Source organism: Rivularia sp. UHCC 0363, assembly GCF_034931125.1.
Classification (GTDB): Bacteria; Cyanobacteriota; Cyanobacteriia; order Cyanobacteriales; family Nostocaceae; genus Rivularia.
This window is the reverse complement of the sequence record NZ_JAYGHM010000008.1, coordinates 1-57,671: the sequence shown is the minus strand read 5'-3', so window position 1 is coordinate 57,671 and position 57,671 is coordinate 1. Positions and strand designations below refer to the sequence as shown.

The 57,671-nt window shown below is 38.8% G+C and carries 57 protein-coding genes (1 of these 57 running past the window's edge); 38 read left to right on the top strand and 19 right to left on the bottom strand.

Features of this window, described 5'->3' with window-relative positions:
* A protein-coding gene (gene rppA / locus VB797_RS06855) for a two-component system response regulator RppA (RefSeq protein WP_323236915.1) crosses the window boundary here: on the top strand, nt 1-458 show its 3' portion. It extends 238 nt beyond the left edge of the window; the window shows 458 of its 696 coding nt (coding positions 239-696); its start codon lies beyond the left edge, outside the window; the stop codon is at nt 456-458.
* Nucleotides 459-466: 8 nt separating this feature from the next.
* Nucleotides 467-1,834, top strand: a complete 1,368-nt coding sequence (rppB, locus tag VB797_RS06850) for a two-component system sensor histidine kinase RppB (protein ID WP_323236914.1) — start codon at nt 467-469, stop codon at nt 1,832-1,834.
* Nucleotides 1,835-2,418: 584 nt separating this feature from the next.
* On the opposite strand, the gene VB797_RS06845 is transcribed toward rppB, so the two are convergent.
* Nucleotides 2,419-2,799, bottom strand: a complete 381-nt coding sequence (locus VB797_RS06845; RefSeq protein WP_323236913.1) for a hypothetical protein — start codon at nt 2,797-2,799, stop codon at nt 2,419-2,421.
* Between the two features lie 190 nt (nt 2,800-2,989).
* Here VB797_RS06845 and VB797_RS06840 point away from each other — a divergent pair, with 190 nt between their 5' ends.
* From VB797_RS06840 to VB797_RS34965, 8 genes are all read left to right on the top strand, one after another.
* Nucleotides 2,990-3,313 carry a hypothetical protein gene (locus VB797_RS06840; protein ID WP_323236912.1) on the top strand — a complete coding sequence of 108 codons (324 nt, stop codon included), beginning with the start codon at nt 2,990-2,992 and terminating at the stop codon, nt 3,311-3,313.
* A 71-nt stretch (nt 3,314-3,384) separates the two neighbouring features.
* On the top strand, nt 3,385-4,506 hold the full coding sequence (locus VB797_RS06835; RefSeq protein ID WP_323236911.1) for a hypothetical protein: 1,122 nt from the start codon (nt 3,385-3,387) through the stop codon (nt 4,504-4,506).
* 47 nt (nt 4,507-4,553) lie between these two features.
* Nucleotides 4,554-4,862, top strand: a complete 309-nt coding sequence (locus VB797_RS06830; protein ID WP_323236998.1) for a hypothetical protein — start codon at nt 4,554-4,556, stop codon at nt 4,860-4,862.
* 107 nt (nt 4,863-4,969) lie between these two features.
* A complete protein-coding gene (locus VB797_RS06825; RefSeq protein WP_323236910.1) occupies nt 4,970-5,548 on the top strand; it encodes a GNAT family N-acetyltransferase in 579 nt (192 codons plus the stop codon).
* 20 nt (nt 5,549-5,568) lie between these two features.
* Nucleotides 5,569-5,841 (top strand): hypothetical protein, encoded by a 273-nt coding sequence (locus tag VB797_RS06820; protein WP_323236909.1) that lies wholly within the window; start codon nt 5,569-5,571, stop codon nt 5,839-5,841.
* Nucleotides 5,842-6,391: 550 nt separating this feature from the next.
* Nucleotides 6,392-8,683 (top strand): putative Ig domain-containing protein, encoded by a 2,292-nt coding sequence (locus VB797_RS06815; protein WP_323236908.1) that lies wholly within the window; start codon nt 6,392-6,394, stop codon nt 8,681-8,683.
* Nucleotides 8,658-9,134 carry a transposase family protein gene (locus VB797_RS06810; RefSeq protein WP_323236992.1) on the top strand — a complete coding sequence of 159 codons (477 nt, stop codon included), beginning with the start codon at nt 8,658-8,660 and terminating at the stop codon, nt 9,132-9,134. The genes VB797_RS06815 and VB797_RS06810 overlap by 26 nt, the downstream gene beginning before the upstream one ends.
* A 575-nt stretch (nt 9,135-9,709) precedes the next feature.
* Complete coding sequence (locus tag VB797_RS34965) at nt 9,710-9,829, top strand: DUF2252 family protein (protein WP_416350847.1); 120 nt, start codon at nt 9,710-9,712, stop codon at nt 9,827-9,829.
* 151 nt (nt 9,830-9,980) lie between these two features.
* Here VB797_RS34965 and VB797_RS06805 read toward each other — a convergent pair whose 3' ends face one another.
* From VB797_RS06805 to VB797_RS06765, 9 genes are all read right to left on the bottom strand, one after another.
* The gene (locus VB797_RS06805) at nt 9,981-11,057 is read right to left on the bottom strand and encodes an HAD-IC family P-type ATPase (protein ID WP_323236907.1); all 1,077 of its coding nucleotides are present in this window, start codon (nt 11,055-11,057) and stop codon (nt 9,981-9,983) included.
* Nucleotides 11,054-11,827, bottom strand: coding sequence for a cation-transporting P-type ATPase (locus tag VB797_RS06800; protein WP_323236906.1), 774 nt, complete (start codon nt 11,825-11,827; stop codon nt 11,054-11,056). Before VB797_RS06800 ends, VB797_RS06805 begins: the two co-directional genes overlap by 4 nt.
* Before the next feature lie 148 nt (nt 11,828-11,975).
* Nucleotides 11,976-14,636 (bottom strand): cation-translocating P-type ATPase, encoded by a 2,661-nt coding sequence (locus VB797_RS06795; protein WP_323236905.1) that lies wholly within the window; start codon nt 14,634-14,636, stop codon nt 11,976-11,978.
* Nucleotides 14,637-14,704: 68 nt separating this feature from the next.
* Nucleotides 14,705-15,163: a pyridoxamine 5'-phosphate oxidase family protein gene (locus VB797_RS06790; protein WP_323236991.1), complete on the bottom strand. Its 459-nt coding sequence runs from the start codon at nt 15,161-15,163 to the stop codon at nt 14,705-14,707.
* Between the two features lie 203 nt (nt 15,164-15,366).
* Nucleotides 15,367-15,543 carry a hypothetical protein gene (locus tag VB797_RS06785; protein ID WP_323236904.1) on the bottom strand — a complete coding sequence of 59 codons (177 nt, stop codon included), beginning with the start codon at nt 15,541-15,543 and terminating at the stop codon, nt 15,367-15,369.
* A gap of 16 nt (nt 15,544-15,559) precedes the next feature.
* A complete protein-coding gene (locus VB797_RS06780) occupies nt 15,560-16,273 on the bottom strand; it encodes a GerMN domain-containing protein (protein WP_323236903.1) in 714 nt (237 codons plus the stop codon).
* 95 nt (nt 16,274-16,368) lie between these two features.
* Nucleotides 16,369-17,070, bottom strand: coding sequence for an Hsp20/alpha crystallin family protein (locus VB797_RS06775; protein ID WP_323236902.1), 702 nt, complete (start codon nt 17,068-17,070; stop codon nt 16,369-16,371).
* Between the two features lie 154 nt (nt 17,071-17,224).
* Nucleotides 17,225-17,611, bottom strand: a complete 387-nt coding sequence (locus tag VB797_RS06770; protein ID WP_323236901.1) for a response regulator — start codon at nt 17,609-17,611, stop codon at nt 17,225-17,227.
* Nucleotides 17,612-17,822: 211 nt separating this feature from the next.
* Nucleotides 17,823-21,755: a response regulator gene (locus tag VB797_RS06765; protein WP_323236900.1), complete on the bottom strand. Its 3,933-nt coding sequence runs from the start codon at nt 21,753-21,755 to the stop codon at nt 17,823-17,825.
* 355 nt (nt 21,756-22,110) lie between these two features.
* Between VB797_RS06765 and VB797_RS06760 the strand changes: the two genes are divergently transcribed.
* The 4 genes from VB797_RS06760 to VB797_RS06745 all read left to right on the top strand — a co-directional run bounded on the left by VB797_RS06760 (nt 22,111) and on the right by VB797_RS06745 (nt 27,846).
* Complete coding sequence (locus VB797_RS06760; RefSeq protein ID WP_323236899.1) at nt 22,111-22,638, top strand: universal stress protein; 528 nt, start codon at nt 22,111-22,113, stop codon at nt 22,636-22,638.
* Between the two features lie 649 nt (nt 22,639-23,287).
* Complete coding sequence (gene ppsA, locus VB797_RS06755; protein WP_323236898.1) at nt 23,288-25,762, top strand: phosphoenolpyruvate synthase; 2,475 nt, start codon at nt 23,288-23,290, stop codon at nt 25,760-25,762.
* Nucleotides 25,763-25,858: 96 nt separating this feature from the next.
* Nucleotides 25,859-26,389, top strand: a complete 531-nt coding sequence (locus VB797_RS06750) for a universal stress protein (protein WP_323236897.1) — start codon at nt 25,859-25,861, stop codon at nt 26,387-26,389.
* Between the two features lie 419 nt (nt 26,390-26,808).
* Nucleotides 26,809-27,846, top strand: coding sequence for an Acg family FMN-binding oxidoreductase (locus tag VB797_RS06745; protein ID WP_323236896.1), 1,038 nt, complete (start codon nt 26,809-26,811; stop codon nt 27,844-27,846).
* On the opposite strand, the gene lon is transcribed toward VB797_RS06745, so the two are convergent.
* From lon to VB797_RS06730, 3 genes are all read right to left on the bottom strand, one after another.
* On the bottom strand, nt 27,836-30,256 hold the full coding sequence (lon, locus tag VB797_RS06740; protein ID WP_323236895.1) for an endopeptidase La: 2,421 nt from the start codon (nt 30,254-30,256) through the stop codon (nt 27,836-27,838). The genes VB797_RS06745 and lon overlap by 11 nt on opposite strands.
* 452 nt (nt 30,257-30,708) lie before the next feature.
* Nucleotides 30,709-31,794 (bottom strand): fatty acid desaturase family protein, encoded by a 1,086-nt coding sequence (locus VB797_RS06735; protein ID WP_323236894.1) that lies wholly within the window; start codon nt 31,792-31,794, stop codon nt 30,709-30,711.
* Nucleotides 31,795-32,021: 227 nt separating this feature from the next.
* Entirely contained in the window at nt 32,022-33,128 is a 1,107-nt protein-coding gene (locus VB797_RS06730; RefSeq protein ID WP_323236893.1) for a class I SAM-dependent methyltransferase, read from the bottom strand.
* A gap of 318 nt (nt 33,129-33,446) precedes the next feature.
* On the opposite strand from VB797_RS06730, the gene VB797_RS06725 reads away from it, so the two are divergent.
* From VB797_RS06725 to VB797_RS06710, 4 genes are all read left to right on the top strand, one after another.
* Nucleotides 33,447-34,106, top strand: coding sequence for a phosphoribosyltransferase (locus VB797_RS06725; RefSeq protein WP_323236892.1), 660 nt, complete (start codon nt 33,447-33,449; stop codon nt 34,104-34,106).
* 82 nt (nt 34,107-34,188) lie between these two features.
* Nucleotides 34,189-34,926, top strand: a complete 738-nt coding sequence (locus tag VB797_RS06720; RefSeq protein WP_323236891.1) for a dienelactone hydrolase family protein — start codon at nt 34,189-34,191, stop codon at nt 34,924-34,926.
* Nucleotides 34,927-35,092: 166 nt separating this feature from the next.
* Nucleotides 35,093-36,079 (top strand): zinc-dependent alcohol dehydrogenase family protein, encoded by a 987-nt coding sequence (locus VB797_RS06715; RefSeq protein ID WP_323236890.1) that lies wholly within the window; start codon nt 35,093-35,095, stop codon nt 36,077-36,079.
* A 999-nt stretch (nt 36,080-37,078) separates the two neighbouring features.
* Complete coding sequence (locus tag VB797_RS06710; protein WP_323236889.1) at nt 37,079-37,558, top strand: Hsp20/alpha crystallin family protein; 480 nt, start codon at nt 37,079-37,081, stop codon at nt 37,556-37,558.
* A gap of 283 nt (nt 37,559-37,841) precedes the next feature.
* On the opposite strand, the gene VB797_RS06705 is transcribed toward VB797_RS06710, so the two are convergent.
* Nucleotides 37,842-38,324: an adenosine-specific kinase gene (locus tag VB797_RS06705; RefSeq protein ID WP_323236888.1), complete on the bottom strand. Its 483-nt coding sequence runs from the start codon at nt 38,322-38,324 to the stop codon at nt 37,842-37,844.
* A gap of 202 nt (nt 38,325-38,526) precedes the next feature.
* Between VB797_RS06705 and VB797_RS06700 the strand changes: the two genes are divergently transcribed.
* The 13 genes from VB797_RS06700 to VB797_RS06640 all read left to right on the top strand — a co-directional run bounded on the left by VB797_RS06700 (nt 38,527) and on the right by VB797_RS06640 (nt 48,244).
* Nucleotides 38,527-38,775: a hypothetical protein gene (locus VB797_RS06700; RefSeq protein ID WP_323236887.1), complete on the top strand. Its 249-nt coding sequence runs from the start codon at nt 38,527-38,529 to the stop codon at nt 38,773-38,775.
* A gap of 51 nt (nt 38,776-38,826) precedes the next feature.
* On the top strand, nt 38,827-40,206 hold the full coding sequence (atpD, locus tag VB797_RS06695; RefSeq protein WP_323236886.1) for a F0F1 ATP synthase subunit beta: 1,380 nt from the start codon (nt 38,827-38,829) through the stop codon (nt 40,204-40,206).
* 71 nt (nt 40,207-40,277) lie between these two features.
* Complete coding sequence (locus tag VB797_RS06690) at nt 40,278-40,670, top strand: F0F1 ATP synthase subunit epsilon (protein ID WP_323236885.1); 393 nt, start codon at nt 40,278-40,280, stop codon at nt 40,668-40,670.
* Entirely contained in the window at nt 40,667-40,969 is a 303-nt protein-coding gene (locus tag VB797_RS06685) for an AtpZ/AtpI family protein (protein WP_323236884.1), read from the top strand. The genes VB797_RS06690 and VB797_RS06685 overlap by 4 nt, the downstream gene beginning before the upstream one ends.
* A 144-nt stretch (nt 40,970-41,113) precedes the next feature.
* Complete coding sequence (locus VB797_RS06680; protein WP_323236883.1) at nt 41,114-41,395, top strand: ATP synthase subunit I; 282 nt, start codon at nt 41,114-41,116, stop codon at nt 41,393-41,395.
* Between the two features lie 91 nt (nt 41,396-41,486).
* Nucleotides 41,487-42,164 carry a F0F1 ATP synthase subunit A gene (locus tag VB797_RS06675; protein WP_323236882.1) on the top strand — a complete coding sequence of 226 codons (678 nt, stop codon included), beginning with the start codon at nt 41,487-41,489 and terminating at the stop codon, nt 42,162-42,164.
* Between the two features lie 54 nt (nt 42,165-42,218).
* Nucleotides 42,219-42,488, top strand: coding sequence for a F0F1 ATP synthase subunit C (locus tag VB797_RS06670; protein ID WP_323236881.1), 270 nt, complete (start codon nt 42,219-42,221; stop codon nt 42,486-42,488).
* 3 nt (nt 42,489-42,491) lie between these two features.
* Nucleotides 42,492-43,250 (top strand): F0F1 ATP synthase subunit B, encoded by a 759-nt coding sequence (locus VB797_RS06665; protein WP_323236880.1) that lies wholly within the window; start codon nt 42,492-42,494, stop codon nt 43,248-43,250.
* Between the two features lie 138 nt (nt 43,251-43,388).
* The gene (locus tag VB797_RS06660) at nt 43,389-44,912 is read left to right on the top strand and encodes an alternate F1F0 ATPase, F1 subunit alpha (protein WP_323236879.1); all 1,524 of its coding nucleotides are present in this window, start codon (nt 43,389-43,391) and stop codon (nt 44,910-44,912) included.
* Between the two features lie 8 nt (nt 44,913-44,920).
* A complete protein-coding gene (locus tag VB797_RS06655; protein ID WP_323236878.1) occupies nt 44,921-45,178 on the top strand; it encodes a DUF1816 domain-containing protein in 258 nt (85 codons plus the stop codon).
* A gap of 1,065 nt (nt 45,179-46,243) precedes the next feature.
* Nucleotides 46,244-46,369 carry an ATP-binding protein gene (locus tag VB797_RS06650; protein WP_323236877.1) on the top strand — a complete coding sequence of 42 codons (126 nt, stop codon included), beginning with the start codon at nt 46,244-46,246 and terminating at the stop codon, nt 46,367-46,369.
* 24 nt (nt 46,370-46,393) lie between these two features.
* Nucleotides 46,394-46,909 carry a response regulator gene (locus tag VB797_RS06645; protein ID WP_323236876.1) on the top strand — a complete coding sequence of 172 codons (516 nt, stop codon included), beginning with the start codon at nt 46,394-46,396 and terminating at the stop codon, nt 46,907-46,909.
* A 435-nt stretch (nt 46,910-47,344) separates the two neighbouring features.
* Complete coding sequence (locus VB797_RS06640; protein ID WP_323236875.1) at nt 47,345-48,244, top strand: F0F1 ATP synthase subunit gamma; 900 nt, start codon at nt 47,345-47,347, stop codon at nt 48,242-48,244.
* An 83-nt stretch (nt 48,245-48,327) separates the two neighbouring features.
* Here VB797_RS06640 and VB797_RS06635 read toward each other — a convergent pair whose 3' ends face one another.
* Entirely contained in the window at nt 48,328-49,359 is a 1,032-nt protein-coding gene (locus VB797_RS06635; RefSeq protein ID WP_323236874.1) for an NAD(P)-dependent alcohol dehydrogenase, read from the bottom strand.
* 185 nt (nt 49,360-49,544) lie between these two features.
* Here VB797_RS06635 and VB797_RS06630 point away from each other — a divergent pair, with 185 nt between their 5' ends.
* The gene (locus VB797_RS06630) at nt 49,545-50,225 is read left to right on the top strand and encodes a TetR/AcrR family transcriptional regulator (protein WP_323236873.1); all 681 of its coding nucleotides are present in this window, start codon (nt 49,545-49,547) and stop codon (nt 50,223-50,225) included.
* Nucleotides 50,226-50,347: 122 nt separating this feature from the next.
* Here the strand turns inward: VB797_RS06630 and VB797_RS34960 are convergent, their stop codons facing one another.
* On the bottom strand, nt 50,348-50,479 hold the full coding sequence (locus tag VB797_RS34960) for a phage integrase N-terminal SAM-like domain-containing protein (protein WP_416350846.1): 132 nt from the start codon (nt 50,477-50,479) through the stop codon (nt 50,348-50,350).
* Here VB797_RS34960 and VB797_RS34955 point away from each other — a divergent pair.
* From VB797_RS34955 to VB797_RS06605, 6 genes are all read left to right on the top strand, one after another.
* Nucleotides 50,451-50,636 carry a PKD domain-containing protein gene (locus tag VB797_RS34955; RefSeq protein ID WP_416350844.1) on the top strand — a complete coding sequence of 62 codons (186 nt, stop codon included), beginning with the start codon at nt 50,451-50,453 and terminating at the stop codon, nt 50,634-50,636. The genes VB797_RS34960 and VB797_RS34955 overlap by 29 nt on opposite strands.
* Nucleotides 50,637-50,691: 55 nt before the next feature.
* On the top strand, nt 50,692-51,276 hold the full coding sequence (locus VB797_RS06625) for a hypothetical protein (protein ID WP_323236872.1): 585 nt from the start codon (nt 50,692-50,694) through the stop codon (nt 51,274-51,276).
* Between the two features lie 109 nt (nt 51,277-51,385).
* Nucleotides 51,386-51,772, top strand: coding sequence for a DUF302 domain-containing protein (locus VB797_RS06620; protein ID WP_323236871.1), 387 nt, complete (start codon nt 51,386-51,388; stop codon nt 51,770-51,772).
* A gap of 66 nt (nt 51,773-51,838) precedes the next feature.
* Nucleotides 51,839-52,525, top strand: coding sequence for a PepSY domain-containing protein (locus VB797_RS06615; protein WP_323236870.1), 687 nt, complete (start codon nt 51,839-51,841; stop codon nt 52,523-52,525).
* Between the two features lie 99 nt (nt 52,526-52,624).
* The gene (locus tag VB797_RS06610; RefSeq protein WP_323236869.1) at nt 52,625-53,317 is read left to right on the top strand and encodes an MBL fold metallo-hydrolase; all 693 of its coding nucleotides are present in this window, start codon (nt 52,625-52,627) and stop codon (nt 53,315-53,317) included.
* Between the two features lie 158 nt (nt 53,318-53,475).
* On the top strand, nt 53,476-54,039 hold the full coding sequence (locus tag VB797_RS06605) for a rhodanese-like domain-containing protein (RefSeq protein ID WP_323236868.1): 564 nt from the start codon (nt 53,476-53,478) through the stop codon (nt 54,037-54,039).
* Nucleotides 54,040-54,095: 56 nt separating this feature from the next.
* Here the strand turns inward: VB797_RS06605 and VB797_RS06600 are convergent, their stop codons facing one another.
* From VB797_RS06600 to VB797_RS06590, 3 genes are all read right to left on the bottom strand, one after another.
* Complete coding sequence (locus VB797_RS06600; protein WP_323236867.1) at nt 54,096-54,638, bottom strand: hypothetical protein; 543 nt, start codon at nt 54,636-54,638, stop codon at nt 54,096-54,098.
* Between the two features lie 366 nt (nt 54,639-55,004).
* The gene (locus VB797_RS06595; RefSeq protein ID WP_323236866.1) at nt 55,005-56,597 is read right to left on the bottom strand and encodes a M36 family metallopeptidase; all 1,593 of its coding nucleotides are present in this window, start codon (nt 56,595-56,597) and stop codon (nt 55,005-55,007) included.
* 363 nt (nt 56,598-56,960) lie between these two features.
* Nucleotides 56,961-57,671: hypothetical protein (locus VB797_RS06590; protein ID WP_323236865.1), on the bottom strand; the 711-nt coding region annotated here is incomplete at its 5' end.

The following is a 57,671-nucleotide window of genomic DNA, read 5'->3' as shown; positions in this document are numbered from 1 at the left end:
TAACAGCTAAAGATAGTATGGAAGATAAGGTGGCTGGTTTGGATGCGGGTGCAGACGATTACTTAGTTAAACCTTTTGGAATGGAGGAATTATTAGCAAGGTTGCGGGCTTTACAAAGAAGGGTACCTCAGTTTCAACCCCAAAAATTAATGATGGGCAATTTAACATTAGATTACGGCAATAATACAATTATTAATCAAAATGCTTCGGAAGATAAACAAGAAATGTCTTTGACTAACAAAGAATTTCAATTACTAGAATATTTTATGAAGCATCCAAATCAAATTCTTACAACCGAACAAATTCGCAACCAACTTTGGGAAGCAAGTGCAGAATCGAGTAGCAATGTAGTTGCAGCACAGGTACGTTTGTTACGACGTAAATTAGCTTCGAGTGGCTGTGGAAATCCAATTGAAACTTTGCATGGTATGGGATATCGCTTTAATTTTAAGAATTAGTTATAAGCATGAATCAAAATAAACTGTTTCAAGGTACCCGGATTCGTTTGGCACTTTGGTATGCCATTGTCATGGGTTTAATTTTAACTGTATGCGGCATCGGTTTCTACACGGCAGTATCTCATGCCCATACGGTAGCCTTGGATAGAGAATTAGAATTCGTTGCTAAATCTTTACATAATAATTTAGAACTAAAGCTAAGACAACCGGGAAAATTAGAGCCAATTGTAAAAGAAATTTTACCAAATCTTTGTGTCGTTGAAACGGGTTGTATATCGAATCGAGCGACTTCTCAACGCCATATATTAAATGCAATTCATCAAAGTTATTACGTGCGTTTATTTGATAAATCGACACGTTTGATTGCTATTTCTGGTTCGTTACCTCAAACGGAATCTTCAGATTTGAACACGAAACTTTGGCAAACTATTCAAGATGATGCTGGTAGTTTTTACCATCAAATGTCATTAATTTTACACACTACAGATAATCGCGATTGGGGATATTTACAAGTAGGAAGAAATATTGCCGACGTTAACAGCTATATGGATGCGGTTAAATTAAGTTTGGTAGTAGGATTACCAATTTCAATGATGATGGTTGCTGTTGCTAGCTGGTGGTTGGCAGGTTTAGCAATGCGACCAATTTATCAATCTTACAGACAAATTCAGCAATTTACAGCCGATGCCGCACATGAGTTAAGAACACCTTTAGCCGCGACGCAAGCAACAATAGAATCAGCGTTATTAATGCCAGATTTAGATATTAAAGAAGCATGGGACATTCTTGGAACTATCAAACGTCAAAATTATCGACTTAGCAGTTTAGTTGTAGATTTATTAATGCTTTCTCGCTTCGATAGACAATCTATCTCCGTGCAGGGGGAATTGTGTTCTTTAAATGATATTATTACCGACTTGGTAGAAGAATTTGCAGCTATGGCAATTTCGGCTAAAGTAATTCTTAATTCTGAAATTCGCGTGCATAAAGATATAAAGATTATTGGTAATTCCGAACAGCTTTATCGTTTATTTTCTAATTTGATTGTGAATGCAATTCAATATACTTTACCTGGTGGGGAAGTCACAGTTATTTTAGATAGTTATGATTCGGATACTGAGATTCGAGTACAAGATACTGGTATTGGTATTGCCAAGAATGAATTGTCTCATGTCTTTGACCGCTTTTATCGAGTTAATAGCGATCGCTCTCGTCATACTGGAGGTTCGGGGTTAGGATTGGCGATCGCACAAGCAATTGTATTGTCACATCATGGTAGTTTAAACGTGGAAAGTGAAATTGGGAAAGGTAGCACTTTCATAGTTACATTACCTTGCGATCGATCCTCCCTTACAAAATTAATAATAAATGCTTGAAATGATTCAAGATAACTCATGTAGAGCATTGAAGTCGCCCTTCTCAACATCAACACCTTTACACCCCTAGCAGGAATAACCTCCGAATTTACTCAAACCGACGCACTACTCAACATCCAACACGACGGCAAAGAAAGCTAGGTCTTTAAGGACTGCATGACAAGCACCAAGGAGAGCAGTTACGCTTCAATGCATTTGCTTTTGATGCTGATAACCCAGATTTTGTACTCTCAAATTTGACTTAATTGAATGTCGTTTATACGGCTTTGTGATCTGAGAAGGAAGAAAGTACCATAAAATATTAAAAATTACGACCAGACTTGAAAGATTGGCATTTTCATGACGATTTTTTATAAAAAGCTAACTTGAGCAATCTTAGATAGTAAAACCTGGAACTTTCTCAAAATCTTGCAGATTTCTTGTTAAGAAGATTCCTTGATTTGCAAGAACTGTTGATGCTATAGATAAATCTCTTGGGATTTTTCATCATACTGAAGAATTGTAAATAAGGAAAGTAGCAGAACTGTTTCAACTAATCTTTGATTGTCAACATAACTTAGTGAAGAACTATTTTATTAGCCTTCTCATCCAGCTTGTAAAGAATCCACCTTTTTACTTAAGCGTGCTACTTCTGCTTGCAATTCCATAACCAAAGTACGAAGGTCTTTTTCAGTCTCTACCTCTGCTTCAAACTCTGAAGAGCGTTTTTGCATCAATAAGAGTATTTTTACCGCTGCTTCTTTTATTAATACGGCATTCAACTCTTCTGGCTTGCCAAGAAATTGAGTTAGCTTTTTATACTGATGATTTTTTTCCAAGTAAAAATATTTGTTACCTCTTGAATTATATTCTCTACAACGAAAAATTTGTCCTTGGTAACTGACTCTATACGATTTCGCTTTTGGTAGTGGGGTATCTACCGTAACATCTTCTAACAAAACTCCAACGTCTTTTGTCTTACTCATAGCTGTACAGTGCTTCATTTACACGACATTTTAACACTACTTAATTATAAAAAAAGTTCAACACCCCCTTGACACTATTGTTCACTTCGTTATATATTTACGTAAGTGAAACAAAAGCAAAAGCAGGCGCTCTAATTCTTGGCGGAATCGCGTCTGCTTCTGCTAAATCCTCTGGATGGAGAATTTAAATATGTTTGATCCAAGTATAGTGCAATCGAATACCCGTTGTCTACTACATTCAAGTTGTAGCGATGAGAATCAGTTTCAAGTCGAACAACTTCTTGAGAAGCAGAGCAAACAGTTAATTATTGGAAGCGTAGAAGTAGATTCTGTTGAAGATGAAATATACCGCCGAGTGTGGCATTCTGGGCGATTACTAAGAACCTTCCAACGAGATGTAGCCAACGATTTATGGATATCTCAGCCATATAGTTATCCACTGAAGCCGCACTTTGAAAATAGTAAAGATGCAGTCATGTTCATCGTTGAAATGAACGCATTCGTTACCGCATAGATTTTTTCAGTCGTTTCCTTTGCGGAAATGGCTGGTTCTTGTTCGCTTCAAAAAAAACTGGGGAATCACCAATGGTCATCACTACAATTCCAAAAAAACATAACTTACCTGAATCTCTAGGTAAAGCAACGAGCAATATTTTGCACAACGCTTTCTACCTGGCAAAACAGAAACTAGAATTATCGGGCAAGGCATATAAGCAATTACTCCGAGAGTGGGGATGGGAGAAGGAAGATAAGAAATATCTCAAAGTTGCTCAAACCTTCGAGAAATTCTCACCCCTAGACTTAGCCGAAATCGAACCTGATACCTTATTCGGGCTTTCCAAACAAAATAAAAAATACGCGAATGTGATCGAGCAGCTTCTTGATATCGGCTCTATCACTCAGGAAAAGGTACGCGAACTAATCAAACTTTCTCGCAAGCCTAGAACGAGTAAACCAGAAAAACCAACTATATGGCGACGCGATCGCAATGGTAAAAGATATTGTCAGGTACCACCGATTGATGATGAAGTGACTGGTGTGGCTTTACAGCACATGATGGACTCCGAAGGTAAAAGCGCTCAACAAATAGTTGCCGAAGCTGTAGCGCTACGACAGGCATTTATTGAAGGACGTTTAGTGGTATCCGATAGCCAGCAGAAAGATGATGTAGAAACCGATACATCCTCGACTAATGAAAGTCATCAGACAGAAAGTCAAGACAGTGGTGATGCTGAAATCGGCAATTACCTTGACGAACAGCTTGTTTCCAAGTCTGTATCAGAAAACTATGCAGTTTTTTCAGACAATATAATTTTCAATTCAGCAGCAACTCAAGAGACGGCATTACTAAGCGCTAATTTGTTAGGTGTTGTCGAAAATATTATGCATATTGGTTCAGAAGAGTTTAAACAAGTAGAAGAATTGGTTGCATCGATTGTGAATTTTTGTGCGAGCGTACCTATTTCCGAGCAATGGAAAGTTTTCACTGATATTACGAAAAGGAATAGTAAAGCTTTAGCGGTAATAATTGGTTATTCAGGGACATATTATAAAAAGTGGTTATCCAATTTACCGCAATTGATAGCGGATGCATCAATTACGAATCCTATTGAATTGGAATGGGTTGGTAATCGATTGCGAACAGAAGCGCTTTTATTGATGGACGATGGCGGTGTGCGTTGCTCAAATGATGTTATTTTATCTTAATGTTTAATTCAATTATACGATAACAAAACACTGCTTATTCAAGTATTATGGCTATTAACCACGACCGCTTATTTAAAGAATTGATTTCTACGTTTTTCATCGAATTTCTCGAACTGTTTCTTCCTGAGATTGCGTCCGACATCGATAAAAACTTAATTAATATTACCGTTGGAGGGACAAAGGAAAGTGCTAATAGGCAAATAGTCAATAAGGAAGATTTGCTAAAATTAATGCCCAAACCCGCGTCACGAAGAGTGTACGGAGTGGCTCAGGTATTTCAATTTTTCTCAACAGGTCTTTTTATTCTTAATGATTTTCTCATAGTTACTGGAAATAGAAAAAGCGGCATTTCTTAACTAATAAATATTTGTCGTTTAAATAAATTTTTTAATATTAAAAGTATTTAAAAATTAAGCTACATATATTATAAAATAAGAAATAGGCGATTTTTTTTACTAAAAGAATGAACGAATTTAGATACATTATTGGTGCGACAACAGAATTGCAACAAGGTTTAATTGTTTGGGAAAATAAAATAAGGGAATACGTTGATACTTATTATCAAGGTAATGAAGAAAATTATATTGATACAAACTTCTATAGATGTATTTACAAAATAAGAGAAATAGCCAGTGATATTTTTGAGAAAGAGCAATTAATTAGAGGTGTAATAGACGATCAAGGTTTATTAGCCGCTGTTTGTAGGATTCAAGAAACATCAATCTTATTAGATGAAGAACTAATAAATTGCCTAGAAATAGAAAGTATAACAAATAGTCCCTGGAATACAATTGAGTATCCGCTGGCAGAGAAAAGGAAGGGTGCAGCAACATCGTTAATTGAAGGTATAATAATTGAAAGCCGACAACAAGGTTTGCCTAACATATTAAAATTAATTCCAATTCCAGGCGCTATAAAATTTTATCAAGATATAGGATTTATAGAAACAGATATTTCTGGAGATATGATACTAACTTATAATGAAGCATCAATGTTTCTTCTTGACCTCGAACAAAAAAGGGAATCCGCTAGTTTTGATTAAAATAAAAAAGGATTAAATTTATGTCACAAAAATTACAAAAGTATCAACCTACACCAGAACAAGTTGCAAGATGGAAACGAATGGATGAATTAGAATCGAGTGCATTTGTAGGTCGTTTTCCTTCTGCTGAAAAACAACGACTAGCTGTAAAAGAGTTCCTTGAAACCGACTATATCGAATCACAACTTGAAAAATTACGCGCTCACAGGAAAAAGCTTATAGAAAAGCTTAAATCTACCCAAGAATACGAAGAAATGTTATTAGCAGAAAAGCAGAAGAGGAATAACAAATAAAACACTTTCAACTAATAAAATACCCAGATGGTTCCTTCTAAAAGCTGGATATTTATTTTTCAATTTCCCTTAACTAACTAAAAATTTTAGTTGTTGACGAAAAGTGAGATAATATATGAAGTTATAAAAACGTACTAAAAAACTTTTTTGGCAGTATTTACACTGAGTTAATAATTGTTGCGAGAATCTATCGGTACTCAAAGGGGAATCCACAGAATTTATAATTACAGCAACCGATGCAGAAAATGATAATTTACGCTTTAGTTTAGTAAGAGAAAGGGAAGCTGGGTTTTCCATTCCAGAATTTATCAACTTTGTCGATAACGGGGATGGTACTGCTTTAATTAGAGTTTCCCCGACAAATAAGGATATTAGCGGTAGCTATAGCTTTACCTTAATAGTAGAAGAAATCCGCAGCGACGAAGAAACCCCGCTTTACACAGAAAAAACCTTTAATATCACCGTTGGAGGAACAAACGATGCTGCACAAATTAAATATATCGGTGATAAGGTAGCGGTTGTTGGTGAAACTCTCAAATTTGATTTAATTGTGGGAGATAATAATCAAGATAATTTAACCTTTGATATTCAAGGAATACCAACGGGAGCTACTTTTGTTCCAAATACCAAATACGGTACAGCAAGTTTCTCGTTTCTTCCAACAACGGATAATATAGATATCACCTATCCCGTCACCATTCAAGTTACCGATAGCGGAAATGGTAACGTCAATGAAATATTCAGCGACACTCAAACCTTTAATATAGTTGTCCGTAATAATAATACCGCTCCCAACTTATCCCCAGTTCCTAACTTAACTCTCAAAGAAGCAGAAACTTTAGAATTACAATTACAAGCAACAGATTCCGACGGTGATAAACTTACCTATACCGCTACAAATCTCCCGCAAAATGCTGACTTGAATCCAGAGACGGGTTTACTCAAATGGACACCAAATTACACCCAATCTGGAATTTACGATAACATTACCATCACCGCTACCGATGGAAATTTTTCTTCTACCCAAACCTTATATATCGAAGTAGAAAACACCAATCGTTCACCCGTAATCATTCCTTTACCCACCCAAGTTGGTAGAGAAAACTCCGAGGTGAAATTCAATGTCAACGCTGTTGATTACGACTTTGAAAAAGCTATTTACTCGGTTGATAACCTGCCAACAGGTGCATCATTCGATACCCGCACCGGAGAATTTAACTGGAAACCTACTTACAATCAAAGCGGACAATATAAATTTACCTTTGAAGCGATCGATGCATTTGGAGCAATTGGTAAACGAGATGTTAATGTCCTGATTAGCGATACCAATCGCAATCCACTTCTTAAAGTATCCAACCGTGCGATCGCATTAGGAGAAAATATGAACTTTATCCTTGATGGTTCTGACCCAGATAGCAATACACAATTAACTTACAGTGCTGACATTTTACCAGAAGGTGCGACCTTAAATGTACAAACTGGGGAATTCAACTGGACACCAAATCCGGGACAGGTTGATGATTACAGCATTAATTTCTCTGTTAGTGATGGAATAAGTACTGTTACAGAAAATGCGTTAATTAAAGTTGCTCTCACAGCTACGAATCCCACCGTAAATCTCGATTTAACTCCGAGTTTCCCGGTTATACCGAATCAAAGCGTTACGATAACAGCTTTTGCTGATAGTTTTGCGGATATTGCGAATATTACCGCTAAAGTTAATGGAGAAGAAGTAGCAGTTGATCGATTTGGCAGATTTAAGTTTACTCCTACATCTCCTGGTAAAGTTGAAATAGTTGCTGTTGCGACTGATGCGGATGGTAGAGTTGGTAATGCTTCTACGGTAATTAAGGTACGCAATCCTCTCGATAACGATGCTCCGATTGTTAAGTTAGCTCCTGCTATCAATGCGAATATTATAAGTAATATTACTAATATTGTTGGTCAGGTATCTGACGTTAATCTTGATAATTGGTTGTTGGAGATAGCTGATTTTGGGGAAATGAACTATAAGGCGATCGCCACCGGGGATAATACAGTTGATAATAATATCCTCACCCAAATTGACCCCAATAAATTAAATAACGGTTTCCATCAATTACGATTAACTGCAACTGATATCAGCGGACGTACAAATAGTACACAAACCGTTGTCGAAGTTAATAGTACCGCAAAAACCGCTTATACCCGCAGCGAAACCGATTTAACGTACAATTTCTCCTCTCTCCCCCTCAATCTCACTCGTACCTACAATTCTTTAGATAACACCTGGAGATTCAGCACCGATACCAATATTCAAACTAACGTACCGCTGACGGGAAGAGAAGATTTGGGAGTATACGAACCCTTCCGTGTGGGAACGAGATTGTACCTCACCACACCTACTGGGGAGCGTGTCGGATTTACCTTTACTCCGCTTCTTCAGCAAATCCCTGGTTTAACTTATTACACCCCCGCTTGGGTTGCGGATGCTGGTGTTAACTATACTTTGAATTCTGTTGATGCTAAGTTAACTAGGAGCGGAAATCGTTTATATCAGTTAAATACTGGGATAGCTTATAACCCAGGAAGTGGGGATTTTGAGGGAGCTTCCTTTACGCTTAGTGCTGCTGATGGTACAAAATATTTAATTGATAGCGATAAAGGAATTACCGAGCAGGTTGCAGCAAATGGTATTAGTTTAGTTTATAGCGATAGTGGAATTACTTCTTTTACTGGGGAAACGGTACAGTTTGTCAACTCGGAGCGAGGTAAAAAAAACTCCAGTGACAGCGAGATTGTTAAAGAAAATTTAACAGAGTATGAGTTGATAGTAGATAGCTACGAGCAGCCCTCTTGTTAGACCTGGGGAGTATGAAGAACAAAAAAAATATTATTCAGGCAAGAAAGTAAATCATACTATGAAAAGTCAATTAATCGTTTTACCTTCAGGAAAAGATATTGTTGATATAGTTGCAGGAGAACCCGGTCCGAAAAGCGATATTAGTATGTTTAATGAAAGCCAAAACAGATTTGATGTAAAACAAAAATTTCATGGTGATCAAGCATATCAAGGAGGAAAATCAATAAAAACTCCTAAAAAGAAACCCTACAATAAAGAATTAACTACTGAAGATAAACAAAAAAATAAAGAGCTAGCATCTGAACGCATTTTTGTAGAACACTTAATTCGAGTAATAAAAATTTATAGAGTAGTTAAAGAAAGATTTAGATTAAATTCAAAAAAGTATGAACAGATAATTATGACTATTTGTGGGCTTGTGAGATTACGGATAGGTACATTTATTTTATAGCTATGATAAAACTTAATGTATTAAGAAGAAAATAATAAAAATATATACTATCTTTTTGCTAGTTATTAATAGGAAATGTATCAAACACCTATTCCTGTGTATAAAGTAACTACCTTTGCGGTTAGGTGTTCTGCTTGCAGCAGCGCTGAGTCCCAAGGGGACACGCTTACGCGAACGCTATCGCAATTTAAAAGGTAGTTATAGTAAGAGTTTGGTTATTTTCGGAGATGTCTATTGGAATTGTTGTCCTTAAAATAAAACAATAAACTATTTTGAAGATTATGATTTCCGACATCGGAGGCTAGATTATTTGTAAATTCTTGAGCAATCGTCAATGGAATTTGTTCATAGCCTAAATTTTTCGCAGCAGGATTAATTCGCCAAGTTTTCCAGTATTGTGCTGTATAACCAATTAGGAAAACCTACAGCACGCCCCACATTAAGGTGGATATTTCAAGTTCATACAGTTTTTGTGTTGGCTTTCAAGTGGAGGCAGAGCCTCTGGTCATGGGTTCCCAGCCTCCGACTGGAAACCAGTTAATGCATGAGCCAAAAACGGGTAAACTCTATCACGGCTGCTGCTAAAATTACATCATCAGCAGTTAAATCACATTATTGATGTAGCGATGAAAGTGGTAGGAGTTGGCAGTGTCGGCACCCGTTGTGGTGTTGCCCTTCTGGTGAGTGGGAGATAAGGATGCTTTATTGTTGCAAATTAAGGAAGCTCGTGCTTCAGTTACTTACCCTATGCAGGGAAAAGTGCTTACGATAACCACACTCAAAGAGTTGTAGCGGGGCAGCATCTAATGCAAGAATCCAGCGATATGGCGAAGGTATTGAGAAATACTAAAATTTTACGTGATTGTAAAATACTTGTTTCACATTCTCGGCAGCAGTCACGTAAAACAACACGATCGCAGCCAGACCCAGCACAAAATGCCAGGGCAATGGTTGAAATCCGAACAGAGTTGCTAATGGTGTCCAGGGAATAATTATTGTCACTCCGATAGTTGTCAAGGTTGCCCTCAACAAGTATTTTCCTGGCTTACTGTTGAAAATGGATTGCCGGGTACGAACAACTAGCACAACCAGGGAAGCGGAGATTACAGACTCCAAAAACCAGCCTGTTCTAAACTGTCCTGGTTGAGCGTGCAGCAGCAACAGCAGCGCCCCAAATGTGAGATAATCAAATATTGAACTCAGCAAACCAAACACAATCATGAAGTTGCGGATAAACTTGATATCCATCCGCCGAGGTTTGTTGACTAGCTCCTTGTCTACCCGATCTGTTGCGATCGTCAATTCTGGGAAATCGGTTAATAGGTTCGTCAGCAAAATTTGACTGGGCAGCAGAGGCAAAAAGGGTAGAAATAGAGAAATTCCCGCCATACTAAACATATTACCAAAATTGGCGCTAGTCGCCATAAATACATATTTTAAAGTGTTGGCAAATGTCACCCGTCCTTCCTTTACGCCTTCGATCAGGACATTCAAATCCTTTGCCATTAATACAATGTCAGCTGCTTCCTTGGCTACATCCACAGCACTTTCTACGGAAATGCCCACATCCGCAGCATGAAGCGCAGATGCATCGTTAATACCGTCACCCATATATCCCACCACATTCCCTGCTTTTTTGAGGGCGATGATGATGCGCTCTTTTTGATTTGGCTCTACTTCGGCAAAGACATTTGTATGTTGTACTTGATGCATCAAGGCTTCATCACTGAGTTCCTCTAGGTGGAGTCCGGTCAAAACCTTTGGTTCAGGCAGTCCTACCTGTTGAATGATACTCATTGCAACCGCCTTGCTATCTCCGGTAATCATCTTCGGGGTGATTCCTAACAGTTCCAACTCTCTGAGGGTATCAGCAATGCCAGCTTTTGGCGGATCGAAAAGAGCGAGGTAGCCGAGAAATGTCATAGAACGACCAAAATTAGCGTTACTTCCATGAGAAAGTAGCCAAACTTACTAAGTCCCTTTTCAAATTCGGTTTCGCTCGGTCTGAGTTTCAGTCGTTCTGAGACTTTGCCGAACTCAGTCTCTTCTCCGGTATAAATAACTACTGCGGTCGCCGTTCCACTAATTACATTAGTTCCCATATAAAGGGAATTTGTGCGTTGGCTGAGTCCAGTACCCGCAGGCAATACACCACTTAGTTTGTCAATTGGATAGGTTTCTCCTGTAAGTGCTGCTTCATTTACCGATAAATCTTTCGATTCTAAAACTAGACAGTCACCCGGGATATTTTTACCAGCACAAAGTACCACAATGTCACCGGGAACTACTTCCCCATTAGGAATTTCTTGAGATTGACCATCTCTCAAAACAGTTGCTTTGACTTGCACTAAAGCTAATAATTTTTCGACGGCTTTCGAGGCTCCTTGCTCTTGCCAAAATCCTAATAGCCCACTGATGAGGACAATTGCTAAAATGATGATAGCATCTGCCGCATCTTTAAGAAAAATCGATAGCACCGCCGCAAAAATCAGAATCAAGATAATCGGACTCTTAAACTGATTGAGCAACAGCATCCATCCACTCGATTTGTGTTTTTGTTTGAGGCTGTTTGCGCCGTAGTCGTTCAGACGTTGTTTGGCATCTTGACGGCTTAATCCGGAGGTTGTAGAGTGCATCTGCTGAAGCACCTGGTCCGTAGGTAAGCTCCAAAACGTGGAGAGTTGGGGATTCATCGGTTTAGGCTTTTGCGGTTAGTCAACGAGCAGAAATGGTTTGCCACTCTTGGATTGCTGTGGATGGGATTTGTAATTTGATCGCGGAACCAGTTAAACCTCCTCCATCTTCTTAGATAGGCGGGGTAGTTGATCATGATATATTTTCTTAGATAGGTTTTGCTAATTTAGATTTAATAGCTCGTTGGGGTCGATTGAGAAACTTTAACTGTTCAAACCAAAGCAGTGCGATCGCCCCACCGCCCAAACAAATTGCCAGATCGATTGGGTGTAAAAAGGAAAAGCTAAACAATTGACGCAAGAACGGGACATACAACACGATCGCTAGAAAAGCCAGTCCCCCACCAATCACCCACCAAAGGGCAGCATTAGGAGATTTCAGTATTTTTAGGCTGAGGCGCGATGAAGAACCTTCGCTCAAAATTAGTCCTAAATTTGCCAAAATCAACGTTGTAAATGTTAAGGCACGGGCATCAAGTTCACCTTGTTTGCGATAGAGCGCAACCACAAAAATCACGAGAGCGATCGCTAAAATTCCGCTCCCTTGCAGTAGTGCCAACGAGAGCGTTTTCCTGCCAAATAATGGTTCTTTGGGGTTGCGGGGAGGACGCTGCATCACCGTTGCTTCTGCGGGTTCGGCTTCTAAAACGATGGAGCAAGCTGGATCAATAATTAAATGTAGAAAGGCAACGTGAACGGGAAGTAATACTAACGGCAACTTAAACAAAACTGGAATCAAAGACATCCCAGCAATGGGAATGTGAATCGCTAGCAAATATGCCATTGCTTTGCGGAGATTATCAAAAATTCGCCGTCCCATTTTCACCGCTTGCACGATGGACGAAAAATCATCATCTAATAACACTAACGCCGCAGATTCACGGGCAACATCTGTACCTCGCTGTCCCATCGCAATCCCGATTTGGGCAGATTTGAGAGCAGGGGCATCATTCACACCATCCCCAGTCATGGCAACGACTTCACCCTTGGCTTTCAAAGCATTAACCAACCGCAGTTTTTGTTCGGGAACCGCTCGCGCAAAGATATTTGTACTTTGAATACGCTCCTGGAGTTCAAGGTCACTCATCATATCCAATTCTGAGCCTGTGAGAATTGCTCCCATTTGCATCAATCCAATCTGACGGGCAATAGTTTGAGCCGTTCCGGGATAATCACCCGTAATCATGACTACTCGAATACCTGCGGTGTAACATTCTTGAATCGCCGCCGCAACATTTGGACGCACTGGATCGGACAGTCCCACCAATCCGAGAAATTGAAAAGGAAAGTCATGTTGCTCGTCAGGTAAATGATTCGGATTGAGCGACGGATGAGGCGGTAAAAATGGCGGTGGCGCACCAACAAGAGAGGCTTTGGCAACGCCTAAGACACGTAATCCCTGATCTGCCATTTCACCGATTTGGGCTGCCATAATTTTCTGCTGTTGGGGCGTGAAATGGCAGAGATCCGCGATCGCTTCCGGCGCTCCTTTGGCTGCAATTTCATACTGCTGTCCGTCATCTGACTGCCAAACGTGAGACATTGCCAATAGCTGTGGTGAGAGCGGATATTCTCGTAACAGTATCCAATCGTTATGCAAATGTTCAGTATGCGCGAGATAGGTATCGCCCAATTGCTTGAATGCTTTTTCCATCGGATCAAATGGATCTCGCTGACTGGCTAGAATGCAGAACTCGACTAATTCATGAAATGCTTCGGGGAGCAACTCGCGTAAATGCAATTCCAAATTATATGGGTGAGGATTTTCTGCCTTGTTGTATGCGAATAGCTGTTGTACAGCCATCTGATTTAAAGTCAGCGTCCCAGTTTTATCCACACACAGAACCGTTGCGGAACCCAAGGTTTCCACGGCGGAAGCACGACGAGCTAAGACGTGTTTCTGAGAAATGCGCCAAGCTCCTAATGCTAAGAAAATCGTCACGACAACCGGAAATTCGTTTGGCAAAATTGCCATCGCTAAGGTAATACCCGCAAGAAATCCTTTGAGCCAATCTCCTCGCGTCAGTCCATAAATCACGACGATCGCCACACACAACAATAAAGCGATACCAAATAAGCGGCTCACCAACCGAGTCATTTCCTGTTGTAGAGGAGTCGGTTCAGGCTTGACTTTTTGCAAAGCCTTACCAATCTTGCCCATCTCCGTTTGAGCGCCCACCGCTTGGACTTGAGCAATTCCCTGTCCTTGAACTACCAAGGTGCCAGAATACACAAACGGTAACTCATCGCCCCCCGGACGTGCCATTTCCACGGTACCGGCGGCAGCAATTTTACGGACTGGTAAAGATTCACCTGTTAATAATGATTCATCGGTTGATAAATTTGTGCAGGACAGCACCATTGCATCGGCAGGAACGCGATCGCCTTCTGCCAAAACTAAGACATCTCCCCGAACAACTTCTCGCCCTGCAATCCGTTTTCGCTCCCCATCCCGAATCACCAAGGCGCGAGGACTGGAAAGATCGCGCAAGGCTTCTAGGGCGTGTTCAGTCTTACCTTCCTGGTAAAGGCTAATCCCAGTGATGAAGAAGACGAAACCCAGCAAAATCAAGGCTTCCTGTAGATCGCCTAAAATCCAATAGATGATACCACCACCTACTAGTAATAGGAATATCGGGTCTTTAACGGTATCCCAAACGAACGATAAAAGATTATGTGATCGCGAGGAGGGGAGTTCATTGTAGCCTTCATCTTTGAGCCGAGCGATCGCTGTCGCAGACGGCAAACCGTTTGCTTCTTGCTCAGATAAGTCAGCTACAGTATTGAGATGCTGTGCATATTCAACCATAATTCAGCTTTTTCCTATAGAGAACTCCACAAAAAGAAATTGGCAATGTTGAACAGAAATATAATTATCTATAGTTGCTTTAAGCTTTCAATTTTATTGAGGCTGCTAGCTCCATCAGTAGTACGTCCTATCATCTCGCTCTGATAAATACGGTAGATAGCAATTGCCTCCGCACGTCCCCAGGAGTCGAGCCAAGTTCGATTGATTGCAGGAGAAAGTGCTGGATTTCGCTCTTTAATGAATTTCATTGCACGATCAATGTCTTCCTTTACAGTCAGACGCTCGACTCGACCCATTACAATCACGCTGCGCCAATGAAGCGGACCATGAATTTCTTCTACCTGTAGGCAGATTTCTGGATTTGCATCTATGTCATGAGTCTTCATGCCGACCGTTGTAAATAAGTAGATGTCTGAATCTTGGAGATAATAATACATTGGAACAACGTAGGGTTTGCCTTCGTGTATACAGCCCAGATGACCGTATCCTATTTTGTGTAGGAGTTCGTGTATTTCTTCTGAACTCATTTCATCAATATCTAACATGACTATGCTTCCAAATAATATTTAGTTAACTGGTCGTATTGAAGATTACTGCATATAGGTGTCGCTTTAGACCAGATGCTGCAAGTGACTCAAACGCTTTGAGTAATTTTTCATAGACGAAATATAAAGCGGGCTAGAAATAATCTTAACCCGCTCATTGCTTTCTAGCTAGTTTTTTCCAATGCTTAATGGTCTCTATTTTCAGAAGGATCTCCTTCGTATGGTTGTACTCCCGATTTGGGATAATCATCATCGCTGGGGCTAAAAATTCTAGTTACTCCATTGGTCGTAAAATTAATCAATCTTTGGGGAATTTCTACAATTGATTTAATGATTTGCTTAGCTCTGGATGCAGTAGACATAAATTTTTTCTCCTGTTTAATTTATAGAAAAATCTTTGACAAATGTTTGTCTTGTGAGCGGTTCTGCTAAAATTAATCCTTCACCACCAAGGGGATTTTCTTCATTTAATAATTTACCCTCCACAGAAAGGTAAATATTAGCTTCTGAATCAAGACTTGAGGCGGTATAAAGTACTTGAGCTACACGATAAATCATTGAAGTGGAACCACCACCATAACGGAATTCATCGGATAAATTTATATGAATTCCTGTTTCATCAATTTGCAAGCCTAATAATTTTGTTCCTTGGGGAATTGTGGAAGTAAATTGATTGTTTTGATTACGAGCAAAAAGTTGGTTTAAGGTTTGTTGCAAAGCCACTTCCTTAGATGTCCCTTCTTTAATAGCGACTGGTTGGGGGACTAAGCTAACTTTTTCACCTTTAACTTGCAATAAGTAGGCTTTCGGCTGTAGCTGCTGTACTGCTGCTGTATTTTCTTTCGGGGTTAATTTTTCTGTTTGTTGGGGAATTGTAAATGGAATAGTTGGTTTTGGAACTGTATTGTTTTCTTTGGAGATGAGTGCTTTGTTGACTTGTACGGGTGTTGGGGTTGTAGTTGTTTCTGTAGAAGCGGGATTTCTAATATCTAACCAATTCAACCAACCGATACTACCAATTAAACTTAACAATAGTAGTATGTAGATGACGAATATATTTTGTTGAATGGGACGGGTGTTTTGGATTTTCATAATTTTTATCCTATCTTTATTATGAGTAAATTATTAATCAGACTTACCCCAATACCTCATCCGATAAAAACACCCTGTATACTTTTGGATTGTTATTAACTGGTAGATGAGGAAGGTGCATTAATTTCGGCTTGAGTGCGTTCTAGCATAGTTTCTTCTAAGTGTTCGCTACGCTGACGTTGTTTCTTCATACCTAATCTTGTTTCTTCTGTAATTTCAGCATGATTGGGATTTTCTAATTCCTTTTCTGCGCGAGAATGCATAGTTTCTTCAAGATGTTCTTCATGTTGACGCTTTTGAGTTATTGATCCACGCGCTCTTTCTTGCATCGTTAAATCAAGCTTGACTACATCATATTTTTCAAGAGATTTTGGTATACTCAGCGTCAAAAGACCATTGTGAATTTCGGCTTTTACCTGGTTGTATTCAACAGATACAGGCAAAGATACTATGCGTTGAAAATGCCCGTAATTAAACTCGGAACGATATATACCTTTTTCGTAATGGACTTTTTGTTCGTGATGTTCACCAGCAATTGAAACCGCATCTTTAGTTACATGGATATCTAAATCTTTGGGTTCTATACCAGGTACTTGGGCTTGAATAATCAGATTTGAATCGGTTTCTTTAATTTCAATTGCTGGTTCCCAAGTCGCATTTTCAACTTTAGGAATAGAACTTAAAGTATTATTAACAGCTTTCGGATTATTTTTATGAACCAGTTCATCAAACAAATTATTCATCTGATGGCGTAGAGTATCTATTTCTTTGAGTGGATGCCAGCTTTTTTCAGACATATATTTAGCTCCTTACAATCCCGATAACAAGTAAAGGTTAGTAAACCTTTTTTCTTCGCTATACTTTAAATTTAGAAAAAGAACTTGAGGAACTTGTGAGGAAAGGGGAAAAACTATCGAAGCACGGGAGTTATAAATATAAATAAAAAAATGCTCACTGCTCACTGTTCCAGCCAAGAATTTGTGAAATTTCTTGTGCTAATGTTAAGGGGCTGAAAGGTTTGGCGATCGCCGCTTTAATTCCTAAGTCTATGTAATGAATACGGTCTGTATTTTGTACTTTAGCTGTAAGTAATATTACTGGTATCTGATTGGTCATTGAGTTTTCTTTTAGGTATTTAAAAGTGGTAATACCGTCCATATCTGGCATCATTACATCTAAAAGAATTGCATCTGGCTTTTCTGTTACAGCTTTTTTAATTGCTTCAGTTCCAGAACTTGCTGTTATCACTTGCCACTTTGCGGTGGTTTGTAAACAAATTTTGGTAACTTCTTGAATATATTCTTCGTTATCAACTACTAATATCTTTTTTTGTATCATTACTAATACCAATCTTTTTTTATTGTTGCTATAGAGGTAAGTAGGTTCGCCTTGAAAATTGTAATTATGACAAGGCAGTAGGGGTAAGAGTTTAGACCTAATTTACATTCTGTTACATAGTTCTGTTTATTTCTGCCGACCTACTTAACTTCATTGCTAAAACTTTTGTTAAAAAGGCGATAAATCTTGACTATACAAAATAAATTACGCTTTATTCCCTATTCCCTCTCATAGGTAAAGTGAAATAAAACGTACTCCCAACTCCCATAATACTTTCAGCCCAGATTTTTCCACCGTGCATTTCTACAATACTATGACAAATTGCTAAACCTAAACCTGTACCTTCATGGTTGCGCGAATCTGAAGAATCTACTTGTTGAAAGCGCTCAAAAATAACTTCTAGTTTATCTTGGGGAATACCGCTTCCGGTATCTTTAACTGTAAATAATATTTCCGAATCTTGTTCGACAACTTTTAAGCTAACTGTGTCCCCTACGGATGAAAATCGAATTGCGTTAGTAAATAAGTTTGTTAAACTTTGAATAATGCGATCGCCATCTACTCGTATAAGTATCGGTGAATTTTCTACTGATAGTTTAACTTGTGCTTTGTCAGCTAAAGGCTGAACAACATTTATTGCTTGTGTTATTAAATCAGTTACCTCACACATTTGCTTGGACATTGTAATTTTTCCCGATTCAATCCGCTCGATATCAAGAATATCGTTAATCAGCCTTACTAAACGTTCGGTACTATCGGTAGCAATTTGCACTAATCGTTTGCTATCTTCGGAACCCAAAGGAATTAAATCAGTAGCTAGCATTCCTAAAGAACCATGAATCGAAGTTAAAGGGGTGCGAAGTTCGTGAGAAACTACCGAAACAAACTCATCTTTCATGCGCTCAATTTGTTTACGGTGGCTCACATCTTGCAAATAAACCGTATAAACTGTCTTAGTGCCTAATTTTAATTTGGAAATCGAAGCTTCAGCCGGGAAATCGCTTCCATCCTTACGTCTACCGTAAATCTCGCGACGTTCGCCCATTTTTCGAGATGGAGTTGATGACTTACCAAAATCTGCTACATGGTGACGGTGAGCTTCTACCGAACGTTGGGGTACAAGTAAATCCAAAGGTTTTCCAAGTACTTCATTAACTGGATAGCCAAAAATTTTCTCCGCACCTTGATTAAATAAAGTAATACACTGATTGCTATCAATACAAATGATTGCATCCGAGGCAATTTCTACAATTCCACTAAATTGCGCTTGCGCTCGCTGACGTTCTAATAATTCTAATTGCAAGCACTCATTCATCTTCACTAATTCTGCTGTACGTTCTGCTACTCTGTTTTCTAATTCGTCCGATTTTTTACGTAAATTAGTTTCTGTAAGATTTTTTTCGATAGCACCCGAAAGCACGTTAGCAATGGCTTGCAAAAAATAAATGTCATCTTGATTAAAGATGCGTTTATAAGGAGTATATACACCTAAGACACCATAAGCCCGGTCAATTCTAAAAATTGGTACGCTTACACCGCTAATAATTCCGTGTTCTTCGAGTAAAGTAGGGCTGTTAAATCTGGTTTCTTGACGTAAATCCTCGATAATAATGGGTTCTTTTGTCATCAATGCATTACCCGCTACCGAATCATTGAAGCTTAGTAGTGCTAATCCTAATAATCCTTCATTCCACCCAACTCCTGCACGCATCAGCATCGCATTACCCGACGGTAAGATTTCCAAGACATGACAAAATTTAACGTCTAAACTTTGAGCGATTAACGCTACAGTTTCATTCATCAAAGTAGATATATCTTGATTTAATAGGGCTAACTGCCCCAATTTCGCTACAGTTGCTTGTTGTTCAACTTTGATTTTTAATAATTGATTAATTCTTTCTTCTTCGGCTTCAGCTTGTTTTCGCGTGGTGATATCTCGCGTAATTGCTAATTGAACTAATTCACCATTAAGAGGATTAAGTAAAGGTACCCCGTGAGTTTCTAAAATACGGTGACTTCCTGATAAACCGATGATTTCAAATTCTAAAGTTCCCTTATTCCCCTGACAAACGCTTTTATTTAAATCTTCAAAAGCCTGACGATATTGCGGTGAAATTACAGAATAAATATTTTTACCAATTGCAGTTTCCTCCGCTTCAATCATCGCGAAACCGGCAGGATTCATTTCTAACAAAGTTCCGTCAGCAGCAATTAATTTAATACATTCAGGGGATGTTTCAAATATTTTTTGCCAGCGTTCCGACTCAGTGTTATTAAGTTTTTCCCGTTCCTCGATCATCCGCTGTTGGGATTTAATTCTTTCCAAACGGTTGACAATTCGGGTGACTAATTCCGGTCCTACAATTGGCTTACTGACAAAATCATCTGCACCAACGCTAAAAACTTGATTGACAATTTCTGCTTCATTATGAACCGTTAAAAACAAGACTGGTAGCTCGTTCCAGCGCGAATGATTGCGGACTTCGTTACAAAGCTTAATACCACTAACGGAGGGCATTTCCACATCTAGAATGAGTAAATCGGGCTGTATTTCTTCCAAGGTTTCCCAAACTTTATGCGGTTCAGAAAGAGTTTTAACCGTAATTCCCCAATGTTTCAACAAATTTTGCAATACTTCTAGAACTTTTGGGTCATCATCTATAGCTAATACGGTTGCTTGTGCATCTTCTGACTTTTTAATTAATTGCGCGGCAATTTCTAAAATTTGTTCTGAGGATGCAGACTTGTGTAGTTTGATGTTTTCACTATTGTGGGAAAATGGCATTCCCGTACTTGCGTCTGCTTCTTTAGTTAAAACTATTACAGGAATTGACGGTTTACGATTTTTAAATTCTGCGAATAAGCTTAAACCGTCTTCATCTCCTAAAATATTATCATCAACTATTGCGACATTTGGGTGTTCTTGGTAAAGCTTCTGTCTTGCTGTAGAAATGCTATTAACAATCTTGATTTGCAATTCTCTATCAGTAGCTTTCTTGATTAAATCTTCGGGTATTTCGTGACTATCAATGACCAAAATTAAAGGACGCTCGTCTAACTCATATGTATCATTAGAAGAAACTGCATTTGTTTGAGAAGGTGCATCGATTTCAGTAAGTAAAGCTTTTACCCAATCGTTAAATTGAGCAATTTGTGTTTGATCGAAAACCTGCTTTTCTTTAAGTAAATTTTCAATTTTACGCGCTAATTTTGAACCATTCGCAAAGCCAAAAGTACCCAGGGAACCAGCCAGTGTATGAGCTTCTGCGGCTGCTTGGGAATGTAGTTCGTTTGTCAAAGATTGACCGTTTTGTAGTGCTTGTGCTGCTTGGAACAATACATTTACTTGCTCGGATACTCTTCCTTTATATTTTTCCCAAACTCCAGCTATAGCGTCTAAAGTTTGGGCTTTAGTTACTTGACTCGATGTTTCTTCCTCATTCCCTTGTTGCTTTGTCTGTGTCTTCTCTACAATTGGCTTTAACCGATACCCGATACCATACACAGTTTCAATCAAATCACTAGGTGCATCTGCCGCTTTTAACTTCATTCGCAATCCTTTGATATGAGTACGAACGGCTTCTTCGGAAGGAATATCTTCATAAGACCACAGATGCTCTAGAATCATTCCACAACTAAATACACGGCGGCTATTACGTAAAAATAGTTCTAATAATGAATATTCTTTAGGAGTTAAAGATAGATTTTTTGTATTATAATCAACTTCGCAACTAGTAGGGTCAAGTCGCAAATTACCCCATTCAAGTACTGTAGGTAAATTTATTTGTCCTCGACGCAATAAAGCTCTAACACGAGCAACTAACTCTTCTTCCTCAAAAGGTTTTACTACATAGTCATCTGCACCAGCATCTAAACCTGTAGCTTTTTCATGAGGACTATCGCATCCCGTTACCAGCATAATGGGAATCAACAACCCACCAGAACGAATTTTTCGGCAAAGGCTAATACCATCTAGCTTGGGTAAGGTTATATCTAAAATAATTAGATCGTAGTCAAAAGCTTGAACCAATTCCCAACCCGTTTCTCCATCGTTAGCAACTTCAACTGCATAATTTCGATGAGTCAGTACAGCACTAAGTGCTTGAGCAACAAATTCGTCATCTTCTACAACTAGGATTTTCATAGTTTGTGAAAGTTGAAATTCGATAAAGGTTGATATTAGAAAATTTTCAAGGTCAATGAGAAAGGGCTTTCCCATCTTCATTTTAGAATAAAGGATAAATCGGACTTGACTTTCGCCAACAAAATAATTTTTATTTAAGCATTCGATCAGAATTTGTCAATTTTAATGATTATGAGCGTATTTTTAGGATAAAGCAACCTTTATTTTTCTTGGCTATTTGTGATTATTCTAAATCCTGAAGACTCTCCTCACAACTTCCTCAAATTTTTAATTTAACTTTAAATTAAGTAAGCTAATAACGGCGAACCAAGCATCAAGATATTTCTTTTTAGGTTGGCATAGAAGAGGTAAAAATATGTTTAAGAAAATTTTAGTTGCGATAGATGATGGAGATACCAATAAAAATATTTTACATGAAGCTATTTCTTTAGCTTTAGCAACCGATGCCCAACTAACACTGACACACGTAGTACCTCCCTTCACTGAAATATATCCCGAACCAGGCTTTATTGCCGCACATGGTTATCATCCAACCATACATGGTGAAACCACAATGAAATACTATATGGAACGATTGGATGCTTTAGAACAAAAAGGCATCGAGTTGTTACAATCCTTTGCAAATAAAGCTCAAGCTCGCGGAGTGAAAGCTGAAATTGTTCAAGCTACTGGTTCTCCAGGATTTATGATTTGTAAGGTTGCGAGCGGTCGAGAGGTTGACTTGATTTTGATCGGTCGTCATGGACGTACCGGATTGAGTGAACTTTTCTTGGGTAGCGTTAGCAATTACGTGCTGCATCATGCTCCTTGTTCGGTACTAACAGTGCAAGGTCCACATCAAGATGTAACTGATTCTTTGGTAATGGAAGCAGCTTCGATGTAATTTGATACTTACAATGTATACCTCCCGAAATCATTGGGAGATTTTTTGTTAACGACAATTTTCTAGTCAGTTTTGTGGCTTATCTATTAAAATTATTCAGTATCTAAAATACTTATTTAATCGGCATTTTTAAGCAATTAATCTTGAGAATGCCTTTACCATAGTTTTTCTTCGGGAAGACAGTAGATAATTGGTTTTCTTTGTTGGATTTAGCAGTGTCGGTAATGCTCCAGCTATCGTCTCTGTTGATGAAGTAGATTGTTTGCAAGTACATACTGGCATAGCTTGCCAACAACTTCTACAAAACCAGTAATTTCCACTAGCATCCGCATGATTCAAAAGTATGTCTTTGCAACAAGGACAGTAATTCATAATTCTTTAAATTCGCGGGTGTTTCATTGCAATGACTATAAATCTAAAATCTGAGGAACTTGTGAGGAAGAAAGAGGGGATGGGGAGACAAGGGGACAAGGAGACAAATAAATAACTCCTAACTTCTAACTCCCCGCTGCTCAGTTTTAAGAGAAACCCAAGCAGGAAAACAGTATCCTCACAAAATCCTCAAACTATCTGGCTATAAACATATTTGTGTGGAGGAGAAGAACGGAAACGTCAATATTGCTCAAATTAAGTTATAGGAAGTCAAGCTATGCGAAACACAGTGGTTAATCAAAAATCGGAACGTCTTCGTTCTACCGAACAAGCTTTAGTATTGCCTTTCGATGAAGTTGGAATTGCTGATATACCTATAGTTGGCGGGAAAAACGCTTCTTTAGGAGAAATGATTCAACAACTCCAACCTAAAGGTGTTAAGGTTCCTACCGGATTTGCTACTACCGCTTATGCCTATCGGCATTTTATCTCTTCGGCAGGATTGGAAGCGCAACTCAGAGAGATATTTGCGGATTTAGATGTAGAGGATATTGGCAACCTGCGAGAACGAGGTAGAAAAGCTAGAATTTTGATGTTGCAAACTTCTTTTCCCGAAGAATTGCAACAAGCAATAGCCCAAGCTTACCAAAATCTCTGCCACCAGTACGGTACCGATACCGATGTAGCAGTTCGTTCCAGCGCTACCGCTGAAGATTTACCCGATGCTAGCTTTGCAGGACAGCAAGAAACTTATCTCAACGTTCACGGATTACCCGGTGTTTTGCAATCTTGTCACAACTGTTTTGCATCAATTTTTACGGATAGAGCCATTTCTTACCGTCAAATCAAAGGCTTTGACCATTTTGATGTAGCCCTTTCTGTCGGCGTGCAAAAAATGGTACGTTCTGACTTATCAACTTCTGGGGTGATGTTTTCCATCGACACCGAAACTGGTTTTAAAGATGCTGCGCTAATTACAGCAGCATACGGTTTGGGTGAAAACGTCGTCCAGGGTGCCGTGAATCCGGATGAATACTTAGTATTCAAACCGACATTAAAACAAGGATTTCGTCCCATATTAAAAAAACGTCTGGGAAGCAAAGAAATCAAGATGATTTATGAAATGGGGGGGACAAAATTAACCAAAAATATTCCCGTTCCAGTTAGCGATCGCCATTTATTTGCTTTATCAGATGAAGAAATTCTACAGTTAGCTCGTTGGGCTTGTTTAATCGAGGAACATTACTCGCAAGTTCGCGGTACCTACACCCCAATGGATATCGAATGGGCAAAAGACGGCATCACCAACGAATTATTTATCGTCCAAGCTCGTCCGGAAACCGTACAGTCACAGAAGGTAAATAACGTTCTGCGTACCTATCACTTTGTTAAAGGCAATAATTCCCCCTCTCTCCCCCTCCCCCCATCTCCCCATCCTTTTATTCCCCTCCTCACCGGACGCAGCGTAGGTGCAGCAATCGGACAAGGTAAAGCTAAAGTAATCCTTGATGTAAATAATCTCAATCTCTTTGAAGAAGGCGATGTACTGATAACAAACCGCACAGACCCAGATTGGGAACCGATCATGAAAAAGGCTGCTGCCATAGTAACTAATTCTGGTGGTCGTACTTGTCACAGCGCTATTATTGCTAGAGAATTAGGAATTCCGGCGGTAGTTGGTTGCGGTAATGCCACTACAACTTTAACAACTGGAGAAGATATCACCGTTTCCTGTGCTGAAGGTGAAACTGGCAAAGTGTACCAAGGTTTAATACCTTTTGAAGTAGAAGAAATACATTTGGAAAAATTGCCCCATATCCCCACGAAAATAATGATGAATGTGGGCAATCCCGAAGAAGCTTTTGGCTTGAGCGCTATACCTAACGATGGTGTGGGACTTGCAAGGATGGAATTTATCATTGCTAACCAGATCAAAGCGCATCCATTAGCATTAATTCACTTTCATGAGTTAGAAGACAAATTAGAGAAATCCAAAATTTTTGAACTAACTCGCAATTACGATGATAAAACTCAATTTTTTGTAGATAAATTAGCGCGAGGAATCGGAACTATAGCCGCAGCATTTTATCCCAAACCTGTAATTGTCCGTTTGAGTGACTTCAAAAGTAACGAATATTCCAATCTTTTGGGTGGTAAACAGTTTGAACCACACGAAGAAAACCCAATGTTAGGATGGCGGGGTGCTTCTCGTTATTACGATCCAAAATACCGTGAAGGTTTCGCTTTAGAATGTCGCGCTATGAAACGAGTACGCGACGAAATGGGTTTAACCAACGTTATTTTAATGGTTCCATTTTGCCGTACCCCTGAAGAAGGTCATCGTGTTTTAGCAGAGATGGCGAAAAACGGTTTAGTCAAAGGTGAAAACGGCTTACAAGTTTATGTAATGTGCGAGTTACCTTCTAACGTTCAACTAGCAGATGAATTTTGCGAAGTTTTCGACGGTTTTTCTATCGGCTCCAATGATTTAACTCAATTAACTCTTGGTTTAGATAGAGATTCGGAATTAGTAGCGCATTTATTTGACGAACGCAACGAAGCAGTCAAAAGAATGATCGCCAAAGCCATAACTACCGTCAAGCAACACGGACGTAAAATCGGCATCTGCGGACAAGCACCCAGCGACTATCCCGAATTTGCTCGCTTCTTAGTAGAGCAGGGTATTGATTCTATGAGTCTTAACCCAGATTCCGTATTGAAGACGCTTTTAGAAATCGCTTCGATGGAGTAGGGCAGGGGGGATGGGGAGAAAAAGTTAGGGATTAGGAGTTAAAAATATTAATTCAAAACCCAATGCCCAATTACCAATTACCAATTACCAATTCTTATGTTTACAAAAATTTTGGTTTCGATTGATGATTCTGAGATGACTCAGCAAGTTTTTGATGAAGCTGTATCTTTAGCAAAAGCAACGGGTGGAAGTTTAATGTTACTAAATGTTATATCTCCCTTGGATGAGCCATATTTGAACCCTTTGTTTATAGAACCAACTATTCTTTATACACAATTGCAAAATGAAACTCGACAGAAGAGTTTGAGCGATTGGGAAAAGTTTAAGCAAGCTAGAGAAAATTGGTTGCGTTCTCTATGTGAATCGGCGATTTATTCTGGGACAAAAACCGAATTCAGCCTCAATATGGGTGAACCAAGTAAAATGATTTGCGATGTAGCTCGCGGTTGGGATGCTGATTTAATTGTAATCGGTCGTCGAGGTCATCGTGGTTTGAGTGAATTGTTTTTAGGTAGTGTAAGTAATTATGTTATGCATCATGCACCTTGTTCGGTGTTAACAGTCCAAGGATCGATTCTTTCAAGTACGGAAGTATCTAAAACCCAAAAAGTAGAAACTTCTAACTAAAAATAAGTAGTTCAAAATCGAAAATTAGGCTTTAGGTAAAAAACACGTAACTTTTCTCAGATAGCGATTATCAATAATTGAGGAAATTACTAAATATGGATAGATCGAACAAAAAACTATTTTGGCAGGGTTTTTTGGATTTCTTAGATTTACTCAAAATGCACCCGCGCTGCTGTTCTATTTTACGTTCTTTTCTTTTTTTAGTGCTTTTCGCTATCTCAGAGAAGAACTTAAACATTTGGGATCGTTGGGGATAGTCGGCTTTATCGTCGCAATACTGGGCGTTTTAGGTATCATTTCAATCTAATCCTGCTTTTTTGAGTGATACCCATCAACTCATGATTTATTCTCTATCAAAAATGACACGACGGATAAATTGTACCATTTTGAATTTTGAATTGTTTTTCTGGAGGATTACAATGTCTGAACTATTAAATATTTGGAAAGTTAAAGAAAACGAATTTCCTCAAACTGGAACAACCGAAGAAAAACTCAAATTTATTCTCAATTACGCAATTTTAGCTCCTTCTAGCCATAATACTCAACCGTGGTTATTCAAGGTTGATTCAAAAACAATTTATCTTTATGCTGACCGGAGTCGCGGATTATTTGTTGCCGACCCCAAAGGTCGAGAATTAATTATCAGCTGCGGTACTGCTTTGTATAATTTACGCATTGCTCTGCATCATTTCGGCTATAAAGGTGAAATTACAACTTTTCCCGACCCAACAAATGCAAATTTATTAGCCTGCATTAAATTAGGTTATTCTATACCCGAAAGTACTGATAATAAGCTATTGTTCAATGCTATTCCAAAAAGACATACCAATAGAAAAGATTATCAGTGGTGGGATGTTCCAGAATCGTTACTCAAATGGTTACAGTCAGATGCAGAGCAAAAAGGAGCATGGCTACATATTATCAAAAAAAGCACCGTTCGCCATCAAATTGCTGAATTAGTAGTACAAGCGGAACACCAGCTAATGGCTGACCATAGTTACCGTCAGGAGTTAGCAGATTGGATTCATCCTGCTAATTATAAGACTCATGACGGTATTCCCGGTTATGCTCAAGGTATCAACGAATATTTTGATTTTGCAACTCCTTTATTCGCTTTAGTTTTACGAACTTTTGATTTAGGAGATTCTTTAGCAGAACGTAGTGGTAAACTAGTTGAGCGATCGCCAGCAATTGTAGTGTTGGGTACTAGAAATGATACTGATGCTAATTGGTTAGCAGCAGGACAAGCTTTAGAAAAAATATTATTAAGAGGACAAGCTGTAGGACTTTGCAGTTCGTTTTTAAATCAACCCATTCAAGTACCACAATTGCGAAGCGAATTGAGTAAGGTATTATCTCAATCTGGTTTTCCACAAATTATTTTGCGTCTGGGTTTCTGTGAGGAAGTTAAACCAACTCCAAGACGAGCAGTTGATAAAGTCTTGATTAATAATTAATACCGGTACAATCTTTTACAAGGGCATTCTCTAAGACTTTTTCGATACAGTCGCAAAATATAAATTCGATGTTTTTGCGGTCAATCTCTGGTATATCTACCAAATTCTTTTGATTCTCAGTAGGTAATATTACACGTTTAATTCCAACACGATTAGCTACCAAAATCTTTTCTCGAACACCAGCGACAGGAAGAATTTCTCCGGTGAGGTCAATTTCTCCGCTAATTGCTGTATCGGTGCGTACCGGACGATTCATCAGTAAAGAAGCAATAGCAGTTGCGATAGTTGCACCTGCGGATGACCCGTCTTTGGGTACGGAACCTGCGGGAATGTGAATATGTAAGCCATTAGTTCTAAATACATTTGTATCGATACCTAATGATTCTGCATTTGACCAAACATAATCATAAGCAATTCGAGCAGACTCTAGCATTACTTGACCGAGGTGTCCGGTTACTACAAAATCTTTACTTTGAGGTAGTTTGACTGCTTCGACAAATAGAACTTCTCCACCCACGCAAGTCCAAGCAAGACCGCAAGCTACACCAGGTTTAGGCGATTTTTGGATGTGTGATGGTAAAAATTTTGTTCCGAGTAATTCCTCTAATTGTTCAGGATAAATAACTACAGGTTCGGTATTACCCGATGCATGACGAACGGCTACTTTACGGCAAAGTCTACCTAATTGCTGCTCTAGTTGACGAACTCCGGCTTCACGGGTGTAGTTTTCGACGATCGAGTTTATCGTTTGAGGTGATAGCTGCAAAGCATTATTAGGAAGTCCGGCTTTTTCAATTTGACGGGGTAACAGATGTTTTTGTGCGATCGCTAATTTTTCGGTTTGCGAATAACCATGAATTTCGATAATTTCTAATCTATCTAATAGCGGTGCGGGTACTTCAGATAAGTTATTCGCAGTAGCGATAAAGAAAATCTGCGATAAATCAAAATCGCAATCTAAATAAAGGTCGCGGAAACAATTGTTTTGCTGGGGATCGAGTATTTCTAATAATACCGCAGCAGGGTCTCCGTGATGACTATCCATGCCGACTTTATCCAATTCATCGAGCATAATCACCGGATTCTTCACACCACACCGATGTAAAGCTTGAATAATTCTACCTGGCATTGCACCAACATAAGTCCGTCGATGACCGCGTAATTCTGCTTCATCACGCAATCCACCCAAACTTATCCGCTCAAACGGACGACCTAAAGCGCGAGCAATCGAATTTCCCAAACTAGTTTTACCGACTCCCGGAAGTCCGACAAAACATAAAACCGTACCTACAGATATTTGACGCGATCGCTGTTCATTTGATATAGCTTGCTTCAATTTAAAAGTAGCTAAATGTTCAATAATCTGGTCTTTAACTTTATTTAAGCCATGATGGTCTGCATCTAAAATAACTCTTGCATCATCTAATTCCAGATTTACTTCGACCATTTTATTCCAAGGTATTTCTAATATCCAATTAAGATAGGTACGAATTACATCTCCTTCTGCGGGATTATTCCCTAAACGTTTCAAACGTGCTAATTCTCGTTGTGCCTGTTTGCGAATATCCGGAGGTAAGTTAGCTTTCCTCAAACGCATTTTTAAATCTTCAATTTCATCAGTTTCTATATTATCAAGGCTCCATTCTGATTCAACTTTATCGAATAACTGTGACTCAAATCCTTTTATTGGCTGCTTAGCAATCTCCTTTTTCATTTCTGTAAATATCTTGGAGAGCAAACGTTGATTTTTAACTTCTTTACTCAAATATTCTAAAACTTTCTGCAAAAGCTGTTCTAAATTTTCCTCTTCCAAAAAACAGTGAAGTATTTCTACATCTTTAATTATTAAAATGCTAGTTTGATAAGCCAATTTCGACGGTTCATTACATTCTATAAGTGCAATCAAAACTTGTTCAAAAATATTACAGTTGAGTGCAGCTATTTCTGACCAATGTGATTTTATAATCTTGACAAGCTTTGCTATTTTTACAGAAGTTTCTTTTTGATTCAATTTTGGCAGTCGATTAAACTTAACTTCGCAAATATGGTCAAATACCTGTAATTTTTCAATGTTTACGCGCTCCAACCCCCGAAATACGCATTCTATCCCACCTGCTGGCAACCTGATTAAATTTTCTATTGTTGCTAAAGCAGCAACGGGATAAATGTCCTCTAAACTTTCAATTTCGGGATTTTTATCTTTGTCAAATCGCCATTGAATTTCTGGTCTAATTGTAGCTACAACCAACTGCTTGTGACTTGATAATAATGCTGCTTCTACTACTCCAATCGAATAAGAATCGGTTAAAGTCATTGGTAATAGTACTTCTGGCAGTATTACAATATTACTCGAAGGAAGCATCAAACTTGTTTCCACTTTCTGCGATATTTTAGAGAATGTTTTTCCCATATAGTTCAAACAGCTTTCTTGATCGGGAATCCTAACTGGTTTCAAAATTTCCTTGATGTGGATCTTAACGAAGTATCGGGTTTCTCTTGCTAAAACGCTCCGCGAATCGCAGTTGCTTGATGCCGGGGAACCCCTCTACCGCACTCCCTCATCATATAACCAAAACCTTTGTTGTATATGTAGTAAACAATTATCTCTACATTAACAAGGATTTAACAACATCGTTTTTTTGTTAGATTCTCTCTCGAAAAATTTGCGATCGCCCTTTCAGCAATGAACCATAAGATACTGACCGTTACCGTTGTATTTACCGTCGCAAGTTGTCCTAATTACGATTTGGCTACGCCGACCTACTTAACCCAATCTATTCCAATCTATTAATGTTTTACGTGCAGTACTTCCCTTCTAAATTCTTCTTGGTCGCACGGGCAATTTTAATTACTGCATTATTTTTACATCCGGTTGAGAGGACAAGGAACAGTCTTTTCTCCTAACCAATTGGTAAAAGTATTTTCATCCTTGTAATATCGAGGTGTTTGCATTAGTAAACGCCAAACATCCCCACTATCTAATAAATTAAAGCGTTCCGGATAATGAATTTTTAATAAATCTTGAACCATTGGATAATAGTCAGAATTCATTCCCGGAAAAAGATGATGTTCGGTATGGTAGCAACAGTTGAAATGCAGCAAAGCAACTAATTTAGGAACTCGGATAGAAATAGTATTGAGCAGTGGATCGTTAACGCTTGTCATTTGGCAAAGCAAGTGATTCGTATAAATATAAAATATCCATATACCATAGCCAATTGCAATCGGTAAAAAGTAGCTAAACAAAAGTTTAATTGGTTCAAATTGCAAATATGTCAAGATACTCACATGAATCGTCAAGATTGCTAAAAATTCACCTGCAATTGTCAGACGTTCTTTAGCACTGACCTTAAAGGAGGCAGGAATATAATCAATTTCACGATTAAACAACAACACGGCAGTCAGATTGCGAAAAGTATACACTCCCCATGCTGTAATCATTCCCAATGTTAACCCTATGGGATTAACCTCATCAGAGGGTACTAATAAATTCTGAATCCATTTTGCCCAAGTTTTGGGTTGCTCGTATAAGTAGCTGCGGTCAGGATCGGCCAAGGAATTTGTTGTATTGTGATGCATTCGGTTATGAACCACTTTCCATAAGGTCGGTGGCATCCACCCAAGCGCTAGCCCTAACAAACTTATGACACGAATTAGATAATTGTTTCTAGTCACGCTGCCATGAATGAGATCGTGGCTACCAGATATCAAGACCATGACGCTATTACCCATTACCACTGCCAGAGGTAAATAAAGCCATAAAAGGTATAAAGGCCAGCGATCCAGTTGCCTTGCAATCGACCAACCAAGGAGCAAGATTGCCAGATTAATCAACAGGATGACTAACTTACTAGAGTCAGGAAGAAAAGCTTCAGGCGGAAGGAGGGGACGCAATTTTTTAGCATACTCTGCCTGATGAATAAGCTTTTGAGAATCTGCTAAATTCATAATAGTTTATTAAGTTATTTTACGTAACTCTTTAAGGAGGTCTTTGTTTCTGCATTGGGATGTTCCTCAACGAAGCGGATAAGTTACCCGACGTTGACAAAGTTCTTTAGTTTTTTCTAACTCTTGGTTTACCTTTTCTTCTCCAACCAATTGAGTTAGCAATTGTAATGCATCCGCTTCTTGCAAAACTGCTAAGGCATAAAGAAACGGATGCCCTGCTTGGATATTTACACTTTCTGCAAAAAGTGGGATGCATCTGATGTAACTGAAGTTTTCAATGCCATTGGTGCATCCTGCCGTTGCAACACGAACCTCATCAGCATTAAATCACGGTCATCAAATAACCGCCAAGCCTCAGCCAAATAGCACAGATACTTGTTATAAGTTTGAACCCCTACTAGTTGAATAGCTGTTTCTTTGTTGGCAACCAAACGGTCAAACCATGCTTTTAGGGTAGGACGGTAATCGTGGACAGAATGGTGTTTTACTCCAAGGTTGACTTGTTCAAAAACGTCTAGATATTTCTTAAGGTTAGCCAAATCGATGCCCGGAAATATTGCGACTCCTCCCACAAGAAGACGTGTGGGAATAACATCTCCTATCCGACAGAAGAAATGATGAATAATTTTTCCGTCACGCTTTATGGCTTGCGATAATTTTTTGGAGAATGCTAGTAGTTCGTCTTCCCGCACATGCTCTAAGCTTCCTATTGAGTAAATTTTGTCAAAGGATTCTGGCTCATATTCAGTGGTGATAAAATCTTTTAATTCAACATTAAAACCGTATTTTTCCTCAATAAACTTCTTTTGCTCTGTAGACAACGTGTATCCATAGAGATGCTTTTTGTCCTTAGTTGTCTCGTATATCTTTTTGAGCATCGCTCCCCATCCACAACCAAGGTCTAAAATCTTTTCACCAAATTTTGGATCAATCAGGTTAAGTATATAGTTTGCCTTGTTTTCTTGAGCGTCCTCAATAGTATCCGTGCTTTTTAAGAAATCAGCACAGCTATAAAACATATACTCTTTGTCCAAAAATAGTTCATAAAATTTATTAGACAAATCGTAATGCTGTGATATAGCGTTGGCGTGGTCTCGAAATCGGAGAGAGGAGAAATTACAAAGAAGTCGTCTCATGATAGCTGGGGGATAGTTATCAAGAAACCATTCCCATAAAAAGTTTTTAGGCTTAGTAAATCTATTCCATGTTTCTTGAGGGTCTAAGATTTGTGTACTTCTTGCCCAGTACAAAAATCTGGCATAGCTTAGACCAAAAAAAATCATTTCAGGGATAAATAAAAGAAATCTTTTGATTTCCGATAAGCTTCTCATCATATTCTCTTTCTTGAAATGTATGGGACGTGGATAAAATGGAGATTATACGTAGTAATACTCCATACTTTCCGATTGAATTTAAGCAATAGATTATGAGGAACTTGTGAAGGTCATACTGTATCTTCATAACCTTTTGTAAAGATTCAGGTAAATCCAAATAGTCTGATTCGTTTAATACCCGTGGAAATGATTCCTCACAACTTCCTCAAATTATTTCTGTATAACTAAAGATGGAAGAATAAATATTTCAATTAAGAGGGAAAAATGAAGCATAAAGTGCAAGTCAACACTTCTTAAATTTTTAAGGAGGTGATATAAGTGACAATTACATTTCGCAACCGTACTGAAGCCGGACAACTTTTGGCTCAAAAACTCAAAGCCTATACAAATTGCTCAGACGTAATTGTATTAGCTTTACCTCGTGGAGGTGTTCCGGTGGGATTTGAAATAGCAAAGGCATTAAATGTACCATTTGATGTTTGCGTAGTCAGAAAACTGGGCGTTCCACATCATCCAGAATTAGCGATGGGTGCCATTGCTGCTAATGGAGTGCGAGTACTCAATTACGATATTTTGAATGAATGGAATATATCCGATAGGATAATCGACAAAGTTTCAGCTAAAGAATTACAGGAATTACAAAGACGCGAATACTCTTATCGAGAAAACCGTCCTCCTCTGAATGTGAGAAATCGCACAGTAATACTTGTTGATGACGGTATAGCTACAGGTTCAACCATACGTGCAGTTATTGCCTTAATGCGACAACAAAAGCCTAAAGAGATAATTGTCGCGGTTCCCGTTGCACCTTGTAGTGTCTGCAAAGAACTACAAGCCGAAGTTGATAAGCTTGTATGTTTGAAGATACCAGAACCTTTCCATGCTGTTGGTTTGTGGTATGAAAACTTCTCGCAAACGAGCGACGACCAAGTACATCAAATACTTAAAAAATCTACAACAATTGCTAATGCAGTATGAAATTATAGGCATGGGGCGTTGGGGATAATTTGCTTTTAAAAACTATTTTTTTCGCCGATATAATATTTGGGAGGGTGTAGCAATGACTACTAATGCTTTAAACAATATTGAACAAAAAGTAGTTTCAATTAAAATAGGTTCTGTTAATTTGCAAGCAGAGTTGATAATACCATCAGATGCTAACTCCATTATTGTATTTATACATGGTCATGGTGTTGGACGCTATAGTACTCGCAATCGTTACCTTGCTCATGTCATGCGTCAAACAGCAGGAGTTGGAACTGTATCAATAGATTTATTAACTCCTGAAGAAGAAGCAATCGGCTTAATAGGCAAACATTGTAGCAGTAACGTTCAATTCTTAGCAAAAAGATTAGTTGGTGTAACCGATTGGTTGCTCAATAACGATAGTACCAGTCATTTGAAAGTTGGTTACTTTGGCGATTGCACTGGTGGGGGAGCAGCATTACTCGCAGCAGCACAACGTCCGATGTCTGTAGGGGCAATAGTTTCGCGTAGCGGAGAAACCTGCTTAACATCAAATGTTCTAGCTTACGTACAAGCCCCAACCTTACTGATTGTCGGTGAAAATGACTTACCGTTAATTGCAATGAATCAAGATGCATTCAAGCATATTCAAGCATCCAAAAAACAACTCGAAATAATCCCTGGTGCTTCTCAACAATTTAGCGAACCAGGTGCTTTAGATGAAGTAGCCCGTTTAGCAAGTAGTTGGTTCGCTTATTATCTTGGATCGCCTCAACAGCGAGAACTTTTCATTCATGCAATGCCTTGGCACCAAATCAATTTTAGATTTTAGATTTTGGATTTTGGATTGGCTTTTTCCTTACTCAATTGACATTAAACTTAATTTCTAAATTTTGGATTATTCTTGTCCTAAAATCAGAAATAACAATTACACTTTAATCCAAAATCTAAAATCCAAAATGTCCAATGCCCAATTTCCCATTTTAGAGATTTGAGTAATGCGTGCAATGATTTTACAAAAGCCCGGATTTGAATTATCAATGTCAGACGTACCCATGCCAAAACCTAACTCTAAACAGGTTTTGATTCGTATTCGGGCTTGTGGAGTCTGCCGAACTGACTTGCATATTGTCGATGGAGAATTAGTAAATCCCAAGTTACCGCTAATATTGGGACATCAAATTGTGGGAATCGTAGAGGAGGTTGGTAAAGAAGTAAGTCAATTTCAAATCGGCGATCGCGTTGGAGTACCTTGGCTGGGACATACTTGTAATTGCTGTCGTTACTGCCGCGCTCACCAAGAAAATCTATGCGACTACGCCCAATTTACTGGCTACCAAATAGACGGCGGTTACGCGGAATATACGGTTGCAGATGAGCGCTTTTGCTTTACTATTCCTGCTAATTATCCAGATTTACAGGCTGCACCCTTATTATGCGCTGGTTTAATTGGCTACCGCGCTCTCAGAATGACTGGTGATGCCCAAAACTTAGGATTTTATGGTTTTGGTGCAGCGGCTCATATTTTAGTGCAAGTTGCTCGTTACCAAAAAAAAGAAGTATATGCTTTTACTCGTCCTGGAGATGATTCGGGGCAGAAATTTGCTCGCGAATTAGGTGCTGTATGGGCTGGTAGTTCCGACGAGTTACCACCTCAAAAGTTAGATGCAGCAATTATTTTTGCACCAGCAGGACATCTAGTACCAGCAGCATTAAAAGCCGTTGTTAAAGGAGGAGTAGTTGTCTGTGCGGGAATTCATATGAGTGATATTCCATCTTTTCCCTATGATATTTTATGGGGAGAGCGAATGGTGCGTTCTGTTGCCAATTTAACTCGTCAGGATGGAGAAGAATTTCTTACGTTAGCTCCTAAAATTCCTATTACTATTCAGGTACAATCTTTTCCTTTATCTGCTGCGAATGAAGCATTGGAAGCACTTCGTAACGGTAAAATCAATGGCGCTGCGGTGTTAGTTATTGATTGAATAATGAAATTGATTTTTCGTATAACCAAAACATTTGTAGAGATGCTACGTATAGCGTCTCTACATCGTAATTATTCATCATTAGTTACGCAACTGGCATATTTTACTCGTAGGGTGCTGTGACACTTTGCTTAATTTTTAACGAAATAATCAGGTTTTCGTGTCACGCACCAACCAGGATCTTGTGACAATTGCGGCCATTCCCGATCCTATTAATCAGAAGAGAAATTGTAGATTGTTTTAGACCTGGGTCTATCATTTATATCTAAGTTAATCTAGTTCTTCTCTAAATTCTTCCGGATGTGCGGGGTATTTCTCCTCTCGAAAATCTTCCGGATGTGCGGAGTATCCGCCTTCTCCAAGTACTTAAGACCCGACATCTTAGTGTTCCTCGCGTGCCTCTTCTGGAACACGTAGTTCTCTGACAACGCTGGTATAGCCATCTTTTCGTCCGGCGGACAGTAGTACACCGGGTTGTGGTAGATTGAGATCCACGTCGGCTAATTCTTTGAGCAACTAAAACCTCTTTTGCGCCACCTTCTGTTGAATTTGCCTCAAGAGCAAATGCGGGTAAAGCTAACGTACTTAAGGTCAAAAGTGCCGTGAAGGCAATTGCATTCTTTAGTATTTTGTTCATAGTCGGATCTCCCGATGAATCCGAACTTTTATCTATCTATAATTATCTATCTGTCAATAGTGAATTTACTGAGAAATATCAATATATTTATGAAAATTTATTTATCTATATATATTATTAATTAAATGAGTAAGTAAGTGGATCAAATTAAATGTAAAACCTCACCTTGCCTCCGGCTTCCCTCCTTGATAAGGAGAGGGATTGAGGGTAAGGTTTTATCTTATATCTAATTGCGTTTACCTACTTATTCCATTATCGTGGTTTAAAAAATATTTCCTCACAACTTCCTCAAATTCTTTTTCTACACTTAAAGTGAAAGATTTCAAAACCTTCAATTAAGAAATCCGCAGGAGGCAACTATTATGGCAATTAAACGTTGGGAACCTTTTCAAGAAATAGAACGCTGGGAGCCTTTTTCCAGAGAGCCAATGTGGGCGCTAGACCAAATGCAACGGCAAATGAATCGCTTGATGGAGGGCTTTATGCCAAGCGGTAACGGAGGTTCTGCACTCAACTATATACCTTCTGCAGAAATGGAAGAAACAGCCGAGGAAATCAAGCTCAAATTAGAAATTCCAGGAATGGAAGCTAAAGACTTGAACGTTGATGTTACTGAAAACTCTGTTTCTATTAGCGGAGAGCGTAAGTCCGAAACAAAGACAGAAGAAAAAGGCATGGTACGCTCAGAATTCCACTACGGTAGATTTGAAAGGAAAATTCCTTTACCAGCCCACGTTCAGAATGATAAAGCACAAGCAGAATACAAAAACGGTGTTCTTACGCTTAACTTGCCCAAGCTTGAAGGTGAGAAGCATAAAGCTGTGAAAATCAACGTTAAATAAATAATTGTTAGTTATTTACCGAAAATAACGTAGAGACGTTGCAGTGCAACGTCTTTTATCTGTTTTGATTCTTACTAAGAATTTCGCCAAATGACACATAGTACTATTTTTTTAATAGGAAATTTTTCTGTTCCCCGTTCCCTTTTAAATCAAACAGGAATGGCCGCAATTGTCACAAGACCGAGGGAACGGTGCGTGACACATAAACCTTATTATTGCGTTATAAATCAAGCGAAGTGTCACAGCACCCTACGACCAAAATATGCCAGTTGCGTAAGTCCTATCAAAGTTTATATCCAACCTGACGGAGAAAATCTTTGCGCTCCATCATGTCTTCAGAAGATTCTACACCTTTAGGAGAAAATCCATCAATAACGCCGATAATACCTCTCCCTTGTTCAGTTTCTGCCACTATTACCTGTACGGGGTTCGCAGTAGCACAGAAAATATTACAAACTTCAGGAACTTGTCTAATAGTATTGAGAAAATTCATCGGATAAGCATTTTTTAGTAAGATGATAAAGCAGTGTCCGGAGGCTACCGCTAAAGCATTTTTCTGAGCAACTGCCTGTAAATATTTGTCATTTCCTGAGTGTCGCACCAAGCAATCTCCCGATGCTTCACAAAAAGCCAATCCAAATTTAACTTGTGTTGAATTTGCAGTCATGACTTCATGTAAGTCTTCAACAGTTTTGATGAAATGACTTTGACCAATGATAATGTTACAATCTTCAGGAATTTCTACTGCAACTGTTTTGAGTTTCATAACTTTTATAACCCAAGTAAAGAATATTTTAAAATGATTATTTGTAATAACATAATCTTATTTTGATACTAAAAAAAGAATGTGGGGAAGTTGTGAAGGTGTTATCTTCCGAATTAAATTTGCTTTTCCTCACAGAATCCTCAAATTTGTTATTTAATGTGTTTTGTATACGAGCAAGCCGATATAAGACCAGGAGATAGCTATGACTGCGAAATCTGATTTCCTATACCCTCACTTTTCTTATCACGGAAAAGTCAAACCAGAGAATTTAGTGTTTGATGCTAATCTCCAAGAATTTGCTCAGAAAGCAAGCTATATTTGCAACCTTGAAACGAATGGTAAAATTTCGCCAGAAGAAGCTTATCAAGAAATAAAAAAACTCTGGAAAGATTTGAAAAATAGCAAAAAACAACTTCATATAGGTGAAAACCATTTTCAAGGTAATGCATAAAATCAATCCAGTTTTTATGTAACAAAAACTTTGACAAAGGAATTAATACACATGGCTGTACTAAATAAAACCAGCTTCGGTAAAGTTGTTTCGGTTAGGAGCAGCGTGATCGACGTTCAGTTTTGCGAATGTCTTCCAGAAATTTATACTCAGTTGAGAGCAGGTGAAGACGAGCAAATAATTATCGAAGTTGTCAGTCATCTGAGCGATGAGATTGTTCGAGGTATCGCTTTAACACCTACTTCTGGTTTAGCTCGTGGTTCTACAGTCATTAATACGGGACATACATTACAAGTACCTGTAGGTAAACGCTTGCTGGGTAGAATGTTTAATGTATTTGGAGATGCTATTGATGGGAAAGAAACTCTAAACGGGGGAGAATGGCGTTCTATACATCAAGCTTCTATCCCGCTTTCTCAACAATCAACTTTTGCGGAAATATTAGAAACTGGGATCAAAATTATTGACGTGCTTGCACCTTTAGAAAGAGGAGGTAAAGCCGGATTATTCGGTGGGGCCGGTGTTGGTAAAACGGTTTTGATTACCGAAATGATTCACAATATGGTTAGCCAGCATTCGGGAATTAGTTTATTTTGCGGTATTGGCGAACGGAACCGCGAAGCAGAAGAACTTTATCGAGAAATGCAGGATGCTGGTGTTTTGGATAACACCGTTTTAATGTTCGGTCAGATGAACGAACCGCCGGGAGCAAGGTTTCGTGTAGGTCATGCAGCGATGACGATGGCTGAATATTTCCGCGATGATGCTCGACAAGATGTATTACTTTTAATAGACAATATTTTTAGATTTATCCAAGCGGGTCAAGAAGTTTCCGGTTTGATGGGACAATTACCTTCTCGCGTCGGTTATCAACCAACTCTTTCCACGGAATTAGCTGAGTTAGAAGAACGAATCAGCAGTAGCGCTAAAGGTGCAATTACCTCAGTACAAGCAGTTTACGTTCCAGCAGATGATTTTACAGATCCAGCAGCAGTCCACACATTTGGTCATTTATCGGCATCAATAGTATTATCTCGCAAACGTGCCAGCGAAGGGTTTTATCCAGCAGTTGATCCGTTACGTTCAAGCTCTAAAATGTTAACGCTGACGATTGCGGGTAAACGTCATTACCAAATAGCTCAAGCTGTGCGTCAAACTCTGGCAAACTACGAAGATTTGAAAGATATCATTGCCATGTTGGGGATTGAAGAGTTATCAGTAAACGATAGAAAAACAGTTTATCGCGCTCGACGTTTGGAAAGGTTTTTAACTCAGCCATTCTTTTCTACAGAACAGTTTATCGGTAAAGCGGGTAAGTTGGTGAGTTTATCAGCAGCACTCGATGGTTGCGAACGGATTTTAAATGATGAGTTTTCCGAGTATCCAGAAGCAGCACTTTATATGATTGGGGGGATTGATGAAGTTAAGTAATGGGTAATTGATAATTGGTAATCGGTAATCGGTCATTTCTTCCCCCTCTTTATTTCCAATCGCAAGTAATTATGATGCAATTAAAAGTATTGTTACCAACAGAAGTATTAATAGATGAAGCGGTGAGCAAAATTACGGCTGAAGCTGAAAATGGCTCTTTTTGTTTGTTACCCAATCATGTTGATTTTGTGGCTGGATTGGTTCCGGGATTGTTGTTGTTTGAATCAAGTGAGGGAGAAGAAGTTTTTTTAGCAGTAGATGAAGGTATTTTGGTGAAATGTGGCTCTGAGGTGTTGGTGTCAGTGCGAAATGCTGTTAGGGGAACTGATTTAGAAACTTTGAAAAATACTGTGGAACAAGAGTTTCTTTCCTTGGATGAAAGAGAACAGATGACTCGTAATGCATTGGCGAAATTAGAAGCTAGTTTTATACACGGTTTTCTAGAAGTTGGAGGTAAAACATGAAATCTAAGAAGCCTCACGAACCTTGGGAAGATTTTGAGGAACAGGTAAATGTTAAATCAAAACGCAAGTTGAAAGCGCGACGAGAAGGAAATCACACCGTTTGGTTTGGTTTGGGGATGTTTGGCATTATTGGTTGGTCGATCGCAGTTCCAACTTTATTGGGTATCGCGTTAGGAGTTTGGATTGATGCTAAGTTTCCCAGTCAATATTCCTGGACTTTGATGCTGCTGTTTGTTGGTGTTGTTTTTGGTTGTATAAATGCTTGGTATTGGATTGAACGCGAAGGTGGCGATGATTGAATCGGTGCAAACTTTACCGTTAGTAATTTTATTAATGGGTGTAGCTCTTACCCTTTCTATCTTGATTAAGACTATAACCAGCATTATGATACCGATTTTTTTGGATTATTTACTCGGAAAATTACCACTTGAGGAGGAGTAAACATGAATTATTCGATGCATCTATTACTAGCTTTAACTTCCGGTTTTGCGATTGGAATATTTTACTTTAGTAGCCTTTGGGTAACAGTAAGACAACTGCCGACAACACAACAACCGATATTATTAATTATAGGTAGTTTGCTCGGTCGTTTAAGTATTACCATATTGGGCTTTTACTTAATTATGGATGGAAGTTGGCAACTATTGCTTATTGCTTTATTCGGCTTTGTTTTAGCACGCAGTATTTTAATTAGACGTTGGAAGCCGAGGACTTTTTTTAGGTAATTGGTCATGATTTTCTTTATTAAACGCAAAGGGGCGCGGAGGAAAGTGCAGAGGTACGCAGAGGGAATAAACTAGTCTTATTTTTTTGATTATGGAAATTAGTCCAGACAACATTATTTATTGGCAATCGGGTGCAATTACTTTAAATGCCACAATTATATTTACTTGGTTGGTAATGGCATTTTTGGTAATAGTTTCTTGGTTGGTAACTCGCAATTTATCAGTAAACCCGAAAATATCCCGCTGGCAAAGTTTATTAGAAATAATCGTCGAAGGAATTGCCAACCAAATTCATGAAGTGAGTCAACAAGAAGCCACAAAATATATTGGTTTTATTGGCACTTTATTTCTATTTATTGCCGTTTCCAATACCCTGGCAATTATACCCGGATATCAACCTCCAACTGGTTCGCTTTCTACAACAACGGCTTTGGCTTTATGTGTATTTGTAGCCGTACCGTTATTTGGGATTATGAAACGCGGTTTTTTCGGGTATTTACGAAATTACATTCAACCTACAATATTTATGTTGCCATTTAATATTATTGGGGAATTTTCTCGCACTCTAGCATTAGCAGTAAGATTGTTCGGCAACATTATGAGCGGTACCATGCTTGTAGCCATTCTTTTGTCATTAGTTCCGTTATTTTTTCCAATTGTTATGCAGGCATTGGGATTAGTATTCGGACTAATTCAAGCATACGTTTTTGCAATGTTAGCAATGGTATATATCGCTTCCGCAACTAGTACCCAACGACAAAATCAATAATTCTTATTTGTTTAAGCAACTAACTACTAACCACTAACAACTAACTACTAAACTATGGATAATCTTGGTTTAATTGGTATGGCATCGATTGTAACTGCTGGGTTAACAATCGCAATTGGTTCGATCGCACCTGCTTTGGGTGAAGGGATTGCTGTTGCTCGTGCTTTAAGTGCGATCGCCCAACAGCCGGATAAGGCAAACGTCATTACTCGCACGCTTTTCGTAGGTTTGGCAATGATTGAATCTACTGCTATCTATTGCTTTGTAGTAACGATGATTTTACTATTCGTCAATCCATTTTGGGAACATTTTAAAGGAGGCTAAACCGTGCTAATAAATTGGTTTACGGTTATCGCTCAAATAATCAACTTCCTGATACTGGTTTTTTTACTCCAGCGCTTTTTATATAAACCCATAATGCAAACAATCAAAAAACGGCAAACTATGATTGAAACACGATGGGAAGATGCTGAAATTGCTCAAAAAGAAGCACAGCAGGAAGCAGATACTTATCGTCAGCAGCAACAAAAATTACAGCAGCAAAAAGAAGCCATGACAGCAGAAATGGTTAAAGAAGTTGATCGAGAACATCAACAACTTTTAATTAAAGCACGTCGGGAAGTCGAAGAAATGCAGGTGAAATGGAAAGAAGCACTTTTACAAGAAAAAAATGATTTTATCCGCTCCTTGCGACAACAAATAGCAGAGCAAACTAATTTAATTGCGCGTCAGGCTTTGCAAGATTTAGCAAATGCAGATTTAGAACAACAAATGATTTCTAATTTCTGTCAGCACTTACAAAAAATCGATGATAATCAACAACAAATCATCACTCAATCTCTACAAAAATCACATCAACCGATAATTATAAAAAGTAGTTTTGAAATATCCCCAGAAAGTCGCCAACAAATAGCCAAAGCTTTGCAAATTAAAGTTATTAGCGATAATCCTTTAGAGTTTCATACATCACCCGATTTAATTTGCGGTATTCAAGTCAAACTAGCAGCATACGTAATTTCCTGGAATTTAGATGATTATTTACAAACATTAGAATCGCGTTTTCAAGAGTTAGGAATGAATAGTTAGGAGTACTTCGACAAGCTCAGTAACCTTTAGGAATTAGGAATTAGAAAATAAATTTTAGTGGGAGCATCTTGCTCCCTGGCTGTTTAACTATTCCTTACTCCTTCATCCCCATCACCCCATGCCCAATGCCCATTAACCATGAAACTATTACAATCAGTCATAGAAGATACATTCTCAACTTTTGAACAAGTATTAAATAATCACCATGCTCAGATAAACATCAGGGAAATTGGCATAGTAAAATCCGTAGGAAAAAGTATTGCTCGCGTATCTGGTTTACCCAGTGTTAAAGCAGATGAATTGCTTTATTTTCCTTCATCTAACGCGCAAGTAGCTTTATTCGGAATTGCATTTAATCTCGATCCCGATGAAATTGGTGTGATTTTATTAGGGGAAAGCGACTATTTAAAGGCAGGTGATGAAGTTTACCGCACTAGTAAAGTGATGGATGTGCCAGTCGGAGAGGCACTTCTGGGTAGAGTTGTGGATGTTATGGGTAATGCTTTAGATGAAGGGGGAAGTATTGAAATTACTAAGCGTCTTCCTGTAGAGCGAGAAGCACCGCCAATTATTAACCGCGCTCCGGTAACGCAACCTTTGCAAACTGGATTAAAAGTAGTCGATGCTTTGATCCCAATTGGTAGGGGACAACGAGAGTTAATTGTAGGGGATAGACAAACTGGGAAAACGGCGATCGCTCTCGATACAATTATCAACCAAAAAAATAAAAACGTTATCTGCGTTTATTGCGCTATTGGACAGCGTGCTTCAGCAGTAGCGAAAGTAATTGAGACTCTGCGTCAACACCAAGCAATGGAATACACGGTTGTTGTAGTTGCTTCCGGTCAAGACTCTCCAGGATTGCAGTATATTACGCCCTACGGAGCTACGACAATGGCAGAGTATTTCATGGAGCAAGGACGTGATGTATTAATTATCTATGATGATTTTACCCATCATGCCAGGGCTTATCGAGAACTATCGCTGTTGCTGCGTCGTCCTCCTGGTAGAGAAGCTTATCCGGGAGATATTTTTTATATTCATTCACGGTTATTGGAGCGCTCAACCCATCTCAACGATGAATATGGGGGTGGTTCCTTAACTGCATTACCTATAATAGAAACACAAGCGCAAAACATTTCCGCATATATTCCCACCAACTTAATTTCTATCACAGACGGTCAAATATATCTGTCTCCAGACTTATTTCAAAAAGCCATTTTCCCCGCTATAGATGTAGGTAAATCAGTTTCGCGAGTTGGCGGTAAAACTCAGTTAAGTGCTTATCGCGCAGTCGCTGGAGATTTACGACTTTCTTATTCTCAATTCCAAGAAGTAGAAGTATTTGCCCGTTTTGGTACGCAACTCGACGAACAAACCAGAAATACTTTGATTAGAGGACGAAGAGTGCGGGAAATACTCAAACAACCGCAATTTCAACCCCTGCAAGTTGCCGAACAAATAGCGGTGCTTTTGGCAGTAACTAGTGGTGTGTTTGACTCAGTGTCTTTAGAAGAAATTGAAGAGGTAAGTAAAGTACTTTGTCAAATGGTGAGGAGAGAATTACCATCTGTTTGTAAAAGTATCGAAACGGGTGAAAAATTAACCGACGAAGAATATCAAGCAATTTTGAAAATAGCTAGACAAACAATTAAGGAGTAAAATTTTTCATGCATCTTCCTGTTCTAGAAAATCTTCCTTTCATCAAAAGTTTGCCTTTTATCAATAACTCAAGTAAATCGTACTGGGTAAAAATTAGAACGGCTCAACCCAAGTGTATTTATTACTTCGGTCCTTTCGATAATCCTCAAGAAGCTAAACTGAATCAAAATGGTTATATCGAAGATTTAATTGAGGAAAATGCTTCGGGAATTTATGTTGAAATTAAGAAGTGTAAACCGAAAACTTTGACTGTCTATAAAGAATAATTTGATAACAGCCAACAAAAATGTAGAGACGTAGCTACGTCAGTTACCCTGGAAATCCGACCTGCGTTAAACCATTGGGTACCAAAAGGCTTGTCAGCAGGATAGCCAGAGTTATTTATCAATAGGTTCGAGAGCGAACTAGTTGAAAGATTAGCAAATCCAAACCAACCGACTCGATTACCTAATGTGTTATTGGGAAGAATGATTGCACCATAGTCATATTCCCAATTTTTATCTCTTGTCCAACCGAGTACGCTGCGGAAAGTATGTTTTGATTTTCAGAAGAAACACTTTCGTGATTAGACATTGTAATTACCTCTGTGTGTGTTTGTTGTATTAATCTAGCTGGAGATTTACGTATTTTTTGCTAATTATTTAGCATTTTCGTTGCGATCGGCATTATTCAAACTGCCGTAACGGGATATGTTTCTAACGACTCTGTTACTCAGTTTTACCTTTACATGACGTTGAAGATAAAGAATCCCGTTGAACCTGACTAGCGAACTCCGGTATTGAATGTTTTTTAGCATACAAATTTTGGGTCGCTGATAGTTACAGTCCTATCTTGAATAATTTGGGTAACGTTACATACTACTGGTATTTGTAAACTCCTTGTTGATATTACTGTCTATAGGTGAGAAAGCTTGGTTAATCAAGATGTTCAGCTATAAAGCCTAACAATCTGAAATAAAACGGTTACTTACCTATGCTTTTTAGGTTACAAAGCAAATGTGAGAAACTTGTGAGGAATAATATTCTTTTGTAAAAAATAATGCTTTGCCTATAGTATTTAATAATTTATTAATACTTAAGTCATATTACTGAGATTTGTGATTAGGGTAATAAATTTGTAGTGCGTTAGCCGCACCTCCAGTGAACGTGTAGTGTGTCCGTAAGGATATGCTTCTAGCTCGCTCGTGTTATATTACAAGCTATTTGCACTATTTATAATGTATTGCTGAGGAAACTATATGGCTAACTTTTCAATCTCTGTATTAATGCCCGAGATGCAATGCCTGATGGTGGTACGCTAAAAATCTCGCTATTGACGAAACCTACGCTCAAATGCATCCTGATGCCCAACCAAGAAATTACATTGTAATTACAGTTTGCGATACGGGGATTGGTATTCCTCCAGAAATATTAGACCGTATTTTCGAGCCGTTTTTTACCACCAAAGAAAAAAGTTAAGGCACGGGTTTAGGTCTTTCCACCATGATGGGTATTGTTAAAAGTTACAGTGGCTTTGTAAATGTATATAGCGACAAACAAGGAACTTGTTTCAAAGTCTACTTGAGAGCATCGCAAGCTGTTGAAAGGTATCAACAAAATTCATATAGTGAAACACCTAGAGGTAATGGAGAACTGATTTTGGTTGTTGATGATGAAGCTTTAATTCGCGACGTTACCAAAATTGCTTTAGAAAGATATAATTATCAGGTATTAACTGCTATTGATGGGATTGATGCACTCGCTGTATATGTCCAACATATTAAAGAAATCCGGCTAGTCTTAATAGATATGATGATGCCATCAATGGATGGTGCAAAAGCTATCGGAATATTAAAAAAATTGAACCCAAAAGTTAAATTTGTCGCGATGAGTGGATTTATATCAAATAATAAAGAAGTTGCGGGACATATTCCGACTGAAGTATTCTTACCCAAACCTTATACCGCAGAAGAACTGTTGACAACGGTTAATAATGTTCTGAATGTATCCGAATCATAAAATATTTCTTTATCATAATGAAATATTTTAGAAGCTCTTATGTTGACCTTGATTTCTACTAAAGACGTTGCAGTACAACGTCTCTACATGATTTATATATATATCAAATATTTTTATAACCTGATTAAATAAAATTGATGTAAAAAAATAGGTGCAAAAAATGCATTGCCATTTAGCAGCCCCTAGCTAGTGCAAATGACAGATCAATTCTTCACACCTATAGAAATGGAAGGAACTTGCAAAAGAGCATATACAGGTAAAGTAAAGTTACTTAACAATTTAAGGAACCAGGAAGTTATTAATCTTTCAATTGCTACCTATTAAAGTTACTATAAGAATATGAGGAACTTGTGAGGAAAACCAAAAAATATTCCAAAAAGTTGATTTTTTAATAAGTAGCTTTTTGAGTAACAATAAAATGATACGTTATGAAATATGAAAAGCCTAGAAGCATTAACAGCACAAATTGAAAGCATTCAAGACTTGCAATCTGTGGTCAAAACCATGAAAGCCTTAGCAATGGTAAGCATTCGCCAATATGAGACAGCAGTAATAGCCCTCGCAGACTATAACCGCACCGTTGAAATGGGGTTACAAATTTTGCTTCGACATCGTTACTTTAGCGAACAACCCATGATGCTACCCCAAGGTTTAACTAATCATAGAAAAACTAAAACTCTGGGTGTAATTATATTTGGTTCAGACCACGGTTTATGCGGTCAATTTAACGAACAAATAGCATCCTACGCCATAGAACAAATTCACCAAAAACCACAACCAGAAATTATCGTTGCAGCAGTAGGTACACGCTTAATTCCTTACTTAGAAACAGCGAAGCAACCAATATCCGCGCAATTTACCTTACCCAATTCCGTCGCGTTAATTACACCGATGGTACAGGAAATGTTACTAATGATTGAAAATTGGCAATTTCCCAAAGTTGATCAAATAATGCTTTTTTACAATAAATCCTTATCTAGCGCATCATATCGTCCCGAAAGCGTGCAACTTCTACCTATGAATGCTCAATGGTTGCAGCGTTTGGAAAAACAAGCATGGCATTCCCAAGGACTACCAACATTTACAATGAATTGGGATGAATTATTTTCAGCTTTAGTGCGTCAATATCTCTTCGTTTCTTTGTATAGAGCATTTGCAGAATCCTTAGCCAGCGAAAACGCCAGTCGTCTTTCCTCCATGCAAGCAGCCCAAAAGAACATAGAAGAAAGGTTAACAGAACTAAACTCACAACATCGGCATCAACGACAAAGTTCCATCACCTCGGAACTTCTTGATATTGTTTCCGGCTTTGAAGCTCTTAACTCAAAGGAATAGGAGATGGGGAGATGGGCAGCCCTTTCAACGCGAACAAAATAACTATGCTTTTTGAGGTAAAGTAAGGCACACCAAATGCAGGATTACACATCAATTCTAATTGCGATTTTCCCCCGCACTTGTCGCTGTTCTAACTGGTGAATTGCCGCAGGAACTTCGCTCAAAGGATAGACTAGATCAACATAAGGACGAATTTTACCAGCTTCGATCGCGTCTTTTAAAACAATTAAATCATTTTGGTTGGGTTTACAAGCCAGAAACTTGATTTTTCGACCACCAATTTTAGAAGTGACCAAATCGAGAAACATGGCTTGAAATAATCGCGGCATCGAACCACCAACCACAACGAGAGTACCTGGGGTTTTCAAGAATGGGAAATAATCAAAAGGTGAATTGTAGGCAGCATTATCGAGTATTAAATCGTAGTAGTGCTGATTTAATTTAGACTTGATTTGAGTGCGATGCTCCCTTGGAGCCGCTTCGCTAACGCAAACATAATCCGCACCAATCGATTTCACCATTTCGACTTTGCCCGCACTGCATACACCAGTCACCTCAGCCCCAAAAGCCTTGGCAATCTGGACTGCAAACGACCCCACACCACCGGAAGCCCCATTTATCAATACCTTGTATCCTGGTTGAATTTGTCCTACATCTCGCAGTCCCTGGAGTGCTGTCAGGGCAGAAACGGGAACGGTTGCAGCTTCCTCAAAGCTCAAATTATTGGGCTTCAAGGCGAAAGCTGTTTCGGGAGCGCAGACATATTCGGCAAATGTACCAAAACCAGATTCCGATAAATCACCAAAAACCCGATCGCCTGGTTGAAACTGGGTCACATTTTTCCCCACGGCTTCCACTTCTCCTGCGACATCGCAGCCCAGGATTTTAGTTTGAGGCTTGCGTAAGCCTCCGTAAATGAAACGTATAAAAAACGGCTTGCCCCGCATCAAATGCCAGTCACCAGCATGGACAGCAGCACCACGCACCCTAACCAGCACAGTGTTATCGGACACAACTGGTCGATCAACCTCCTCCATTTTCAACACATCGGGAGAGCCGTATTCATATTGGGCGATCGCTTTCATTTTTTGGACCGTTTGATCGGAATTATTCATTGGTTTTCAGGATTATTGCTTGGGTGTTTTTCTGGACTAAAGGAGCATCTGAATTCAAAAATCAGTTGCACCCAAATATTTATGGCTTACCTTACACTGTAAGTTTAGCTTACACTATAAGTTTGTCAAGATAAATCATTTAAGATTGACTTCAGGCTAGAAAAAATTCATGTAACCGGGATGAAATGGAAAAAACGAGTAACTCGAAATCGCTGCCCCCATTGCCTTTGAGTCGAGAGCGGGTATTGCAAGTGGCGCTGCGGATGGCAGATGGGGATGGGATTGAAGCGCTGTCGATGCGGAAAATTGCCCAGGAACTTGGTGTCAAGGCAATGTCGCTGTACAATCACGTCACCAATAAGGACGATATCTTGGATGGGATTGTCGATATGGTGGTTGCAGAAATTGAGTTACCCGACCCGAAAATTGATTGGAAAACAGCCATGCGGCGACGGGCAATCTCGGCACACACTGTATTGTTGCGTCATCCTTGGGCTACAATGGCAATGATGTCGCGGGTGAATGTGGGGTCGGCAATGTTGCGCTATGTTGATGCGACTTTGGGATGTTTGCGGGAAGCTGGTTTTTCCTTTGAGACTGCCGATCATGCTTGGAATGCGATCGACAACCACATTTATGGGTTTACGCTCCAAGAGTTAAATTTCCCTTTCGAGCCTGGGGAATATGCCCAACAGGCAGAAAAGTTTATCTCGTTTATTCCTCCAGAGAAGTATCCCTACATGAATCGACTTGCCCATTACGTCATCGAAGGTCGGTACGATGGTTTGCATGATTTTGAGTTTGGGTTGGATTTGATTCTCGATGGTTTGGAACGGTTGCGGGAAAGGCAACAGGGTGAGAAATAGGAATTAATTTAAAATCGATTTGTTATTTTGGTTTATGGTGGAGAATGTTTGAGGTAGGCTTTCCACGATGATTTTGTTTGGCGCGATAGGTAAAGACTGGTCTATGGCGATCGCTCGTTTGGTCATAAATCGATATTTAAAACTTCTCGATATAAAAATAAAAGTGCATTAAAAGCCTGATTGTGAGTAGAAGCAGAGACTTTTTCTTGAACGCTAACAAACCGATTGGAGCGGACAGTTGGGGACCATACTATTCAGTGGGAGTTTGGAGATAGTAGCGTTTTGACGAGTGAGGGAGTGAGGGAGAGAGAAGAATTTCTCAATCCAAGTCATAATTACAGTCAAAATGGTACTTACACCGTTAAGTTAACGATTACCGACTCCCATTTCTTCACAACTTCCTCAAATTAATTACCTAATTTGGAAATAGAAAGATAATTATTGCTATGAAGCTAGGAGGGCTTTTATGAAAACAATACGATGCCCTAAAGTGCTAATTTATGTATTCGCTTTTGCGTTATCCTTGCAACTTTTAACAGGTTGTAGTTTTTTTCGTTCTTCGCAAAAGTTTTTTTTATCTTCTAATTCTAGTTTTGATACAACCCCAAAAATATCACAAGTTCATCAGAAGTTTTCCGAAAATATAGCCCCAAATGAATGTCCACAATGGTTCTATGAAAGTTACAATGATATCATTTACAATCTTGAAACTGTAGAAACAATTAAAGGGGAAGTTTTGAGTGTAGATACTGTTGGAAATGGTGTAAGTCTACAGGTAAAAACAGATAAAGAAACTATTCCCGTTCACTTAGCACCAGTTTGGTATATCGAAAATCAAGATATTGAAATAAATCCAAACGATACGGTAGAAATAACAGGTTCGAGAATTATATTAAAGGGAGAAAGCGCCATTCTTGCGGCTGAAGTTAAGCAAGAAGATACTATATTTAAGTTACGCGATCAAAAAGGTTTTTCTTTATGGAGTGACAGAAAACAACAAGAATCAGATTGGTTTTTAGATATGTTTCCTTACCTATGTGAGGCAGAATAAAAATATATTTACCTTTAGTACTGCGATCGCAAGATGGTTTCCCTGTGTGGAGTGGTTGGAAAAAACATACATTTGATTGAATTAGCTAATCGTTTTTGGATCATAAATCATGAGTTATTATTTCAGTAAAATTTTGCATATCCCTTTTTCCGAAGCAATTTTAAAGGTGAAAGCTCAACTTAGACAACAGGGTTTTGGCGTGCTTACAGAAGTTAACGTTGCCGAAGTCATGGAAAAAAAGCTCGATGTGGATTTTCGTAGCTACACTATTCTCGGTGCTTGCGAACCATCATCAGCCTATAAAGCTTTAGAAGCAGAAGACAAAATCGGCACGATGCTACCTTGCAATGTCATCGTACAGCAAAAAGAGCAAGATAGTGTAGAAATTGCTGCTGTAGATCCTGTTGCTTCAATGCAATCTATCAGCAATCCGCTGCTTAAGGATATAGCCGAACAGGTAAGAAGTAAGCTAAAAACAGTAATTGATAGTTTATGATGGCTAGCAAATTTTGATTTTCGATTATCGCTTTACTAATTAACGCTTATTCAATTTGGAGTAATCATGGCTGCATCTGGATTCTTTCGTAAACTCCATCGTAAAACTGCTTTAATTATCTTTCTACCTTTGTTAATTAGTGCTTTGACAGGAATTATTTACCGACTGGGAAAAAGTTGGTTTGGAATGTCAAACAAGGTAGGAAATATCTTCATGATGATTCATCAAGGAGAATATCTTGGAACTCCACTAGTACCGATTTACGTGCTTTTAGTTGGTTTGGGACTATTAGGAATGATTATTACTGGTTTGAGTATGAGTGGAATAAGCTGTTACGCATTTAATTTGTATAATACTAGCGAGCAAGATGCTCGCACTACAATATTTTCAGGTTTTCCTGTTATACAATTTAGCTGCACATCAGCTTATGAGCGTCAAAATCGTGCTGCTCAACCAAGAAAACTCAATGTTCGTAAAGTTCACCGTATATTCGCACCCATTGTATTTTTACCTTTAACAGTAAGTGCGGTAACGGGTGTAATTTATCGATTGGGAAAAAGCTGGTTTGGAATGTCCTCGGAGAATGCAGCAATTTTTCTGAGAATTCATCAAGGAAGCTATCTAGGGGATTTCTTCAAGCCAATTTATGTTCTGTTGGTAGGTTTGGGATTAATTATCATGCTGATTACAGGAATAAATCAAACAGGAATATTTCGTCAGCGTCGTCACCCATCACAGGATTTAGAGAGTTGACACATAACATCGCTAATCGCCATTTTCCTCATAAGTTCCTCAAATTCTTTTCCTAAGTTGTAATTAGAACCTATACGAACCATACAGGAGAACTGCATCATGATATTTCGTCAATTGTTTGATCCCGAAACTTCTACTTATACTTACCTGATAGCGGATGAGTCAACGAAAGAAGCAGTGTTAGTTGACTCCGTACTAGAACAGGTAGAGCGAGATTATAAATTAATTCAAGAATTGGGTTTAATTCTAGACTGCTGTTTAGAAACCCACGTACACGCCGACCATATCACGGGTACTGACAAACTTCGTCAACTTACAGGTTGTTTGGGTGTAGTTCCGGAACACTCAACCGTAGCTTGTGCAGATGTTAGAATTAAAGCAGGTAATAGTCTCGGAGTTGGTAAGGTAAATATTAAGGCGATCGCAACTCCCGGTCATACAAGCTGCCACATGGCATATTTAGTTAATAAAGACCGGGTATTAACTGGAGATGCGCTGTTTATTCGCGGTTGCGGTCGTACCGATTTTCAAAATGGTGATGCAGGCACTTTATACGACTCAGTAACACAAAACTTGTTTACTCTACCTCCAGAAACATTAGTTTATCCAGCCCACGACTACAGAGGACACACAGTTTCCACTATCGGTGAAGAAAAACAATTCAATCCTCGGTTTGCAGGACGTAACCGCTCAGAATTTATCGAATTAATGAACAATTTAGACCTTCCCAATCCGAAAAAAATCATGGAAGCAGTTCCAGCTAATGAGCTATGCGGTAGGGTTGCAGCATGAAGGGATGGGGGGATAGGGAGATGGGGGGATAGGGAGACAAGGGGACAAGGGGACAAGGGGACAAGGTGACCTTTGAACTTTGATCTTAATTACTCCTAACTCATAACTGCTCACTGGTGACTAAAATGAGTATTTATCTTCAAAAAGGATATATCATTATGACGAGCTTTGTTGAAAACAAACTGCAAGAAGTTGATGCTGCCACGCTCAAGCAATTGATGGAAGAAGATGGAGCATTGTTAATTGATGTTAGGGAAAAAAACGAATTTGCAGGCGAACATATCCCTGGTGCTAAATTAATGCCTCTTTCTCATTTTCATCCTGGAAAAATATCAAACGAAGCACACAGAAAGATTGTTTTACAGTGTCAGTCAGGTAATCGTTCGGCTAAAGCTGCCGATAAAATGTTTGCTGCGGGTTTTAAAGAAGTTATTCATTTAAAAGGAGGTTTGCCAACTTGGAAAAATGCAGGATATCCTACTCAGATGAATAAAAAAGCACCAATTAGTATGTTTCGCCAAGTTCAAATTGTAGCAGGTTCTTTAGTATTCTTAGGAACCGTTTTAGGTGCTTTTGTATCTCCGTGGTTTCTTATTCTCAGTGGTTTTGTAGGTGCTGGATTAGTATTTGCTGGAATCACAGATACTTGCGCTATGGCACTGTTACTAGCGAAATTACCTTACAACCAACCGGAAGTTGACCCCGAAGATATGCTGGTTTGAATAGCAATGGCTACTATTAGCGGCATCACTTACGGTATTTTTTTGCTAGCACCTAACTAATAATCACCGCAGTTTTTCCGTATCAGTTGATTGATTTCCCCTGCAACAGTCAAGAATTTCCATCGAGGAGTTTCCTGTTTATTTTGCTCTGTTTTCAAAGCATTTTCAATAGTTTCACCAGCTTGCAATTGCAGTGTTGATGATTTTTCTCCTACACGAACAGTGAGAAGGTGGGGATTAATAGTTGGTTCGGATGGGATATCAGGAGGGAGTTCGGCGAAATTAACATCGGATAGAACTTTAGCAATACTTGCTAACTCCCGTTTATCAAGAAGGCAGGTTTTGTAAGCAGATGACACTGTATCGTTAACAAAACGATTAGCCCTAGAGGTTCCATCAGGAAGGATTGTCCAAGATGTTCCAGAAATACCTACAAAGCCCATCTGCCCATCTTTAAATTCTAACTCTGCAATTAGATTACCATCTTGCTTGGGGAAAGGATTGTGATTAAGTGTACCCATTGCCATAACAGTTATGAATCCTAAAAAAGATATAAAAATGGTGATTAAAATCAGTTGTTGAAGGAAACGCTTGTTCATAATCCTACAATATCATCACAGCCAGGGGATTATAAATCGTGAATTTTGTAGTTTCAGAAATTGTCCGAACCTCACCGAGTAAAATTTTAAGGTCTGAGCAAGACGGATTTATCCGTGGTAATGACTCTACCGAAGCCCCTAAATTTAATTTATGGGGCATTAATTACGAATTACGAATTACGAATTACGAATTACGAATTACGAATTACGAATTATACTCACCCCTCTCCAAAAATCAGGAGAGAGTGGAGTAATAGTAATTCTTTTCATTTATTTTAACGGTTTGTAGAGACGTAGCAGTGCTACGTCTCCCGACGGTTCCGGGGAAAACGAACCCATCATAATTAATGCAATCAAGCACTAATATTAAACAGGAATTCCTCGTTCGGCTTCAAAGATCCGCTTAATGGTTGCTTTATACTCGCTACCACACCAGTATTGATCGATCAGTAGGAGTATATCCTTAGCGTACTTGAATGTAGGGGAAGTTGTTCCCAAAATAAGTACACTACCAAAAATCAGGAAGTCGGAAACTTCTTGTCCCAGTTCTTTCCTCAAGTCCCAGCAAGCTCCTGCCCAAACTTTACCGCGAGCATGAGGTTCTGTTGGAGCATCAGGATATCTTAAGTTATTGTCGCAATTGCGAATCACTCCACTTGCTTCGGGGGCTGGTACAACATACTCTCCGACTTCAGAATCATCTGTTAAAGAGGCTCCGAAATAATCAGAATAACCTTCGTGTAGTGCTGCTCCTTCAGTTCCAAACATACCAGGGTGATATTCATCTATTAAGGCATGGGTGAACTCATGAGCAACTACATCGACCTCCTTAGCCAAGTCGTTGAGTCCGTAGGCATTCCCTGGATAACTGCCATCACCGAAGTAAATTTGTCCTGTTGCAGGACTGTAATAAGCGTTATCGTAATTGGTTCCGGTATGAACGTTTGCAGCTAATTGTCCACTGTTAGCCTTGCCATAGACGTTGTTAACTTTAAATCCTCTGAATCCTAAATCGAGAAAGTATTGGTAAACTTTTTCTACAGCATAATAGACCTGACATTCATCAAAATGGGTATTCTCAGGAGAAAAGTCAAATCGATAATTGCTGCTTGCCATTGCTGCTGGTGCGTCTTCGTTAATTACCTTACAATATTCACCATCTAATTTATTGTAGGGAGACTTGATATCGCGCAACATCACGGTTTTCAGCGCTGTATCCTCTGGATTTTCAGGGTAAACTCTTGCCCGAGGAGCAAAGTAATTTGAATGGAACATCATCGAGTTGTAGCTGTCCACAATTTCCCCATTCTGGACATCGATGAAGTATTCCCAGTCACCCAAGGGGTTTTCAGCCGGAACGGTTAAGTGATAGGTTTCTACGTGTCCCTGCTTGGTGGGATAAAGGACAGTTTTGTGGGTAATAGCACCCCTCAACTCCATTGCTTCTCCCAAATCTTTTCGAGCAATCTGACGAGCCTCTTTCAGAGATATAGTCTTCTCGCTACGTTGAACGGAAATTTGGGGACGCAGACCACTTGTCACCATCCGAACTTGATTCTTATCATCTACACCTACCAAAACACTTGCCCCAAAAACGGGTAATCCCTGATGATTTTGCTGGAGACGCATGAACTGTAGTCCGTTCCAATCAAAGGAATCAATCTGAGTTAGTTCTTCTGCATCGTCTGCACTTATCCCTAAAACTTTAGAGTTTTCCATCAAGAAGGATTGACTGGCTCCAGTCGCACTACCTGCCATTGCCATCGATAGTTTACCTTCGATCCAGCTAGGAGTTCCAGTCATGGTATTCCATTTAAGAGAAGCTCCCGGACGCTTTTCTAAAAGTGCTTTGCTTTCTTGGGAAGCAAAAGCCATTGGTTGTACAACTTTGTCGGATAATAGGGCATCAATACGATTTCTGTTAGCAGGATGACGTAAGCTAGATTCTTCATGAAACATATGAATACTCCTTTTTCTTTGTTTAATTTGCTTGTTGTCTTCGATTTCAAAATTAGGACAAAAATGTGAGGAACTTGTGAGGGAATTTACCTAATAGTTAAAAATGATGCAAGTTTTTTCAACAGTTTGATTTAAAGTATATTTTTTGCAAAGACTATTTGTGCATAGATTTGAGTCTTAATATTCCTGTAATTGAAATTTAGAATTATTCTCTCAAGGTATAAAATATACTTTTACAATCTGGTTGCTTCAAATCTAAAACTTGTAAATTTATCCCTATTCACGGTTTGTAAGAGATAGGTAATTTCTTCTTCTCCTGCTTCCTACTCGCTTCTGGCTTTATAATTACCTATCTCTCTTTATTTATTTAGAACCACGAACCTTTGTGAAACCAGTATGGTAATCGTGGACATTAGAAAGCACAATCAATGCATTTCTGTCGTAAACAATATATTTCACAATTACACCACCGCTATGACGCAAGCGATTGCTCAGAAAAGTCTGGCTTGTACGGTTGGTACCACCAGCAAGAATTTCCACAGATAGAAAATATATCTTATTTTGCCCGGAATCTACAATTGATTGAAGACTTCGGGAACTAGCAATGGCTTCCAAAAGACTTTTCCCTGTATTTTGATTAGTTAATTCCCCAACTAATCGATCGAAAGACTTATTGACTTCTTTTAATTTAGCGAGCTGCTCTGGAGTCAAATTAGGAATTGTCTTTTGTGCTTGTTGCTGAAACCGTCGCAAATTACTAATATCCTCAAAAACACTTTCAATTGCATCTTCTCTAATCAAAGGATATTCTGCTGGGTAATAAACCGATACTTTAGATCGATCTGCCTCTCGAAATTTAGAACTTAGTTTTGCAACAAATGCTTTGGTGTTTACGTCAACTGATGTCCCAGTGAAAGTCTTATTCACTCTAAAAAAGGGTAATAAGTCGAATAAAAAACCAGCTGTAGCTGTGGCACTAGGAGGTATAAAAGAAGAACCATCATCGTCGGGAACCTGTATATTAGCAGGTATCAATTCTCGATAATCTTTTTTGATTGAATTAATTCGAGCCTT

Coding starts and splice junctions, on each gene's coding strand:
- VB797_RS06690 (WP_323236885.1), top strand. CDS start 40,278: ATGATGCAATTAAAAGTATTGTTACCAACAGAAGTATTAATAGATGAA.
- VB797_RS06780 (WP_323236903.1), bottom strand. CDS start 16,273: ATGAAAATCCAAAACACCCGTCCCATTCAACAAAATATATTCGTCATC.
- rppB (WP_323236914.1), top strand. CDS start 467: ATGAATCAAAATAAACTGTTTCAAGGTACCCGGATTCGTTTGGCACTT.
- VB797_RS06700 (WP_323236887.1), top strand. CDS start 38,527: ATGACTGCGAAATCTGATTTCCTATACCCTCACTTTTCTTATCACGGA.
- VB797_RS06840 (WP_323236912.1), top strand. CDS start 2,990: ATGTTTGATCCAAGTATAGTGCAATCGAATACCCGTTGTCTACTACAT.
- VB797_RS06760 (WP_323236899.1), top strand. CDS start 22,111: ATGTTTAAGAAAATTTTAGTTGCGATAGATGATGGAGATACCAATAAA.
- VB797_RS06845 (WP_323236913.1), bottom strand. CDS start 2,799: ATGAGTAAGACAAAAGACGTTGGAGTTTTGTTAGAAGATGTTACGGTA.
- VB797_RS06770 (WP_323236901.1), bottom strand. CDS start 17,611: ATGATACAAAAAAAGATATTAGTAGTTGATAACGAAGAATATATTCAA.
- VB797_RS06685 (WP_323236884.1), top strand. CDS start 40,667: ATGAAATCTAAGAAGCCTCACGAACCTTGGGAAGATTTTGAGGAACAG.
- VB797_RS06645 (WP_323236876.1), top strand. CDS start 46,394: ATGATGGGTATTGTTAAAAGTTACAGTGGCTTTGTAAATGTATATAGC.
- VB797_RS06805 (WP_323236907.1), bottom strand. CDS start 11,057: ATGACATTTCTCGGCTACCTCGCTCTTTTCGATCCGCCAAAAGCTGGC.
- VB797_RS06635 (WP_323236874.1), bottom strand. CDS start 49,359: ATGAATAATTCCGATCAAACGGTCCAAAAAATGAAAGCGATCGCCCAA.
- VB797_RS06675 (WP_323236882.1), top strand. CDS start 41,487: ATGGAAATTAGTCCAGACAACATTATTTATTGGCAATCGGGTGCAATT.
- VB797_RS06655 (WP_323236878.1), top strand. CDS start 44,921: ATGCATCTTCCTGTTCTAGAAAATCTTCCTTTCATCAAAAGTTTGCCT.
- VB797_RS06790 (WP_323236991.1), bottom strand. CDS start 15,163: ATGAGTTCAGAAGAAATACACGAACTCCTACACAAAATAGGATACGGT.
- VB797_RS06800 (WP_323236906.1), bottom strand. CDS start 11,827: ATGAATCCCCAACTCTCCACGTTTTGGAGCTTACCTACGGACCAGGTG.
- VB797_RS06625 (WP_323236872.1), top strand. CDS start 50,692: ATGAAAACAATACGATGCCCTAAAGTGCTAATTTATGTATTCGCTTTT.
- VB797_RS06605 (WP_323236868.1), top strand. CDS start 53,476: ATGACGAGCTTTGTTGAAAACAAACTGCAAGAAGTTGATGCTGCCACG.
- VB797_RS06620 (WP_323236871.1), top strand. CDS start 51,386: ATGAGTTATTATTTCAGTAAAATTTTGCATATCCCTTTTTCCGAAGCA.
- VB797_RS06720 (WP_323236891.1), top strand. CDS start 34,189: ATGACTACTAATGCTTTAAACAATATTGAACAAAAAGTAGTTTCAATT.
- VB797_RS06670 (WP_323236881.1), top strand. CDS start 42,219: ATGGATAATCTTGGTTTAATTGGTATGGCATCGATTGTAACTGCTGGG.
- VB797_RS06615 (WP_323236870.1), top strand. CDS start 51,839: ATGGCTGCATCTGGATTCTTTCGTAAACTCCATCGTAAAACTGCTTTA.
- VB797_RS06785 (WP_323236904.1), bottom strand. CDS start 15,543: ATGTCTACTGCATCCAGAGCTAAGCAAATCATTAAATCAATTGTAGAA.
- VB797_RS06710 (WP_323236889.1), top strand. CDS start 37,079: ATGGCAATTAAACGTTGGGAACCTTTTCAAGAAATAGAACGCTGGGAG.
- VB797_RS06765 (WP_323236900.1), bottom strand. CDS start 21,755: ATGAAAATCCTAGTTGTAGAAGATGACGAATTTGTTGCTCAAGCACTT.
- VB797_RS06680 (WP_323236883.1), top strand. CDS start 41,114: ATGAATTATTCGATGCATCTATTACTAGCTTTAACTTCCGGTTTTGCG.
- VB797_RS06835 (WP_323236911.1), top strand. CDS start 3,385: ATGGTCATCACTACAATTCCAAAAAAACATAACTTACCTGAATCTCTA.
- atpD (WP_323236886.1), top strand. CDS start 38,827: ATGGCTGTACTAAATAAAACCAGCTTCGGTAAAGTTGTTTCGGTTAGG.
- ppsA (WP_323236898.1), top strand. CDS start 23,288: ATGCGAAACACAGTGGTTAATCAAAAATCGGAACGTCTTCGTTCTACC.
- VB797_RS06775 (WP_323236902.1), bottom strand. CDS start 17,070: ATGTCTGAAAAAAGCTGGCATCCACTCAAAGAAATAGATACTCTACGC.
- VB797_RS06825 (WP_323236910.1), top strand. CDS start 4,970: ATGAACGAATTTAGATACATTATTGGTGCGACAACAGAATTGCAACAA.
- VB797_RS06730 (WP_323236893.1), bottom strand. CDS start 33,128: ATGATGAGAAGCTTATCGGAAATCAAAAGATTTCTTTTATTTATCCCT.
- VB797_RS06820 (WP_323236909.1), top strand. CDS start 5,569: ATGTCACAAAAATTACAAAAGTATCAACCTACACCAGAACAAGTTGCA.
- VB797_RS06640 (WP_323236875.1), top strand. CDS start 47,345: ATGAAAAGCCTAGAAGCATTAACAGCACAAATTGAAAGCATTCAAGAC.
- VB797_RS06745 (WP_323236896.1), top strand. CDS start 26,809: ATGTCTGAACTATTAAATATTTGGAAAGTTAAAGAAAACGAATTTCCT.
- VB797_RS06750 (WP_323236897.1), top strand. CDS start 25,859: ATGTTTACAAAAATTTTGGTTTCGATTGATGATTCTGAGATGACTCAG.
- VB797_RS06705 (WP_323236888.1), bottom strand. CDS start 38,324: ATGAAACTCAAAACAGTTGCAGTAGAAATTCCTGAAGATTGTAACATT.
- VB797_RS06715 (WP_323236890.1), top strand. CDS start 35,093: ATGCGTGCAATGATTTTACAAAAGCCCGGATTTGAATTATCAATGTCA.
- VB797_RS06660 (WP_323236879.1), top strand. CDS start 43,389: ATGAAACTATTACAATCAGTCATAGAAGATACATTCTCAACTTTTGAA.
- VB797_RS06600 (WP_323236867.1), bottom strand. CDS start 54,638: ATGAACAAGCGTTTCCTTCAACAACTGATTTTAATCACCATTTTTATA.
- VB797_RS06630 (WP_323236873.1), top strand. CDS start 49,545: ATGGAAAAAACGAGTAACTCGAAATCGCTGCCCCCATTGCCTTTGAGT.
- VB797_RS06735 (WP_323236894.1), bottom strand. CDS start 31,794: ATGAATTTAGCAGATTCTCAAAAGCTTATTCATCAGGCAGAGTATGCT.
- lon (WP_323236895.1), bottom strand. CDS start 30,256: ATGGGAAAAACATTCTCTAAAATATCGCAGAAAGTGGAAACAAGTTTG.
- VB797_RS06795 (WP_323236905.1), bottom strand. CDS start 14,636: ATGGTTGAATATGCACAGCATCTCAATACTGTAGCTGACTTATCTGAG.
- VB797_RS06610 (WP_323236869.1), top strand. CDS start 52,625: ATGATATTTCGTCAATTGTTTGATCCCGAAACTTCTACTTATACTTAC.
- VB797_RS06650 (WP_323236877.1), top strand. CDS start 46,244: ATGCATCCTGATGCCCAACCAAGAAATTACATTGTAATTACAGTTTGC.
- VB797_RS06595 (WP_323236866.1), bottom strand. CDS start 56,597: ATGTTTCATGAAGAATCTAGCTTACGTCATCCTGCTAACAGAAATCGT.
- VB797_RS06830 (WP_323236998.1), top strand. CDS start 4,554: ATGGCTATTAACCACGACCGCTTATTTAAAGAATTGATTTCTACGTTT.